The 57,671-nt window shown below is 38.1% G+C and carries 39 protein-coding genes and 3 tRNA genes (1 of these 42 running past the window's edge); 21 read left to right on the top strand and 21 right to left on the bottom strand.

The window, feature by feature from the left end:
* The 5 genes from BM327_RS14030 to tgt all read right to left on the bottom strand — a co-directional run.
* A partial coding sequence (locus BM327_RS14030; protein ID WP_449560079.1) for an immunoglobulin domain-containing protein occupies positions 1 to 1,232 on the bottom strand: 1,232 nt, incomplete at its 3' end.
* A gap of 32 nt (positions 1,233 to 1,264) precedes the next feature.
* Positions 1,265 to 1,822, bottom strand: a complete 558-nt coding sequence (locus tag BM327_RS14035; RefSeq protein WP_170853772.1) for a phage tail protein — start codon at positions 1,820 to 1,822, stop codon at positions 1,265 to 1,267.
* Positions 1,823 to 2,073: 251 nt separating this feature from the next.
* Positions 2,074 to 7,749, bottom strand: a complete 5,676-nt coding sequence (locus tag BM327_RS14040; RefSeq protein WP_090252068.1) for a T9SS type A sorting domain-containing protein — start codon at positions 7,747 to 7,749, stop codon at positions 2,074 to 2,076.
* Positions 7,750 to 8,251: 502 nt separating this feature from the next.
* Complete coding sequence (locus BM327_RS14045; protein WP_090252073.1) at positions 8,252 to 9,328, bottom strand: LptF/LptG family permease; 1,077 nt, start codon at positions 9,326 to 9,328, stop codon at positions 8,252 to 8,254.
* Position 9,329: 1 nt separating this feature from the next.
* Positions 9,330 to 10,460 (bottom strand): tRNA guanosine(34) transglycosylase Tgt, encoded by a 1,131-nt coding sequence (gene tgt, locus BM327_RS14050; protein WP_090252081.1) that lies wholly within the window; start codon positions 10,458 to 10,460, stop codon positions 9,330 to 9,332.
* A 79-nt stretch (positions 10,461 to 10,539) separates the two neighbouring features.
* Between tgt and BM327_RS14055 the strand changes: the two genes are divergently transcribed.
* The 4 genes from BM327_RS14055 (at position 10,540) to rsmG (ending at position 13,783) form a co-directional block, all read left to right on the top strand.
* A complete protein-coding gene (locus tag BM327_RS14055) occupies positions 10,540 to 11,673 on the top strand; it encodes a glycosyltransferase (RefSeq protein ID WP_090252083.1) in 1,134 nt (377 codons plus the stop codon).
* Positions 11,664 to 12,269 (top strand): RNA polymerase sigma factor, encoded by a 606-nt coding sequence (locus BM327_RS14060; protein ID WP_090252088.1) that lies wholly within the window; start codon positions 11,664 to 11,666, stop codon positions 12,267 to 12,269. Before BM327_RS14055 ends, BM327_RS14060 begins: the two co-directional genes overlap by 10 nt.
* 681 nt (positions 12,270 to 12,950) lie before the next feature.
* A tRNA-Thr gene (locus BM327_RS14065) sits at positions 12,951 to 13,024 on the top strand.
* 126 nt (positions 13,025 to 13,150) lie between these two features.
* Positions 13,151 to 13,783 carry a 16S rRNA (guanine(527)-N(7))-methyltransferase RsmG gene (gene rsmG / locus BM327_RS14070; RefSeq protein ID WP_090252093.1) on the top strand — a complete coding sequence of 211 codons (633 nt, stop codon included), beginning with the start codon at positions 13,151 to 13,153 and terminating at the stop codon, positions 13,781 to 13,783.
* Between the two features lie 34 nt (positions 13,784 to 13,817).
* On the opposite strand, the gene BM327_RS14075 is transcribed toward rsmG, so the two are convergent.
* From BM327_RS14075 to fbaA, 4 genes are all read right to left on the bottom strand, one after another.
* Positions 13,818 to 14,144, bottom strand: coding sequence for a hypothetical protein (locus tag BM327_RS14075; RefSeq protein WP_090252098.1), 327 nt, complete (start codon positions 14,142 to 14,144; stop codon positions 13,818 to 13,820).
* A 24-nt stretch (positions 14,145 to 14,168) separates the two neighbouring features.
* Entirely contained in the window at positions 14,169 to 15,977 is a 1,809-nt protein-coding gene (locus tag BM327_RS14080; protein WP_090252101.1) for an SGNH/GDSL hydrolase family protein, read from the bottom strand.
* A gap of 146 nt (positions 15,978 to 16,123) precedes the next feature.
* Entirely contained in the window at positions 16,124 to 16,969 is an 846-nt protein-coding gene (accD, locus tag BM327_RS14085; RefSeq protein ID WP_090252105.1) for an acetyl-CoA carboxylase, carboxyltransferase subunit beta, read from the bottom strand.
* Between the two features lie 14 nt (positions 16,970 to 16,983).
* Positions 16,984 to 18,057, bottom strand: a complete 1,074-nt coding sequence (fbaA, locus tag BM327_RS14090; RefSeq protein ID WP_090252108.1) for a class II fructose-bisphosphate aldolase — start codon at positions 18,055 to 18,057, stop codon at positions 16,984 to 16,986.
* Between the two features lie 267 nt (positions 18,058 to 18,324).
* Between fbaA and BM327_RS14095 the strand changes: the two genes are divergently transcribed.
* The 5 genes from BM327_RS14095 (at position 18,325) to BM327_RS14115 (ending at position 25,570) form a co-directional block, all read left to right on the top strand.
* Positions 18,325 to 19,719 carry a DUF5106 domain-containing protein gene (locus BM327_RS14095; protein ID WP_170853773.1) on the top strand — a complete coding sequence of 465 codons (1,395 nt, stop codon included), beginning with the start codon at positions 18,325 to 18,327 and terminating at the stop codon, positions 19,717 to 19,719.
* Positions 19,720 to 19,814: 95 nt separating this feature from the next.
* Positions 19,815 to 21,647 carry an AAA domain-containing protein gene (locus BM327_RS14100; RefSeq protein ID WP_090252114.1) on the top strand — a complete coding sequence of 611 codons (1,833 nt, stop codon included), beginning with the start codon at positions 19,815 to 19,817 and terminating at the stop codon, positions 21,645 to 21,647.
* A gap of 73 nt (positions 21,648 to 21,720) precedes the next feature.
* Entirely contained in the window at positions 21,721 to 23,352 is a 1,632-nt protein-coding gene (locus BM327_RS14105) for an amidohydrolase (protein ID WP_090252119.1), read from the top strand.
* Positions 23,353 to 23,604: 252 nt separating this feature from the next.
* The gene (locus BM327_RS14110) at positions 23,605 to 24,384 is read left to right on the top strand and encodes an ABC transporter ATP-binding protein (RefSeq protein WP_090252122.1); all 780 of its coding nucleotides are present in this window, start codon (positions 23,605 to 23,607) and stop codon (positions 24,382 to 24,384) included.
* Positions 24,377 to 25,570, top strand: a complete 1,194-nt coding sequence (locus BM327_RS14115; RefSeq protein WP_090252127.1) for an ABC transporter permease — start codon at positions 24,377 to 24,379, stop codon at positions 25,568 to 25,570. Before BM327_RS14110 ends, BM327_RS14115 begins: the two co-directional genes overlap by 8 nt.
* 310 nt (positions 25,571 to 25,880) lie before the next feature.
* Here BM327_RS14115 and BM327_RS14120 read toward each other — a convergent pair whose 3' ends face one another.
* Both BM327_RS14120 and BM327_RS14125 read right to left on the bottom strand, forming a co-directional pair.
* A complete protein-coding gene (locus tag BM327_RS14120; RefSeq protein ID WP_090252130.1) occupies positions 25,881 to 27,386 on the bottom strand; it encodes a hypothetical protein in 1,506 nt (501 codons plus the stop codon).
* A 40-nt stretch (positions 27,387 to 27,426) separates the two neighbouring features.
* Positions 27,427 to 28,965: a YifB family Mg chelatase-like AAA ATPase gene (locus BM327_RS14125; protein ID WP_090252995.1), complete on the bottom strand. Its 1,539-nt coding sequence runs from the start codon at positions 28,963 to 28,965 to the stop codon at positions 27,427 to 27,429.
* Positions 28,966 to 29,093: 128 nt separating this feature from the next.
* Between BM327_RS14125 and BM327_RS14130 the strand changes: the two genes are divergently transcribed.
* The 8 genes from BM327_RS14130 to BM327_RS14165 all read left to right on the top strand — a co-directional run bounded on the left by BM327_RS14130 (position 29,094) and on the right by BM327_RS14165 (position 43,004).
* The gene (locus BM327_RS14130) at positions 29,094 to 33,794 is read left to right on the top strand and encodes a T9SS type B sorting domain-containing protein (protein ID WP_090252135.1); all 4,701 of its coding nucleotides are present in this window, start codon (positions 29,094 to 29,096) and stop codon (positions 33,792 to 33,794) included.
* A gap of 70 nt (positions 33,795 to 33,864) precedes the next feature.
* Entirely contained in the window at positions 33,865 to 34,659 is a 795-nt protein-coding gene (locus tag BM327_RS14135; protein ID WP_090252138.1) for an SDR family oxidoreductase, read from the top strand.
* Between the two features lie 5 nt (positions 34,660 to 34,664).
* Entirely contained in the window at positions 34,665 to 35,123 is a 459-nt protein-coding gene (locus BM327_RS14140; RefSeq protein ID WP_090252141.1) for a low molecular weight protein-tyrosine-phosphatase, read from the top strand.
* Complete coding sequence (locus BM327_RS14145) at positions 35,123 to 35,830, top strand: SAM-dependent methyltransferase (protein ID WP_090252144.1); 708 nt, start codon at positions 35,123 to 35,125, stop codon at positions 35,828 to 35,830. The genes BM327_RS14140 and BM327_RS14145 overlap by 1 nt, the downstream gene beginning before the upstream one ends.
* A 93-nt stretch (positions 35,831 to 35,923) precedes the next feature.
* Positions 35,924 to 36,778: a hypothetical protein gene (locus BM327_RS14150; RefSeq protein ID WP_090252149.1), complete on the top strand. Its 855-nt coding sequence runs from the start codon at positions 35,924 to 35,926 to the stop codon at positions 36,776 to 36,778.
* Positions 36,779 to 36,867: 89 nt separating this feature from the next.
* Positions 36,868 to 38,898: a 7TM diverse intracellular signaling domain-containing protein gene (locus BM327_RS14155; RefSeq protein WP_090252154.1), complete on the top strand. Its 2,031-nt coding sequence runs from the start codon at positions 36,868 to 36,870 to the stop codon at positions 38,896 to 38,898.
* A gap of 73 nt (positions 38,899 to 38,971) precedes the next feature.
* Positions 38,972 to 40,969, top strand: a complete 1,998-nt coding sequence (locus BM327_RS14160; RefSeq protein ID WP_090252159.1) for a 7TM diverse intracellular signaling domain-containing protein — start codon at positions 38,972 to 38,974, stop codon at positions 40,967 to 40,969.
* 4 nt (positions 40,970 to 40,973) lie between these two features.
* Positions 40,974 to 43,004 carry a 7TM diverse intracellular signaling domain-containing protein gene (locus BM327_RS14165; RefSeq protein WP_139230403.1) on the top strand — a complete coding sequence of 677 codons (2,031 nt, stop codon included), beginning with the start codon at positions 40,974 to 40,976 and terminating at the stop codon, positions 43,002 to 43,004.
* On the opposite strand, the gene BM327_RS14170 is transcribed toward BM327_RS14165, so the two are convergent.
* The 7 genes from BM327_RS14170 to BM327_RS14200 all read right to left on the bottom strand — a co-directional run bounded on the left by BM327_RS14170 (position 43,001) and on the right by BM327_RS14200 (position 49,891).
* Positions 43,001 to 43,597: an ankyrin repeat domain-containing protein gene (locus BM327_RS14170; RefSeq protein WP_090252167.1), complete on the bottom strand. Its 597-nt coding sequence runs from the start codon at positions 43,595 to 43,597 to the stop codon at positions 43,001 to 43,003. The genes BM327_RS14165 and BM327_RS14170 overlap by 4 nt on opposite strands.
* A 398-nt stretch (positions 43,598 to 43,995) precedes the next feature.
* Positions 43,996 to 45,150 (bottom strand): T9SS type A sorting domain-containing protein, encoded by a 1,155-nt coding sequence (locus tag BM327_RS14175; RefSeq protein ID WP_090252172.1) that lies wholly within the window; start codon positions 45,148 to 45,150, stop codon positions 43,996 to 43,998.
* Positions 45,151 to 45,380: 230 nt separating this feature from the next.
* Positions 45,381 to 45,465, bottom strand: a tRNA-Leu gene (locus BM327_RS14180).
* 41 nt (positions 45,466 to 45,506) lie between these two features.
* Positions 45,507 to 45,579, bottom strand: a tRNA-Gly gene (locus tag BM327_RS14185).
* Positions 45,580 to 45,763: 184 nt separating this feature from the next.
* Positions 45,764 to 46,495 (bottom strand): GLPGLI family protein, encoded by a 732-nt coding sequence (locus tag BM327_RS14190; RefSeq protein WP_090252176.1) that lies wholly within the window; start codon positions 46,493 to 46,495, stop codon positions 45,764 to 45,766.
* Positions 46,476 to 49,220 (bottom strand): outer membrane beta-barrel protein, encoded by a 2,745-nt coding sequence (locus BM327_RS14195; RefSeq protein ID WP_090252180.1) that lies wholly within the window; start codon positions 49,218 to 49,220, stop codon positions 46,476 to 46,478. The genes BM327_RS14190 and BM327_RS14195 overlap by 20 nt, the downstream gene beginning before the upstream one ends.
* Before the next feature lie 128 nt (positions 49,221 to 49,348).
* The gene (locus BM327_RS14200) at positions 49,349 to 49,891 is read right to left on the bottom strand and encodes a helix-turn-helix domain-containing protein (protein WP_090253001.1); all 543 of its coding nucleotides are present in this window, start codon (positions 49,889 to 49,891) and stop codon (positions 49,349 to 49,351) included.
* A 107-nt stretch (positions 49,892 to 49,998) separates the two neighbouring features.
* Here BM327_RS14200 and BM327_RS14205 point away from each other — a divergent pair, with 107 nt between their 5' ends.
* The gene (locus BM327_RS14205; RefSeq protein WP_090252183.1) at positions 49,999 to 50,502 is read left to right on the top strand and encodes a hypothetical protein; all 504 of its coding nucleotides are present in this window, start codon (positions 49,999 to 50,001) and stop codon (positions 50,500 to 50,502) included.
* On the top strand, positions 50,502 to 51,476 hold the full coding sequence (locus BM327_RS14210) for a hypothetical protein (RefSeq protein ID WP_139230404.1): 975 nt from the start codon (positions 50,502 to 50,504) through the stop codon (positions 51,474 to 51,476). Before BM327_RS14205 ends, BM327_RS14210 begins: the two co-directional genes overlap by 1 nt.
* Positions 51,477 to 51,510: 34 nt before the next feature.
* Here the strand turns inward: BM327_RS14210 and BM327_RS14215 are convergent, their stop codons facing one another.
* Positions 51,511 to 52,041 (bottom strand): RNA methyltransferase, encoded by a 531-nt coding sequence (locus BM327_RS14215; protein WP_090252192.1) that lies wholly within the window; start codon positions 52,039 to 52,041, stop codon positions 51,511 to 51,513.
* Between the two features lie 134 nt (positions 52,042 to 52,175).
* Between BM327_RS14215 and mutS the strand changes: the two genes are divergently transcribed.
* Together mutS and BM327_RS14225 are read left to right on the top strand one after the other, a co-directional pair.
* Positions 52,176 to 54,758: a DNA mismatch repair protein MutS gene (gene mutS, locus BM327_RS14220; protein ID WP_090253005.1), complete on the top strand. Its 2,583-nt coding sequence runs from the start codon at positions 52,176 to 52,178 to the stop codon at positions 54,756 to 54,758.
* Positions 54,759 to 54,884: 126 nt separating this feature from the next.
* Positions 54,885 to 56,591, top strand: coding sequence for a peptidoglycan DD-metalloendopeptidase family protein (locus BM327_RS14225; RefSeq protein WP_090252195.1), 1,707 nt, complete (start codon positions 54,885 to 54,887; stop codon positions 56,589 to 56,591).
* 73 nt (positions 56,592 to 56,664) lie between these two features.
* Here BM327_RS14225 and BM327_RS14230 read toward each other — a convergent pair whose 3' ends face one another.
* Both BM327_RS14230 and rpoC read right to left on the bottom strand, forming a co-directional pair.
* On the bottom strand, positions 56,665 to 56,979 hold the full coding sequence (locus tag BM327_RS14230; protein WP_090252199.1) for a DUF3467 domain-containing protein: 315 nt from the start codon (positions 56,977 to 56,979) through the stop codon (positions 56,665 to 56,667).
* A gap of 64 nt (positions 56,980 to 57,043) precedes the next feature.
* A protein-coding gene (gene rpoC / locus BM327_RS14235) for a DNA-directed RNA polymerase subunit beta' (RefSeq protein WP_090252205.1) crosses the window boundary here: on the bottom strand, positions 57,044 to 57,671 show its end. Its footprint extends 3,656 nt past the window's final position; the window shows 628 of its 4,284 coding nt (coding positions 3,657–4,284); the start codon falls outside the window, past its right edge; its stop codon occupies positions 57,044 to 57,046.

A 57,671-nucleotide genomic window follows, 5' to 3' on the forward strand; every position in this document is an offset into this window, starting at 1 on the left:
GAAGCCGAATAAGAGAAACTTGCATCATCTAAAGCATTAATTGTAACACTTGCTGTTGATGAATTCGGACACGTTCCTGCTGTAGTATAAGTAACAGTGTACGTTCCCGGTGTTGATGCCGAAACATCTATTTGACCAGTTGTTGAATTGATACTTAAACCTGCAGTACTTGAGAATGTACCTCCAGTAACACCTGTAATTGTCGGTGATGGATCTGCTGCATTTGCACAATAAGACAAAGCTGAATAAGAGAATCCTGCATTATCCTGAGCCGTTACACCTACGGTAACAGAGCCACAAGAACCTGGTGTAACACAACCTCCTTCTCCTCTTACATAATAGGTAGTAGCAGAAGTTGGGTTTACAATAACACTAGAACCATTTGTTGTTGCAACTAAGGTACCTCCACATGAGCCTTCATAAACCGCCCACTGTGTAGCATCATTTAAACTTCCTGTAATTGTTAATGTAGATTGAGCTCCAGAACAAACGCTCGTTGGTGAAGCTGTTACTGTTGGCACATCTGGATCTGTACAAGAGGAAGATCCTTTTAACACAATATTATCAAAAGCAAACTCTTCGTGAGAATCTGGCATTGAAAATCGAACTCTAATCTCTATGGTACTACCGGTAACGGTGCTTCCGGTAATGGAATTTAAATCTAAATTGAAAGTAGTCATTGCCTGGTTTACATGCGTAACCTCTCCAGCATCAGTGACTCCATTTAAATTATCATCACGTGTACATCCAAATGTTCCATAATTTCCATTAAAAGCCAAAACACTCGTATAACTTCCTGTACCGTCAATTCGATAGTCAACAATGAGAAAATCATTATCTTCATATCTGATATCTAAAGTATTAGGAAAGGCTACATCTATATCTATAGTAAGATTTGATTTTCCACTTATAGAAATGGGGTCTAATTCAATATAAGAATGACCGTTGTAAAATGTATTAATATCCTCTCCTCCAATCATGTTGGTACTATTTCCAGTAAGAGCTTGAGAAAAAGAGAAATTTGTAGGAACATCTCTTAAGATATAATCTACACCACTTGTTTGGAAAGACTGAGATGGATAATCTGTACCTGTGTCAGCATTTCCTATGGCGTAACCTGAAAAGTCCGCACCTTCGAAATCTTCTTGATGAATAATGGTTTGTGAATTAACGATGGGTACGAAGGCTACCATCGTAAATACAATTAAAAACCAAAAGGTAATTTTTTTCATGTTCAATGTAGTTTATAGTTAGAAATAATTTTTTAGCTTCTAATTGGATATTCCCCATCAATGGCAATTATGTAGTTTACCGCTAAATATGGTTGCATATTTTCATGAGATTGTGACCCACCACTATTAGCCAAGGTGGTTGTAGCACTAATTGAGTTTCCCATTTTAGTGTTTGCTGGACTACTTGAATAAATTTCAGAGCTTGTACCAGACCCACTAGCTAAAACAACTTCCGGACTTAGGACATCCTCATCACCTGGAGTACTTTGTCCATTCAGGTCGGCTGTTGTTTGTGCCATATGTGAATGAGATGGCATTTGTTGAATATTTAGAGTTACATCTTCAACTCCTCCTTTTTCTCCTATGCAATAAGTGGATAGCCCCGGACCTGTTCTAGGACCGATTGGTGCCCTTCCTCTTAAATCAGGCAAAGCGAAAGTAGTCCTCCCGTCACCACCAAATTCGTTTCCTAAAATTGAATATAAGACTTGATTAGTAGCAATTGGCAAAATTTGCCCATCGCAAAATGCCCAACCACGTGGAGCAAAATTTCCTCCAAACATGATGATTTGACCAATAAATGGTTCCATAATGATTAAGTTTTTAGTGTGTTTTCATTAAATATTTAGTTGAAGATATTTCAGGGAATTGGTCCCACCAACTTTCAGAAATTGACAATTATCAATAAAGGGGTTAATCCTGTAAAACTAGTAGGGTATCACCTTACAAAAACTTCTAACAAACTAAAAAACAACAGTTTTCTTAACAAAAAGAAAAGTTTAAACACAAAAAAAGCAAGCTCCTTTCGAAGCTTGCTTTCACTAAATTTTAAGTGTATCTACTATTGCTTGATAATTCTTACAACAGCTTTTTGATCTTGTTTATCTGTTACTTCTAACAAGTAAACTCCTTTTGGAAGATCTATATTCATCGTCATCTGATTTGAAAAATCCATCTCAGCTACTTGAATTAATTCTCCTGCAAGGTTAAAGATTCTGAAATCTATGTGATCTTGAACCTTATCGAATTGTACATTAAATGTTCCTTGTGTTGGGTTAGGGTAAACTGTAAAGGCCTCTGCCAATTCAACTTTCTCCACACCTACTGTAGTTATAGCAATACAATCTGATGTATCTACACATCCGTTTAAGGTTACTATCACTCCGTAATTTCCATTAGCAGTTGCTGTAAAGCTTTGCCCAGTTTCTCCGGCGATGAAAGAATCATCTGCACAATCAAACCACTGGTAAGTAGCTCCCGCTTGATCTGCTGTTATCGTAATTTCATTTACAGTAACAGATGGGTTAACGTTTGTAATTGTAATTTGAGTTGTTTGTGTTGCAGCACAAACTCCTGTTGTAGTGTAAGTAACTGCATAAGTACCTGGTGTACTTGTCGCCAAGTCAATCTCACCCGTTGTTGCATCTATCGTTAACTCTGGTGAAGGACAAGTAAACGAACCACCTACTGTACCATCAATGGTTGCTACTGGGTTTGCGTCATACTGACAGAAATCAGTTTGTCCGTATGTAAAATCAGCAGTATCTGGCGCTACTAAAGCCATCAAATAAGTAGATGATGCTGAACAAGCTCCATTCGTTGTATACGTAATTGTATAGGTACCAGCCACAGAGTTTTGTAAATCTATCTCACCTGTTGCCGCATCAATTGCTATACCTGTAGTTGAAGTAAATGTACCTCCAGCATTACCTTTAACTGTTGGCAATGGATTAACATCATCTAAACACGTTAAAGGAAGAGCGTAACTAAATGTTGCGTCATCGATTGGGCTAATTGTAACAGTAACTGTTGACGAATTAGGACAAGGTCCGTTCGTTGTGTACGTCACATCATAAGTACCCGCTGGAGAAGCATTCGCATCTATAGTTCCAGAAATTGAGTTTATCACCAATCCTGAAGTTGCTGTAAACGTACCTCCCGCTAATCCTGAGATTGTTGGAGAAACGTTACCTGCATCCGTACAGTAAGAGCTAGAAGCAAAGCTAAATGAAGCATCATCTGTAGGGTTAACTGCATTGATGGTTACTGTTGCCGTAGCTGTACAACCATTTGCATCTGTTACCGTTACGGTGTTACTTCCTGCTGCTGCCATTGTAGTTACATCTGTTGTTGCTCCACTATCCCAAGAGAAAGTATAAGGTGCAACTCCTCCTGCTGCTGTAGCTGTAGCACCACCATCAAGGGCAGATGGACAACTTGCATCAGCATCTACAACTGCCGTTACAGTTAAAGCTGTTGGTTCTGTTAATGAAATTGAAGCATTAGAAGTACATCCATTTGCATCCGTTACCACTACAGAGTGAATTCCTGCTGTTAAAGCAACTGCCGTAGCTGTTGTTTCATTGTTATCCCATAAATAAGTAAACGGTGCTGTTCCTCCTGTTGCTGAAACCGTAGCTGATCCATTCGCTGCTCCGTTACAAGAAACGTTAGCATCCAAGGTTGTTTGTGCAATTAAAAGTGAAGGCTGAGCAATTGTTACAGAGCTCGACGCTGAACATCCGTTTGCATCTGTAATGATAACATTGTAAGTACCTGCCGCGAACACAGAAACTGTTTCTGTATTTGCTCCGTTGTCCCACGCATACGTATAAGGAGCTGTTCCTCCTGTTGCAACTGCTGTTGCAGATCCATTTGCTGCTCCGAAACACAATACGTCATTATTAACCGTAACTGAAGCTGTCAATACTGCTGGCTCTGTTACTGTTACAGAAGATGTAGTAGTACATCCATTTGCATCGGTAATGTCAACATTGTAAGTACCTGCTGCCACCCCTGTGATAGATGGTGCTGTTACACCGTTATCCCACAAGTAATTATACGGTGCCGTTCCACCTGTTACTACAACACTTGCAGCTCCGTCAACAGCTCCGTTACAACTGATACTCGCATCTTCTGTTGTTGTTCCAACTAAAGCTGCAGGTTCTGTAATAGTAACTGTTGCATTCACTACACACGCATTTGCATCTGTAACATCCACACTGTAAGTTCCAGCAACCACACCTGTGATTGATGCTGTTGTAGCACCATTGTCCCACAAGTAAGTATAAGGTCCTACCCCACCTGTAGCTGATACTGTAGCTCCACCGTCTGCAGCTCCATTACAAGTAACTGTTGCATCTACAACTGTTGTAGCAACGATAGCTGTTGGTTCTGTAATCGTTACTGAAGCAGTAGACGTACATCCATTTGCATCGGTAATTGTTACAGTATATGTTCCAGCTGTTAATCCAGTAATCGCTGCTGTTGTTTCACCATTGTCCCATGCATAAGTGTAAGGTGCTGTACCTCCTACTTCAGAAGCTGTCGCAGAACCATCTGCTCCGCCATTACACGTTACGTTTCCATCCACTACTGCAGATGCTACTAATACTGCTGGCTCTGTAATTGTTACTGAAGTAGTAACTACACAGGCATTCGCATCTGTAACTGTAACATTGTAGGTACCTGCTGCTAAACCAGTAACAGTAGCTGTCGTTTCATTGTTATCCCACAAATACGTGTAAGGTGCAGTACCTCCTGTTGCTGTAACTGTTGCAGCTCCATCAGCAACTCCATTACAACTTACCGTTGCATCAACTGCTGTTGTTGCATCAAGAATTGTAGGTTCAGAAATCGTTACCGAAGATGAAGAAATACATCCATTCGCATCTGTAACATCTACGTTGTAGGTTCCTGCCGCTACACCTGTGATAGTGGCTGTTACAGCCCCGTTATCCCAAGCATAAGTGTAAGGAGCTGTTCCTCCCGTTGCTGAAGCAGTTGCCCCACCATCAGTTCCTCCATTACAAGAAACGTTGTTATCTACTACTGATGCTGCAACAAGAACTGTTGGTTCTGTAATGGTTACTGATCCTGCAACGATACATCCATTTGCATCAGTTACACCCACATTGTATGTACCTGCAGTTAAACCACTAATTGTAGCTGTTGTTGCTCCGTTGTCCCACACGTAAGTAAAAGGTGCTGTTCCTCCTGTTACTGAAGCCGTAGCTCCACCATCAGCTCCACCGTTACATGAAACATTTGCATCAACAGTAGTTGTTACCGCCAAAATAGCTGGTTCAGTAACTGTAGCTGTTTCTGTATCTGTACATCCATTCGCATCTGTAATTGTTACGGTATACGTTCCTGCTGCCAAACCTGTAATGGCTGCAGTTGTTTCTCCGTTATCCCAAGCATAAGTGTAAGGAGCCGTTCCTCCTGTTGCTGAAGCTGTTGCTGCTCCATCTGAAGCACCATTACAACTTACCGTCATATCTATAGTCGTAGCAGCTACAAGAACTGTTGGTTCTACGATTGTTATTGTCTCTGTTGCTGTACAAGCGTTTGCATCGGTTACAGTAACTGTATAAGTACCTGCTGCTACATTGGTAATTGAAGCTGTAATATCTCCATTATCCCAAGCGTAAGTATAAGGTGCTGTTCCTCCTGTTGCTGAAGCTGTTGCTCCACCATCTGTACCACCATTACAAGAAACGTCACTATCTAACGTAGTTGATGCTACTAATAAAGTAGGTTCTGTAATTGTAATATTTGCTGAAGAAACACATCCGTTTGCATCCGTTACATCTACGCTGTAGGTACCTGCTGCTAGTCCAGTGATAGAAGCTGAAGTTGCCCCATTGTCCCACAAGTAAGCGTAAGGAGCCGTACCTCCAGTTGCTGAAGCCGTTGCAGCACCATCTGCACCTGCATTACAACTTACATTTGCATCTACGGTTGCTGCTGCAACCAATACAGCTGGTTCTGTAATAACCACTGAAGTTGTAGCGATACATCCATTTGCATCCGTAATTCCAACATTGTAAGTTCCTGCAATCAATCCTGTAATAGAAGCTGTATTTGCTCCAGTATCCCAAGTATAAGAATAAGGTGCTGTTCCTCCTGTTACGTTTACTGTTGCTGCTCCATCTGATAAACCGTTACATGAAACGTTTGCATCTACTACTGTTGTTCCTACCAAAGCAGCTGGCTCTGTAATTGTAGCAGTACTTGTAGATGTACATCCATTCGCATCTGTAACGGTAACCGTATATGTTCCTGCAGTCAACGTTGTAATTGTAGCTGTAGCGTCTCCATTATCCCAAGCATAAGTATAAGGTGCTGTACCTCCTGTTGCTGTTACTGTTGCAGCTCCATCTGAAGCACCATTACAAGTAACGTAAGTTTCTGAAGAAATTGCTGATGTTAATTCTGTAGGCTCTGTAATAGTTGCAGTAGTTGTTGCCACACATCCATTGGCATCTAAAACACCAACATTGTATGTACCTGCTGCAACATTGGTAATTGAAGCTGAGTTAGCTCCATTACTCCAAGTATAATTGTAAGGTGCTGTTCCTCCAACCGGTGTAGCTGTTGCCCCACCATCAGTTCCTCCGAAACAACTAACGTTTGCATCTACTGCTGTTAACACACCTAATAATGTAGGTTCTACAAGCGTAACTGTTGCTGTAGTTGTACAAGCATTGGCATCTGTTACGGTTACGTTGTAAGTTCCCGCTCCTAATGATGTAATTGTTGCTGTTGATCCACCATTGTCCCATGCATAATTATAAGGTGCAGTTCCTCCTGTTACAGAAACCGTTGCACTACCATCGGTAGCTCCATTACATGTTGGATTGGTAGAAGACGAAATCGTTGAATTTAATACAGCAGGTTCTGTAATCGTTACTGTATTCGTTTCTGAACATCCGTTGTCGTCTGTTACTGTGAAACTGTAAGTACCTACGTCTAATCCTGATTTAGTTGCCGATGTAGTTCCATCAGCCCATAAATAAGTATATGGTGCTGTTCCACCTGTCGGGGTAATGGTTGCTTGACCATCAGCTGCACCGTTACAAGTTACATGATTATCTACATTAACTCCTGCTACTAAAGCAGTTGGCTCACTAATTAATACAGCTGTGTTTGAAGTACAACCAGCATTATCTGTTACACTAACACTGTAAATTCCTGCAGTTAAGTTTGTTGCTGTTCCTACTGAAGATCCGTTACTCCAAGAATAATCATAAGGAGCTGTTCCTCCATATCCAGAAACTGTTGCTGCTCCATCAGTACCTCCAAAACAACTTACATTGGTTACTGAAGATAACAATGGAAATAACATTGCTGGATTAGAAAGTGTAACTGATTGTGAAGAAATAGCACCTAAAGCGTCTTCAACATCAACCGTATAAGTTCCAGCTGCCAATCCTGAGATTGATGCTGTGTTTGCACCAGTACTCCACAAGTAAGTATAAGGTGCCGTACCTCCAGAAGGAACAGCTGTTAACTGACCATCTGCTGAGCCAAAACACGAGATCTCGCTGTCTACAGTAATTGTTACGGCTACAGCTAATGCTGCAGAAAGATTATTCGCAGAAGTAATTCCGCTGTTTAAGGGTGACTCCACATTTAACTTCTCCACATCCCTAGGGGAATCGGAAGCTAAGGAAGTCTTGCTATACCCCATCGTTGTGAGAAGGAGTAGTAGGAAAACAAAGATTTTTTTCATTGCCTGTACTTTAAAATTTAGTTTTTTAATTACAGGTTTCGATGTAAAGTTCAACGCATTACAACGTTGAAAAGTAGGTTTTGGGGTGATAAATATTTTTTACATTTTTTTAAATATTCATCGGTTTGATGTAGTTATTGTTTCGTTTTTAGTTCATTTTGTTTGATAAAGGTTTTTAAGAGTTAATAATTATTTTCTATTGGTTGTTAGCGTTGAAATCATTTAACACTTCTTATATATTACTGAATGACAATGATTTGAGCAGTAGCAGAGCATATTTTTCAAATCGATTAGTTCGTATATATGAAGTGAAAAACCGGTATTTCAACACAGTTTCACCGCATTTCGTCACGAAAAGTAAGCATATTTCTGGAAAGACAAGCGTTTAACGCTGTATAAAAAAAATGATTTCATGTGGTTATTGGAATGCAAAGTAACTACTTCACAAATCGATTTTAGGTGGAATAAATATTAAAGGGTGAATAACTAATTTTTCAGTTTTTTATTTAGGGGCTTTATGATACATGTATATTCCGATAAAGGTAAAAATAATATTCGGGGTCCATACCGCCAACAAGCTAGGAAACCCAACATTGGTTGCAGCCACGGAGGTAACCTGCATACAAAAGATATAAACAAAGGTTAGTCCTAAACCTATGGCTATACTCACACCTATCCCCCCTCTTTTCTTTTCTGTAGACACAGCCAAACCTAAAAGTGTTAGTACATAGGTTGCAAAGGGCAAACTTGTTCGTTTATAAAAGTCTATTTCATACGCTACGATATTGGGTGATCCCTTATCTTTTTCACTTTGTATAAAATCCTGAATTTCATTGTACCCCATGGTCATAACCACACTTTCTCGTTGCGCCATTTCAGACAGAAAAAAAGGTAAAACTGTATCTAGTTTTGCTCCCTCTTCAATGTAATCATTGGGTGACCCCACCTTTCTGATAAAATAGTCTCTGAACACCCACAAATTGGAAGTATCTGAGTTGGTAGCTTTTTTTGCTCTTAAAATCGATACCACCTCATTGTTCTCATCACGCTGTTCAAGAGTGAATCCATTGGCACTATTTTGTTCACCGTAATAACTTTTAAAATAGACAATTTTGTTCCCGGGAAACTGAGCATGATAATCACTTACATAACGTGCATTTCTATAATACCCTTCTTCAAAAGCAAGTCGTTTTTCATTGGCAAAAGGCAACACTAAATGATTCAAAACCAAAGAAAAAAGCATCAACACAGTAGCACTTATCATGTAAGGCCTAAGTAGTCGTCTAAAGGGTCTTCCACTGTTTATAATGGGAATAATTTCAGAGTCCTGTGCCATTCTGGCCGTAAACCAAATAACACTTAAAAAAATGATCAGGGGAGAAAATAAATTTCCGTAATACAGGACAAAGTTTAGATAGTAATCAAAGAGGATTTCAGACACCGGCGCCTTGTTAGAAATAAATTCACTCAAGCGTTCAGACAAGTCAAAAACAACCGACAAAATCATGATTACCCCCAACATAAAGAAGAAGGTAACCAAGTATTTTTTAATGATATATCTATCTATTTTTTTAAGCATATTACAAGCGGTTGGCCAATTTCACCACCATTTTGTCCTTCCATTCACTGAAGGTACCATCCAATATTCTTGTTCTGGCTTCGGTAACCAACGCCAAATAAAATGCTAAATTGTGTATAGATGCAATTTGGAATCCTAAAAATTCATTCGAACGAATTAAGTGACGTACGTAAGATTTAGAATATACCTGATCTACAGTTGCTGTTCCGTTGGGATCGAGTGGAGAAAAGTCCATTTCCCACTTTTTGTTTTTGATATTAATGATTCCTTCTGAAGTAAATAACATACCATGACGTGCATTACGTGTAGGCATTACACAGTCAAACATATCCACTCCTAAAGCAATACACTCTAAAATATTCACGGGTGTTCCTACCCCCATCAAATATCTTGGTTTTTCTTCTGGCAAAATACCACAAACCAAATCTGTAGCCTTGTATAATTCCTCATCAGGCTCTCCAACACTTAGCCCTCCAATAGCATTTCCTACCGCATCAAAAGAGGCAATTTTTTCTGCACTTCGCTCTCTTAAATCTTCGTAAACACTTCCTTGAACAATAGGGAACAACGCCTGCTCATAACCGTACTTCGGTGCTGTTCTGTCCATCTGGTCAAAACAACGCTTCAACCAACGGTGGGTCATGTGCATACTTTTCTTGGCATAAGCATAATCACACGGGTAAGGTGTACATTCATCAAACGCCATAATGATGTCTGCCCCTATCGTACGTTGAATATCTATCGCTCTTTCTGGCGTAAAGAAATGGTAACTTCCATCGTGGTGCGATTGAAATTTCACCCCGGCCTCTTTAATTTTTCGCTGACCAGACAATGAATACACTTGATATCCTCCTGAATCCGTCAAAATCGGTTTATTCCAACCGTTAAACTTATGCAATCCTCCTGCACCTTCTATAACTTCAAGACCTGGTTTCAAGTACAAGTGGTAGGTATTTCCCAAAATAATTTGAGCATTAATTTCCTTGTCCAATTCATGTTGGTGAACTCCTTTTACCGTACCTGCCGTACCCACTGGCATAAAGATGGGCGTCTGTATAGTACCGTGATCTGTTTTGAGTTCTCCAGCCCTTGCTTTGGTTTTCTCGTCTTTCTTTTGAAGTGTAAAGTGCATAAATATGTTGAAAAATATTCGGCACAAAGATAATTGTATTTAAACATCTGTCTCATCTTTGTTGTAAACAAACTACTGTATGAAGTTAATGCCCCAATTAGGTTATGATCTGGGGAGTTACATTTTTCTGTTCTTTTGCGCCATGGCCTTCATCCAAATTATTTGGGTGTTGTTCATCTATTTGCGCGTACTACTACATAAAGATAAAACTCCTTCTGATGCCTATCAGCCTCTTAGTATTATTATTGCTGCCCGCAATGAAGAGGATAACCTATTCAACAACCTGCCACATATACTTGCACAAGATTACCCCGAATTTGAGGTGATTATTGTGAACCATCAAAGTAAAGACAATTCGAAATTCATCCTGAGGGCTTTTCAAGAGGAATTCGAAAATTTACGCGTTATTGAATTGGAACCCAACAAACACTTTAACATAGGGAAGAAATTGCCCTTAACTATAGGCGTGAAAGGTGCCAAATACGAACATCTATTATTTACAGATGCCGATTGTAAACCTGCGTCTAATCAATGGTTAAAAAATATTTCTGCGCAATTCAGTGAGAAAGAAAATATGATTTTGGGGTACGGACCTTACCACAAAGAAAAAGGTCTCCTCAACCGTATCATACGTTTAGATACTTCCATGATAGCCATGAATTACCTCGGTTTTGCGAAGGCACGAGTTCCTTACATGGGGGTTGGAAGAAATCTAGCGTATACAAAATCACTGTTCGAAACCAACAAAGGATTTAAAAGTCATTACCAATTGCCTTCTGGAGATGATGACCTCTTTGTTCAAAGTGCGGCGAAAAAGAAAAACTACACCATTTGCATCAATAAAGAAGCTTTTGCCTATTCAACGGCAGAAAATTCATGGCAAAATTGGTTCCGACAAAAGTCCAGACACTTCACAACTACGGCACATTATGGAGTTTTCAAAAAACTAATGTTGGGAATCTATCCCACAACCCTCCTTTTGCTATACACTTCTTTCCTTATCTTGTGCTTAAGTTTTAAACTAAATTGGCTTGTATTAATCATATTCGGTGCACTCATTGCACTTAAATGGATAATACAAGGCGCTATTTTAAGTAAGTTAGACGAGCGTTCTTTTGCGTGGGCCTTCCCTTTTTGGGATGTCTTTTACGCCATCCTCGCTCCGGTAATTTACTACACGAGTGAAAAATCGAACGCTAGAACATGGAAGTAGGAAATAATCTGTCAGAAAAAGGTCAAGTTGACCTACAATTGGTTGAGATGGCCAAGAAGGGAAACCAGAACGCCTATGCTCAACTCATGGACAGATACAGAGAGCCTGTATATTACATGTTGTTGAAAATGATTAAGAACAGCGACGATGCTGAAGATTTGACTATAGAAGCCTTCGGTAAAGCTTTTAATCGCTTAGAACAATACTCTCCAAGCTACGCCTTTTCTACGTGGCTTTTTAAAATTGCTTCTAATAATTGTATCGACTTCATTCGAAAAAAGCGTGTCAAGGTAACCTCAATGGATCATGCCTACAGTAACCAAGACGGGGAAAGTGTAGGGATGGATTTTGAATCGGAAGGACTAGATCCTGAAGAGGAAATCATGCGTAAACAAAAGGTAAAAATGATGCGTCAGGTTGTACGTAAATTAAAACCTCGCTACCGTGATTTAATTGAAAAGCGCTACTTCCAAGAATTGTCTTACGACGAAATTGCCACAGAAATGGACCTACCTTTGGGTACAGTTAAAGCCCAACTTTTTAGAGCGCGCGAGTTCTTGGCCAACTTAATGGAAGAGAAAAAGGACCACATATAAATTAAGAATTAAGAATGCAGAATTAAGAGTTAAGAATTCAGTATTATTTTCAGGAGCAGATATGAATTAACGATTTTCCAAACATAGATTTACAAAAGAGGTTGGCCACGTGCCGACCTTTTTTTATGCCCTACCATCATTAATATTATCATCCCTACTTAACGAGGGTCAAATTCCCCATTTAGCTTCCTCAGTGATAATTGAAGGAGCTATTTCGAATTTCAAATCTCCAATTTCAAATTTCTACTCTCCAATCTAACCAGGCAAACAGCCGGGCTATACGCTATAGTCTTTGGGGTATTTTGCAGTTCTCACTTCCTTTTCAGTTTAGCTTCTAGGGTCGCTAACCTAAAAAGGGTGTTCACTACAAACTTCTCCAAAGCGCTGCCGCTTCTATCCCTGTTTGATTAAACACTCCTTACTCCTGCTCAAACTCTTGCTAATAAAAACTCCTCCCTCCCCACTGTTTTAATTCTCGAAGCTTAGTCGGTTTAGCCAATAAGTAGTATTCAAAAAAAGTTTAATTCAATTAATATTGATTTTCAAAGAGTTAAATTAAAAATGAAAATTTCTTTAAAAAATCTTCAAAAAAATTTGCTTTCAATTCGTATTCTTTACTTATATTTACCGCTCGAAAATCACATATCCAATCGGAGAAAGATTTTGAAATATTGATTAGATGCCGATGTAGCTCAGCTGGCTAGAGCAGCTGATTTGTAATCAGCAGGTCGGGGGTTCGAGTCCCTCCATCGGCTCTCTTTTCTTTCCAAACAAACAATCCTTACTTTCTTTAAAAAATTAAAATCAAGCACATCACTTGGTGTATTTTTGCGTGGGTACAAATTGTATTGACTATCTTTGTCGTCTCAAACAATCAAAGCATGAACAACGAGCAATTAATCTTATCGTATTTCCCAGATTTAACACAAAAACAAATCGAGCAGTTTGCTGCTTTGGGTGACTTGTACCAAGAATGGAACGAAAAGATTAATGTGATTTCGAGAAAAGACGTAGACAACTTTTACGAAAGACACGTTTTGCACTCTTTAGGAATTGCCAAGGTTATACAATTTAAAAAGGGAACACGCTTACTCGACGTAGGGTGTGGAGGTGGATTTCCAGGAATTCCTTTAGCCATTCTTTTCCCTGAATGCGAATTTCATTTGGTAGACTCTATCGGTAAGAAAATTAAAGTTGTGCAAGAAGTAGCAGAAGCCATTGGGTTAACGAACCTACAAGCAACACATGCAAGAGCTGAACAAATTAAAGACAAGTACGACTTTGTAATCTCAAGAGCCGTTACAGCTATGCCCAAGTTCTTACAATGGATTACCAATAAATTCGACAAGCAAGATAAAAACGCCTACCCCAACGGTGTTTTCTACCTTAAAGGAGGTGATTTAAAAGAAGAAATGAAACCCGTTAAGCGTCATACTGAATATTTCGATTTAGCCGATTACTTTGAAGGAGAATTCTTTGAAACAAAAAAAGTGGTGTACGTTCGTATGAACTAATACACCACCCTAATTTTTATTTTAGTACTCCTTATTACACCTCATCTAAAAGTGTAACATCGGTACTTCTGGTTTGATTTTTTCCCCAAAGGTACTTCAACAACTGATAGAAACCAACCGTTGTTCCTATTCCAAATACAAGACTAATAATCGTGTATTGAATTTCACCTAGTCCATTCAAGTCATCTAAAGAACCTGAAGCCATGAAGATAAGGGCGATAAATATTCCACCTATAAAAGAACCCACGTAATAGCTAAGGGCACCTAATATTGCAAAGAGCCATTTGTTCTTCTGGTGATCTTCTGCCAAGGTGGCAAAACGTTTTCCAATAAAGTAAAGTAGGAGTAATCCTAGAATCATAGTAAGTAGTTTTTTGGTTTCCCTCTAATATAGGCGAACAATAGGAAAAGTCCTTAAAAATTTTTCATTTTCTTTCTCACCGAATACTTTAAGATACATCCAAGCTCTATATTCCAATCCAGATAAATCTATCTTATAGACCCCATCCGCTATTTTACAAGCTCCGGTTTTCCACAGTTCTCTTCCCGTTTCATCCATGAAAACAAAACTCTCTACACTACCACCTTCTATAACTACACTCAACTCATTCCCGCAAGGGTTTGGGTATAGCTTAAGTTCGATAGAAACATCGTCGTAAGTCAAACCAACATAATCAATGGCACAAACTTCATCTACCTCTGCATTCATCACGATATCATACAACACCTTATGTCCAGCATCATTTAAATGTACACCATCTCCAGAATTGTACTGCGGTAAAATATAATGGTTAACGTCAGCTGTGGCTGTCCAAAAATCCAAAGCATAATTTCCATACACTTCTAAAATAGAATCACGTGTATCCAATTGAATTTGAATTTTTGCTGGATCTGAAAAATTGCGTGGTTGCGTAGTACACACATATAATGACACCCCTTGTTGAACAGAGGCTTGATGCATTAAGTCAAAATTATACATCTGCATATCTACCCCATAGTTGTTCGCTGCGTCATTAGAAGGAAGATTTACGATTACCGCAGAAGGATGTAAAGCCAGTGCTGCAGTAATATTCCTATTTACATCTATGGTTTGATTTACACCACTCGGTATAGGCGTTCCCGTGGGTATTAATTTAAATGTATTGTAACCTCCAACGGCTAAATTCAACACTTCATAACGTGTATCCCTTCGGTACAACTCATGTTTATACCTGTACACCCAAGCACTGTCTTGCGTAGAAGCTCCAGCTCCTGCGGCAGTTGAAGACCCTATCACCACTATTCTACAAGTATCTTGTGTATCTGCTATTTCAAACAAATGATCAGATTCATCATTCATAGACACACTTTCAGCTTTTACAACACATTGCTGAGAAGGTGTATTTGGAACCATCCAAGCATATTCAGCTGTAAAAGGAGCCACGGTATCTATAGTACTCCAATTTACCCCTCCATCATAACTATAAGACAAAACAACATTTTCTTGCAGGGTATTTCTCATGGTTATATCAACCGTTCTACCCACCTGCCAATATTCACCTCCATTCGGACTTAAAACCTCTAATTCTTGCGGGTAAACACTATCCGATGCATACTCCATTTGCAACGCTCCCAGATAATAAAACCCATTAGCATTATCGTTATTCGGTCCTGCAGTTAAGGATAAATTCAACACACCATTGGCATCTGGATACATAGTAAATGAAACCATATTAACCGTATTATTAGTCGGATTTAAATAAGCAGTATCAACACTAACACCCGATAATACATACTCCGTTTCTCTATTATCTGTAGCCAAACGAGAAGCAAAAATGGTAAGTGTATACTCCTTAGCCACATCTAGATTATCAAACTCTATTGTTGCTGTTGGTTGAAGTTGACCATTAAAGTCTACCATATTCCCAAAGAAGCTGTCGCCCGAAGCATTAGAGGGAATTCCTAGAGAACTATTAGGCGTTTGGGTCCCTGAAGTATTCACTCCAGTAAACGCATTGGTAATGGAGAGATTAATGGTAGTGGCAAAGCCGAAATTATTCATCAAACCATTTACAGATCCCGATGAAGCATCATTTATATTGTTCCATGGAAAAGGTGAGTGAGCACCTCCAAAATCAATAGATATGCGTTCAGTTTGCGCCATCAACCAACAAGCACTAATTAGACTCACAAAAAAGGCAATAACTTTATACATAGCGTAGTAGTTTAATACCTCCTCAATTTAGAGCTTTTCTTTGGATGGAAAAATAAAGTTGAGCAAGATCAATGGTACTATACTCCAAAACAAAAAAGGTCTCGCTGACAATCAACGAGACCTTTTAATATATTCTAAAAATCTTCTTAGCTCATGAATAAGCGAATAGATTTTGAAACTTCTGCTTTTAAGTTTTGTCTTTCAACAATGTAATCCAAGAAACCGTGCTCTAAAACGAACTCTGATGTTTGGAAACCATCTGGTAAATCTCTACCTATTGTTTCCTTCACAACTCTTGGTCCAGCAAACCCGATTAAAGCTCCTGGCTCAGCAATGTTGATATCTCCTAACATTGCAAAAGAAGCAGTAACACCACCTGTTGTTGGATCCGTTAGGAAAGAAATGTAAGGTAATCCTGCATCTGCCAATTGCGTTAACTTACCAGAAGTTTTCGCCAACTGCATTAGAGATAAACCTGCTTCCATCATACGTGCACCACCTGATTTAGAAATAATCATAAAGGCACATTTCGCTTTGATAGCTTGATCAATTGCTCTTGCAATTTTCTCCCCTACTACAGATCCCATAGATCCACCAATAAAGGCAAAATCCATAGCTGCAATAACGGTAGGTTGACCATCAATATCACCTTTCGCGCAACGAATAGCATCTGTTAAACCAGTTTTTGCCTGTGTTGCTTTAATTCTATCTGTGTATTTCTTTGTATCTGTAAATTTCAACGGGTCACCAGAACTCAATTTCGCATCAAACTCTTTGTATTTCCCTTCGTCGAAAAAGATTTGGAAGTACTCTTCAGAACCAATTCTATCGTGGTTAGAACAACGGTCACACACGTAAAAGTTCTTCGCATGATCTTCTGCTGTAACTACGGTCTTACATTTTGGACACTTGTGCCAAAGACCTTCTGGAGTTTCCTTCTTATCTTTAGTAGAGGTAGTAATCCCCTCTTTTTCTCTTTTAAACCAAACCATAAATGCTTTTTTACTTATTTAGAAAGTGAATCCACGTTGTTTAAATCTCTAAAAGATCTTTCTAAACGTGCACCGAAAGTAAGTTCACCTTCTCTCATCCATTTTCTTGGATCGTAATATTTCTTATTTGGCAATTCTTCCCCTTCTGGGTTACCGATTTGAGTTCTAAGGTACTCAATATTTTCAGAAATGTAATCTCTTACCCCTTCTGTAAATGCGAATTGTAAATCCGTGTCAATGTTCATTTTAACAACACCGTACCCGATCGCTTCTCTGATTTCTTCTAAAGTAGATCCTGATCCTCCGTGGAATACGAAATCAACTGGGTTAGCACCTGTGTTGTATTTCTCTTGAATAAACTCTTGAGAATTCTTTAAGATAACTGGCGTTAAAACAACGTTACCTGGCTTGTAAACTCCGTGAACATTTCCGAATGCTGCAGCAATAGTAAAACGATCAGAAATTTTAGAAAGCTCTTCGTAAGCGAACGCTACTTCTTCTGGTTGTGTGTACAATAATGCGTTGTCAACGTTCGTGTTATCAACTCCATCTTCTTCACCACCTGTAATTCCTAATTCAATTTCTAAAGTCATGCCCATTTTAGACATACGCTCTAAATATTGCTTACAAATTTCAATGTTTTCCTCCAATGGCTCTTCTGATAAATCTATCATGTGCGAGCTATACAAAGGCTTACCAGTTGCTGCAAAGTGTTTCTCACTCGCATCTAATAAACCGTCTATCCAAGGCAATAATTTCTTTGCTGCGTGATCTGTGTGTAAGATAACAGTAGCTCCGTATAATTCTGCTAATTCGTGAATGTGTAAAGCTCCAGCAACACCACCTGCGATAGCCGCTTTGTGATCGTCATTGTTTAAACCTTTACCTGCATTGTATAAAGCTCCTCCGTTAGAGAACTGAATAATTACAGGTGAGTTTAATCTTGCTGCTGTTTCCATAACCGCATTTACTGATGCAGAACCAACAACGTTTACTGCTGGCAAGGCATATCCATGCTCCTTTGCGTGCGCAAAAATCGCTTGAACCTCATCTCCTGTAGCTACTCCTGGTTTTATATTGTGTGCCATGTTTTCAAATTTTGTTAGGTTGCAAAAATAAAGGAATTTATAAAAAAGCGATGGGCTTAGGCTTTAAATTTAAAGGTCGATTACTTGGGCGGAACTAGAAACCTTCAAAGTTCTTATGCATGCCCCTATTGAATCCTTTTTAAAGTCACGGGAAATTTCAAAAACATGCGTCACCTACATCACCTTTCTTCGTTTATCCTTTTTATTCTTCTCCCTTCTAAACACAATCTTTATTTTAGTCAAAAAACAAACTTTAAAGCAATCTCAATGAAGCTATTCATCTTGTTTTCTCTCCTACTTTTCTCCCTGCAACTTAGCGCTCAAAAGGGATATGACATTGCCATAAACATGAATCTAGACGGAGAACAAACCTTGTATTTGGCCTATCATTACGGTGATAAACAATATATAGCTGCTGAAGACACATCGACGATAGGTCAGTTTAATTTCAAAGGAGAGGAAAAACTAGCACCTGGTGTTTATAAATTGGTACTGAAAGAAAACACTCAAGTTTTAGAGATAGTTGTAATTAACCAAGATCAGCATTTCACAATTACAAGTACAAGGCCTCCCTACTTTGTGCGCGATGCTCAGGTGACGGGTTCCCTTGAAAATGAAGCTTATTATAATTTAGCCAAAGAAAAGTTCCGTTTATTACTCAACTATAGAGCCTTACAAGAAAAGTCTAAATACACCCAAGGAAAACAAAAAGAAGAGGCCGAAAAAGATTTAAAAGCCATCACCGATTCCGCCCAACATTTACAAAGTGAGTTTATACTAAATCATCCCACTTTTCTGGTTTCTAAAGCTCTTAAAGCGAACATTCCTATTCGCATCCCTACTGCTGATGAATTAGGTTTGAGTCAGGAAAAATATGAGCAACAACGAATAGAACTCTACAAAAAACACTATTTCGACAACCTAGATTTAAAGGAGGCTGGATTGATACGAACAGATGTATTTTACCCCTTGATTACAGGATATTTAAACACGCTTTACCTCCAAGATTCTATCCAGCAAAAAGAAGGACTTACCCGTTTGCTAGATACTTTGAAAGTAAACCCTGAGATGTACAAATTCACCTTAATAGAGATGGTGAATAACTACGCCAAAGTAAATTCATTTCACGGCGCTGCTATTTATGCTTTTTTGGTTGAAGAATATTACCTCAAAGGAAAAGCAGACTGGGTTGATGCCATTACGCTACAAAACATGCGTAAAAGCGTGGAGAAAATTAGACGAACTGAATTGGGCAAGATAGCTCCTCCTATTACTTTACCTGACCATACAGGAAAAGAAGTGAATCGTCAGGACATAAAAAGCAAATATAAAATCCTTGTGTTTTGGAGCTCTTTAGAAGAAGAAAGTCTGGGCAAACTCCAAGAGCTTAAACTTGCTACAGAGACGCTACCAAAAACAGAACTTCAAGTTTATGCTGTTGATAAAGGAGGAAATCACAAAAGTCATTTCCAAAAACTAAACGACCACCAATTAACCAATGCTGAGAACTGGGTTTTCACCCTAGGAGCGGGTGATTTGTTTAAAGAAGATTACACAGAGGTTTATAGAAATTATGGTGATTTTTATTATTTACTCTTAGATGCTGATAATAAAATCATCATGCGAGGAAATTCACTTCAACCCCTGTTAAATGCGCTTTAAACTTTGAAAAAAAAGCAGAATCAACCTTTATTCCTCGCCCGTTTTTCATTCCAATTATCCGAGCTTTTCCTTACCTTCGTCCCAAAGTAGGTCGCATGAATAGGGAGGAAAAAGCAGAACATTTAATTACCTTAATTAAGCAGGAACAAAAAGCACAACAAGACAAGTGGAACTTCTCCGAGAACGTAAGTTTAAAGAGCTTGAAAGCACAAGGTTTGGTATTGCATCCTTTAAAAATTAAGCGCAGAAAATATGGTTTTGCCGACTACCCCATCATAGAATTCGAATTGCCTTTCGAAACTGATACGAGCAACTTCAAATCAGGTGTGGCCTTGGAGTTTTTTGCCCATCATGAAGAACAACAAAGCTGTAATGCACAGTTGGTATTTTTAAACAACAGAAGCGGTGAAATTCGCCTGTTTGCCCCTGATTTCCCAGAATGGATAGAAGAAAGAAATTTGGGAATAAAACTCGTTCCAGACGACAAGAGTTTTAAATTCATGCTACATGCCTTAAAGGCTATTAAAAAAGGAGAAGACAAGCATACAGCTCAACTCTTTGATATTGTTCACGGCATCAAAGCAAGTAAAAACATTGCTGTTGAAGAAGCGAATGAAATCAAAGGTTTAAATATTTCTCAAGCCATAGCGGCTAAAGCCGTGGTTGACAATGAAGATGTTTGCATTTTGCACGGACCTCCGGGTACGGGAAAAACCACAACGCTTGTTGCTGCCGTTCTAGAACTCCTGAAAAAAGGAGAAAAAGTTGCTGTAACCGCTCCAAGTAATGCAGCGGTAGATCATTTTACGCGTTGTCTGATTCATCAAAACATAGATGTGCTGCGCATGGGGAATGCAGCCAAAATAGATGAAGAACTTTTCGTTCATACTACAGAAGGAGTTGCGCAAAACGCCGAAGAACAAAAACGCATTAAACGCTTAAAAATCCAAGCCAATGAATTGCGCAAAATGGCCCAACAATACAAACGTAATTTCGGAAAATCGGAAAGAGAACAACGCAAACTCTTATACCAAGAGGTTAAATCTATACGTCAAGAAATAAAACAATTGGAAGCCTTTTCTGTAGAAAAAGCGGTAGAAAAAGCACAAGTAATTACAGGAACACCCGTTGGTTTACAAGATGAATTATTAAAGGAATTAAGGTTTGATACTTTAGTTATAGATGAAGCAGGACAATGTTTAGAACCCATGGCTTGGGTAGCTATAGAAAAAGCGGACAAACTAGTATTAGCCGGAGACCCTTTCCAGCTCCCTCCTACTGTAATTTCTGATGCTGCAGCCAGAGATGGTCTAACACTTTCTATATTGGAACAGAGTTTCCAACACAAGATTCCTACTTATTTATTGAATACGCAGTACAGGATGCAAGAGAAAATCGCTAGTTTCTCAAGCGAATACTTCTATAAAGGAGAATTACTCACGGATGAACCGCTAAAAGCCAATAGCGAAAATGCGCTTCAATTTTACGACACAGCAGGTTATGAAGCTCCAGAAAAACAAGGAGAAGATGGATACAGCTTGAGTAATTTGGAGGAAATACGCATCGTTGAAAAATTGATAGACGACCTAAAATTAAAGCGTAAAGACATTGCTTTTATAAGTCCATACGCCGCCCAAGTGAGTTTAGCTAAAAAACTCTTAGACGGTATAAAGTGCTCTACCATAGACGCCTTCCAAGGTCAAGAAAAACCTATCATTTTCATTTCCTTAGTAAGAAGTAATACAGAAGGAAACATAGGTTTTTTAAAAGATTACAGACGTATGAATGTTGCCCTAACCAGAGCACAAAAACAACTCTTTGTAATTGGTGATAGCGCCACTTTTGGAAACGATGATTTCTACAGTAAATTCTTGAACTATGTAGAAAGTCATGAAGCGTACAAAAGCGTGTTTGAGGTGATGTATTAGCAAAAATCTCTTGCCCATTATTTATGTGGTAAAGCGCGTTTAGATTTGTATTTTCGTAACTCAAATTAAAGCTATGAAAAACATTTTCTATTTCCTTACCTTAAGCTTACTCCTTACCTCTTGTTTCAAAGGAGAGAACGCAGATTTAGTAATTTACAACGCACGCATTCACACCTTGGACAAAGAGGGTGAAGTACATAATGCCATAGCCATTAAGGATGGTAAAATTTTGGAAACCGGTCCGGAAAGAGAAATAAGAAACAAATACAGCGCTAGCGAGGAAATTAACGCGGAACAAAAGGAAATCTACCCTGGTTTTCATGATGCACATGGACATATTTCTATACTCGCTTTAAACAATCTAAAATGTGATTTGAGAGGGAGTACTTCCTACGCTCAAATGATTACACGCATAGAAAAACACCTTAATAAAAAAGAGCAGCTGGTAGTTGTTGCCCATGGTTGGGACCAGAATGTATGGGGAGAAACCCAATTACCAAATTTCGAACAACTCAACAAAGCCTTTCCCAATCAGCCCGTTGTGTGTACGCGAGTAGATGAACACGCCATGCTTATCAACCAAGCTGCCGTAGAATACTTTCAACTTAATGTAGATACGCTGATAGAAGGCGGTGAATTACTAAAAGAAAACGGTGTTTTTACAGGGATTCTAATGGATAATGCCATGAGTTTAATCAACGACCGTTTACCCCAACCGTCGGACCAAGAAATTAAAGAAAGTATAAAAGATATTCAACGTCAACTTTTAGGATATGGAATAACCAATGTACACGAGGCTGGACTTTACATGGAAGAATTCAGAATATTGGATGAAATGGCCACTTCTGGTGAATTAAAAATCGGAGTATACGGCATGCTTTTGCCTACTCAAGAGGCCTTTGATTTCGTACTTAAAAATGGGCACTACACCAACGGTCCTTTAAAAGTTAGAAGCTTTAAGATAATTGGAGATGGAGCGTTAGGCAGTAGAGGAGCCTGTTTAATTCATCCTTATCACGATCATGCAGGCAATGGTTTTTTAACTACGAGTATGAAAGACGTTGCGAGCATTGCACTATTTGCAAAAGAGAACAATTACCAAGTTAACACGCATTGCATAGGCGATTCTACCAATAGAAATTTATTACACCTCATCGATACCTTAATGAGTGACGTTGAAGATCACAGGTGGAGAATTGAGCATGCTCAAATTGTACACCCTAACGATTTAAAACTCTTTCAACATGCCGGGGTAATACCTTCTGTGCAGCCAACTCACGCAGTATCTGACATGCCTTGGGCTGCCAATAGATTGGGCGAAGAAAGATTAAAGAATTCAGGCTACCTCTATAAAAGTTTAATGCTTCAAAACAACATTATTGCCTTTGGAACAGACTTCCCTGTTGAGCACATGAATCCATTTTTAACGCTACATGCTGCCATTAACAGACAAAACGCCGAAAATATGCCAGAGGGTGGATTTCAAAAAGAAGAAGCCATAGGTTTTCATGAAAGTTTAAAAGCCATGACTATTTGGCCGGCAATAGCCTCTTTCCAAGAAGGAAAGGTAGGAACTCTTGAGAAAAATAAACAAGCTACTTTCGTCATTTTAGATCACCCATTATCAACATCAGGAGATTACCAACCCAATTATGCTTGGATGACTTTCATAGACGGAAAAGCCGTTTTCTCCATGGGGTTATAAGCTGAGAAGAGTGCACCTGTGGTGGATGTTTCTGCCAAAAACAGCAGTGGCACCCCGTCACCAAAATACTTGGGAAGAGTAGAACATATTATGGATTAGAACCGCTAAGCAAGATTTATTCTTCTTGCTTAGCGGTAGGCAGTCGTATAAAACTTCTCTTCCTAACATCCATCCCAGAAAAGAACCGCACCTGTAAATAGTTCAACCTAAACTTTTAATTTTTCTACTTTTAATTGAAGCAAAAAACACACTATGATAAAAGTTGAACAACTTAGCAAGGAGTTTGTGTTGACCCGAAAATTAAAGAAAGAACTCAACACTACGGAAGATAAAGCCGTGGCTGTTAAGAACGTGAGTTTTACCTGCGAACCAGGAAAGATTTTTTCTTTATTAGGGCCAAATGGAGCGGGGAAAACCACTACCATGCGCATGCTCTCTACAATATACAAACCCAGTTCTGGTAGCATAGAAATCGGCGGTGTTGACGCCGTGGCTCACCCACAAGAAGCACGTAAAAAGATTGGTTTTTTAACAGGTTCTACGGGACTATACGCTCGATTAACACCGAATGAACTCATCAAGTACTTCGCAGATTTATACCAAGTAGAAAAGCACGATTTTGAAAAACGTAAGAAATATCTGTACGACTTAATGGACATGCACGAATTCCAAAACAAACGCATTGGTAAGTTGAGTACGGGGATGAAGCAAAAGGTCTCTATAGCCAGAACCATGATACACGATCCTGAAATTGTTGTGTTTGATGAGCCTACAAGTGGTTTGGACGTGATAACTGCAGAAAACATCATTACCCTTATTCGCAATTGTAAGGAGGAAGGGAAAACAGTGATTTTCTCGAGTCATATTATGAGTGAAGTAGATCTTTTGTGTGATGATTTAGCCATTATCCACAAAGGAGGATTGTTGTACCAAGGAAGTATGGCAGATTTTAAGGCGAATATGGAAGCTCCAAATATTACGGCAGAATTTATTCGCATTGTTAATCAAACTAAAACGCAGCACAATGATTAATAAGATATTTCTTAAAGAATTGAAGGATACGCTTAGGGATAGAAGAACCCTGATGACGATGATTGTTATTCCCTTGCTGATTTTTCCGATTATTCTTAATGTTTTCACGGGAGTTTCTGAAAGTTTTCAGCAAGAGGCGGCAAGTAAAACCTTGAATATTGCCGTTATAGGAAATGGTTCTGATAGCTACTTTGCAAAGCAACTGGAGAAAGTACCCAATGTGCAAGGAGACAAACAATTGGTCTATATGGCCGATACTGTTGGCTTGAAGAATTTGATCAAAAAAGACTCTATTCAGTTAGCCGTTGAAGCACCTTTGGATTTTGAAAAAGCGCCTAAAAATGGCGAAATGAAAACCATTAAACTTTACTTTAACGCTACAGATTTGGGCTACAAAGAAAGAGCAGAATACTACATGGAAGCAATTAAAGCCGAAGTGAAAGGAGAACGTTTAGACGACCTGCAAATTTCTGCAACATCTGTAGACCCAGTAAATATTGACTATGTGAACATCGCTTCTACCAAAGAGGTTTTGGGTAAATTAGTAGGAGGTGTTTTACCTTACCTGTTTATCGCCTTTGGTTTTATAGGATGTATGTACCCGGCCATAGATTTATTTACCGGAGAAAAAGAAAGAGGTACCATAGAAACTTTATTAACTACACCTGTTGCTCGTTACAAAATATTAATTGGTAAAATGGGAGTAGTTGTACTTTCAGGGTTGGCAGCATCTACTTTTGCTTTGGTTGGACTTTACCTATCTTTTGAAGTATTTGACATGGCAGAAGATCCGAGAATTATAGAAGTAGTACACAGCATACTTTCTCCAGGATTTATCGCCATGCTTTATGTCTTACTTATTCCGTTAACCATTTTCTTTGCGGGAGTAATGATACCGATTTGTGTATATGCCAAATCATTTAAAGAAGCGCAAAGTATTATTACACCATTGAACATCGTAATAGTACTACCTGCTATGGTAGGATTTTTCCCAGGGATAGAATTGGATTATACAACAGCTATGATACCTGTAGTGAATGTGGTATTGGCCACTAAAGAATTAATTGCAGGAACTTTAGACCCTGTATTGTTAGCCCTTAGTTTTGGCGTAATGTTAACCCTTGCAGCAATAGCTGTAGGAGTTTCTTACAAGCAATTCGACAAGGAAGGAAATGTAGTGTTGTAAGGCCTTAATTGAGAATAAAACCGGAAAGGAGCGATAGGTAACTATTGCTCCTTTTTTTTTCAAAAACATAGAAGCACAAAAAAGGAGCAACAAATTAATGCTGCTCCCCTTGTTTTAACCAATAAAACCAGTAGGAAATAGGGTTCCCTACAACCCGAAAAATTAACCTGTAGTCCGCTGAGTCCTCACTCAACGTCCTACTAAACTCACTGCTATTAAGTTCTCTACAAAGATGAATTAAAAAATTCGTTTTCTCTGCATTGAATAATAAGTAGATCGCAACGAATAATAAATGACGAAATACAGGTTTTTAGTGATGGTTGAACAACAAAGATAGTTCATACCCTATACCCAAATTCACAAACCACGTGTTTAAATTACCTCCTAAAGCATTGATATAGCCTCCGTTAGCCTTTACACTCAAGCTAGAATTAAGGTGATAATTAAGTCCGAGACTTGGTTTAACAATCAACCCTTGTCCTGTACTAATACCTCCACCTCCTGCGGCCCCTCCAAGCACTTGAATATGACCGTGCATTTTATCCTTAAAAAAGTTGGGAGTTCTATAACCAATACCGGCTATCCCTTCAGCATAAGCTCCTGCATCACCGAAGTTGGCGAAAGAAGTTTGACCTCCAACATAAATGCTTGGATGCACATAAAAATTCAATTGAAATCCAATTTGTTGCATATCTACCATTTTGCCCGTTACACGCTGCGCTCGGTAATAATATTCTTGCGTGAGTGCTCCTTCAAAACCTTTAAAGCTGGATGATTGCGAAAAGTTTCTTGATGAATGCGGATAATAGTTTCCATTCTGAAAGACGTTATAAGCTAAGCCAAAACCGTAGTTCGTGCTCAAGAAATCAACACCTGGAGTGCTTAAAATTCCTACATCTCCAAAAAGACGTAAAGCAGAAGAAACGCGTACAGACAGTTCCGTACTTCCATAAAAGAACAAGCCACCAAAAGTATTGAGGCCGCCACCTCCGCCCCCACCTATACCGAGTTTGGGTGTTAAACGCATTCTATTCTTTAGGAAATCTAACTTTTTACCTACTCCAAATAAAATATCCATATACCCCGCTTTGATACCTCTATAGGCACCGTCGGCTTTAAAAAAGACACTAATACTCTTCCCATGTCGGAGTACTTCCAGCCCCACCAAGTGTATCGTTTTCCCTACTAAATTCCCTCTTTGGTTATACAGATTATTAAGGTGGAGTTTGTATTCTAGTTCGGTAGCGCTATGATTCCAAGTGGCATAATCCTTATTAGAATCAGTTAAAAACGTAGCTCTTCGGTTAAAGTCTGAATGTAAAAATGAAATGGGTAAAGAGAGTCCAACATTCCATTGATGACTTTCTATATTTCCGTGATCAAAGAAATTGACATAACTATAACCTGCAGATAATTTCATCAATTCTAAATCTAAACCCAAATTGACATGTGGTAAAATAAAAGCTCCTCCTCCATCAGGTGCTGAAGCCCCTCCTCCTCCACCGAAATGAAAACCTAAATCATAATAGATTTTTTTGGTGAGGTAATTCTGATACGCCAAATCAAACCCAAGGGTAAAAAAACCGCCTCTTTCTCCGTGTACAGAACCATAAATCCCGAGTCCCCCATACCAATGTTCTTTCAATTCTAAATTCAAATGAACACCAGAAAAGCCCATGTCAACTTCCCCATTCGGCATACTAACAGGATGATAATCTAAAAAGACATTTCCTTTTTGCAACTTACTGGTATATTGCTTTTGGGCAATTAAAGCCTGACTCAACAAGAGAAAACAAAGTATAAAGATGGATTTCATGGATATCAATTTCCGCCAAAAATACTAAGAATACTTTTGTTTAACCGGCCCAATTCTCTCTATCCAAACTTCTAAATTGAATAGCCTCTGCAATGTGTTGGGTTAATATCTTAGGAGCCTTTTCTAAATCTGCTATAGTCCTGGCTACTTTTAAAATTCTATCATAAGCTCTAGCTGAAAGTCCTAGCGTATCCATGGCTTTTTTTAGAATTGCATTCCCCGCTTCATCAATGGCACAATGCGACCTTAAATCTTTACTACTCATTTGAGCATTACAATGTATTCCAACCTCGCCAGCAAACCGCTCTTCTTGAATCAAGCGCGCAACAATTACACGCTCACGAATTTCTTTACTCCCCTCTTTGGGTTGATGATGCGCCAATTCATCAAAACTTACAGGTGTAACTTCAACGTGCAAATCTATTCTATCCAATAAGGGACCTGAGATCTTATTTAGGTAATTCTGTACCATACCCGGCGGACACATACAGTCCTTTTCTGGATGATTGTAATAACCGCAAGGACAAGGGTTCATGGCCGCTATCAACATAAATCCTGCAGGGTATTCTACCGTAAACTTGGCTCTGGAAATAGTGACTTGTCTATCTTCCAAGGGTTGTCGCATCACTTCCAAAACCGATCTTTTATACTCTGGTAATTCATCTAAAAACAACACCCCGTTGTGGGCCAAAGAAATTTCTCCCGGCTGTGGATAACCTCCTCCTCCAACGAGTGCTACATCACTTATGGTATGGTGAGGCTTTCTGAAAGGTCGTTGTGTAATTAAACCTAACTGTGCATCCATTTTACCGGCTACCGAATGGATTTTAGTGGTTTCCAAGGCTTCTGAAATATTCATGGGAGGAAGTATAGTTGAAAGGCGTTTGGCCAACATGGATTTTCCGGCACCTGGAGGACCAATCAAGAGCACATTATGTCCACCCGAAGCAGCAATTTCAAAGGCACGTTTAATGTTATCTTGCCCTTTTACATCCCGAAAGTCCACTCCAAACTCATCTAATTTCTGATAAAACTCTTGCGTGATATCGACTTTAACAGGATCACAAATCTTATCCCCATTAAAAAAATCAACCACTTCTGTTAGGTGCAGCATTCCGTACACATCCAATTCATCTACAATGGCTGCCTCTTTCGCATTTTCATAGGGTAAGATAATACCTTTAAAACCTTCCTTCTTTGCATTTATGGCGATGGGTAAAACACCCTTCATGGGTTTGAGATCGCCATCTAATGATAACTCTCCAAGGATTAAAAAATCAGAAAATTTATCGGTCAATACTTGTTCCGAAGCCCCCATAATTCCGAGAGCAATGGGAAGATCAAAATTACTTCCTTCTTTACGCACATCGGCTGGAGCCATGTTAATAGTTATTTCTTTTCCGGGAAATCTAAAGCCATTATTCCCCAAGGCGGCTTTAATTCTTTGCTGACTTTCTTTTACCGCACTATCTGGCAATCCTACCAAAAAAAAGTTTAAGCCATTACCAATATTTACTTCAATTGTGATGGTCAGTGCATCAATTCCGAACACGGAACTTCCATAGGTTTTTACTAACATAATACTTAGGTTAAGGTTGAGGTAGAAGTTAAGCATTTTTTTGTTCAATAAAAAATTAAAAAGTTCGTTCACTTTACAAACAACCCTCTGAGGTTCAAATACGTTAGTCCTAATACCAATCACACCCTATGAAAAAACTGCGCTTACTACTTAGTTTTCTAATACTGTTTATTTCTCAGCCTTTTAACGCTCAAAACTTACTTACAAAAGCAAGCAGCTCTGCCATAGATGAGGCCTTGGATGTAGAAACAGATAATGCTGGTAATAGCTACCTGACAGGTTTTGTTGGTGGTCAATCCAATTTTGGTGGACTTACTACAAACGCTTACGGCGGTCAAGACATTTTTGTGGCCAAGATGAACAATGCGGGGAATTTTCTCTGGGTAAAAACCTTTGGTGGAAGTGGAGCAGAACGAGGGTTGGATCTAGACATAGACAATAACGGTAATGTCTATATCACCGGTTACTTTTTTGGAACTGCTAATTTTGGAACCATTAGTTTAAGCTCTACAAGTGGATCAAGAGATTTATTTGTTGCCAAGTTAAATGGCACTAACGGTAATGTGGTTTGGGCGAATAAAGTAGGTGGAACGGATGCAGAAACAGGACATAGTGTAACCTGCGACAATTTGGGTAATGTAATCGTTGCCGGACAATTTGAGGGTAGTTTAACCTTAGGAAGCAACACCTACACCACACCCACCAATACCTCAACGGGGAGTCCAGCCTCGGCTATACTCCTTATTAAATACAACAGTTCTGGAGCCCTGGTTTGGTCGAAAGCAGGAATTTCTAACTTCAACAACAAAGCAGTTGCAGTAGATCATGATGCATCCAACAACTTATATATTACTGGAAATTTTTCTGACAATTTGACCATAGATGGTGTTACCATTTCTAACCAACAATTGAATGCCGGATACACTGCAAAATTTTCTGCAGCTGGAACACTGGATTGGTTTCGAAAAATAGTAGGTAATCCAATTTCTCCTATAGATCTCAAAATTAACGGCAGCGATCTTTTGGTAACGGGTGATTTTCAAGGTGACCTCATCTATTATGGAGCGAGTAGTAATGAAACACTCACCACCTATTATTCTAACAATTTCTTCCTACTTAAAACAAGTACAGCAGGGAATTACGTCTGGGGAGAAACTATTGGATCTAACAACCCTTTATCCGTTCGAGCACTTGCCTTAAGTGGCAACAGCGAAAGTTACCTCACAGGAACTTTTGAATGTAATTTAGAAGAAATAAGACCCAATTATGGAACAGCGCTTTGGACTTCAATTGGCGGGAATGACATTTTTGTGATGAAATTCAATGCAGCTGGAACCCAACAGTGGGATAGACATCAAGGAGGTTTAGATGACGACATGACGCACGGAATTTCCTTAAACGGGACAAACAATCCTGTGGTGTGTGGAAGTTTTAAAAACAACTTTTACATGGCCTTTGGTGGTGTTACAGGGTTTCCTACCTACATCAATAATGCGGATAAACTAACTCTAAACGGTTGTGGAGTTAATACAGGTTTGGGTACAGGCGGAAATTTGGACATACTCATATTCGAACCCTATGAAGGCACTACTCAACCTCCTTACAATTACTACCAAGATAACACCGGCGCTTGCCTTGATTCTGTAGCCGTAGCATTTGACCCTGACGTAGACTCATTAATTGGTTGCAATGGATTTTCTACAAATTATACCAGTGCATACATGACAAATGGCCCCTCTGTTTCTGTGACCTTAAATAACAGTGTACCAGGTTTACCTCCCTATTCACTCTCTAGCACTCAAACTTATTACTTAGAAGAATTTAGATTAGATGGTTGTGGATCTAGTATAGACTCTCTTTACGTTGAAATTCTTCCATCCCCTCCTACTTTATGGTTAACCGATGATGAAGGTATTAACGTTCAGAACGATCCTTACTTGGATGTTTACTTATGTGATCCTGATACTATAGACATACAATTAGAAACTGTCCCTCCCAATATGGACGTGAGTATAATTTATGGAGGAAGCGTTATTTCCGACACCAATTGGGCAAATGATTTATATCAAGACGGTCAATACCAAATACTTTTAGAGAACGAATACGGTTGTATTTCCAATTCAACCTTTAACTTTTACCTAGAAGATATAGATTACGACACCATCTCTCCCTACTTAAAATTAATAGGTGCTGTAAATGATAGTATCGCCTTTTGTGAGGGTGAATACATTAATATTTATGCCCTAGATGCAATAACCAACCCAACAGGAAACAATATTTTTTGGGATGGAGAATACATGGAAATAAGTTGGAATGGTGCGCCCTATGATTCCATCAGCGCCGGGGTAGATTTTGTAAATTCCTTCTTGATAGATTCAACGGGTTGGCACGACTTCAGTTTCAGCATAGTTATTGGCTATGACAATACCTGTGGAACTTACTTGGATACCCTTACCGTTATTGACTCCTTTTACATTGATGTTTTAGAGGTTCCTTCGATAAATTTTGATGTAGATTCACTTGTATTCATTTGTCCTGGTGGAACCGGGGTTATAGTAGCAGACACCTCACTTCCGAATTTCGTTTGGAGTGGCCCCGGGATAGTGAGTACCTCTGCAGATAATACAACTATAGTCGTGGATGAACCTGGAGGATATGTCTTTCAAGGCATCCTAACACATCCTACCAGTGGGTGTTCTACCAATGTATTTTTGGCGGAATTCATCAACTATAAACCCATTCCTTCTGTAACAAGTTCATCATCTCCGGCGGTAATTTGTCCGGGAGATTCCATCCTTATTTCCGTACCCGACATACCCTCCAACATTTCATACAATTGGATAGGTCCGAATGGAAACTCTGTTGGAAATTCCTCTTCCATTTATGTATTTGACCAAGGAGATTACTATTGTATTATCATGGATGAAGACTCTTGTCAAATCACGACGGATGACTTTAGTGTGAATGAATATACTACTCCTAATATCGATATTAGTGGAAGTCTAGTTCTTTGCGGAAATGATAGTTTAGAACTCGAAGTAGAATACTATGGAAACCCAATCTTTTATTGGGATCCAACGGGAGATACTACCGCCAGTATTTTTGTCAGCGACTCTGGTTACTACTACTGTACCATAGAATTATGTGGTATCACAACTACAGACTCAGTGTACATACAAGATATGTCGCTTGCCTTAGATTTAAATGTTGGAGACACCTTATTTTGTATAGGAGATTCCATATATGTTGAAACATCTCCCGGCCTTGCTACTTATACTTGGTCGCCCAATGGAGAAAACACCAACGGTATTTGGGTAAGCTCACCAGGAGATTATTCTGTCACCGCCACCTCTACTGACGGCTGTGTAGCCTCAACGGATACAGTAAGCATAGGTTATTTCTTTGGCAATGAAAACATGGATTTTCCGGATACCACACTTTGTATTGGCGATTCTGCCGCTTTCACCTATACAGGAAACGGAAGCATAGAATGGTTTATCAATAACAACTTGGTATCTACACAGAATACCTATGTCATCCAAACTCTAACAGATCCTTTTACCTTAGTTTATACCATAGACAGGCCTTATTGTGGACCTTACACCGATAGTTTTACGGTTGCACTCAGTAACCTACCCAGTGATATTACTTTCTTAATGGACGAATTTTATTGTCATAATGATAGTCTTATTTTAGCCACTCAAGACCCTGCAGACAATTATGAATGGACCAACAGCAACAATGAAAATTATACTGGAAACAATGTTGTAATTTACCCTATAGATGAAAACAACAGTGGCATGTATTACCTAACTGCTAGCAACCAATATTGTAGTACGGAAGATTCCATGTACATCACTGTTTTTCCATCCTTTACCCTTCAATTAAATACAGATACAAGTTTCATTTGTAAAAATTCTACAGATGAGGTCTATGATACCCTCAACAGTTACAACTCCCTCTACTGGGAATTTGAAAACAGTTTTTTCACAGATGATGAAACGCTATATGTAGATCAAAGCTTTGAAGATGGTTACTATGTTTTACAAGGACTAGATGTAAACAATTGTCCCTTCATCCCAGACTCTGTACAAGTATACAATACCAATAACCACAACTTTTTCATTCAATTAGACACAGCGGCATGTATTCATACTCAATTAAACCTCTATGCAGACGAAATTCCAAATACCAATTTTATTTGGACCCTTCCTGATGGTAGTAATCAATATACTTCAACGGTAAGTATAAATGATTTAGATTCGGTAAACATAGGTTGGTACAATGTTGAGATTGAAGTTTTCGGTAACTGCAACTTCTCTGATTCACTTTATTTGGATCTTTACCTACCCTTTGAATTCTCTTTGGGTAACGATACTTTAATTTGTAGAAAGGAATTTTATGGAATTTATCCTCCCGATGGCTTGAATACGCTTTATTGGGAAAACGGCAGTAATGAAGTTCCTCATTATGTCTTCAATGATTTCAATTCCATAATACTTACCAACATAGATGAAAATGGGTGTTATTTTTCGGATACCCTTGAACTCGAATTGAGCTCATGTACGCCTGTGGTTCCGAATGTTATAACTGTGAATGGAGATGGGATGAACGATTACTTCATCATTAAAAACTCAGAAAAACATCCGCGTAACCGTTTAGAAATAGTCAACCGATGGGGGAATCCAATTTATGAGAAAGACCATTACGACAATACTTTTAATGGTGTTGGACTCTCCGATGGAACCTATTTCTTTATCTATTATGAAGACACAGATGACAAGGAAGCGAAACCTTATACAGGCTTTCTAACCATCATTAGCGAATAAGTTTCATCCGTAAAGAGATACTCCCTTGAATCTAGATTAATATCTAAATAAAAACTTAATTTTGCGACCTATGAGTTGGTTAGCAAACAAAGTGATTTGGGTAACAGGAGCTAGTTCTGGAATAGGTGCAGAAATGGCCAAACAATGTGCAGAATTAGGTGCGAAAATTGTGTTATCTGCGCGTAACGAAACAAAGTTGAAGGCCGTTAAAGAAAGTTTACCTCGTCCGGATGATCACCTAGTACTTCCCTTGGATTTGGAGGACAATGCAGACTTCTCTCCTAAGGTTAAAGCTGTATTGGACCATTATGGAAAAATAGATGTGTTGATGAACAACGGAGGCCTCTCTCAACGTTCTGAAGCTCATGAAACACCACTAGAAGTGGACCGTAGACTTATGGAAATCAATTACTTTGGAAATATTGCTATGACCAAAGCCGTTTTACCCGTTTTCCAACAACAAAAACACGGTAAAATCATCGTAATTTCTAGTATAGCTGGAAAATTTGGCTTCTTCTTACGCTCCGCTTATGCCGCATCTAAACATGCTTTACAAGGTTTTTATGAAGCCCTACGTTTAGAGGAGGAGAAGAATAACATAGATGTATTGTTGGTATTTCCCGGAAAGATAAATACAGAAATTTCTAAGCATGCACTCAACAAAGATGGCGGTGCACACGGGGTAATGGATCACAACCAAGCAACGGGAATGCCTGTGGAAGAATGCATAGAGAAATTACTCAAAGCATTCAAACAAAATAAAAAAGAGGTTTTAATCGGAAACAAAGAAATCATGGCAGTAACCGTGAAGCGTTTCTTTCCAAAACTCTTTTATAAAATCATAAAAAAACAAAGCGCAACCTAAAAGATATGAGAATATTAATGGTTTGTTTGGGTAACATTTGTCGATCTCCCATCGCTGATGGTTTACTCAGAAGAAAAGTTGAAGAGAACAATTTAGATACCGTTGTAGATTCTGCAGGAACAGCTGCCTATCACGTAGGTGAAGCTCCAGATCCAAGAATGCGAGCAACAGGAAAACAATTTGGTACGCCTATAGACTTTTTAAGGGCAAGACAATTTGAAGTAGCAGATTTTGATGCATTCGACATCATTTACGCTATGGATAAAAGTAACTACAATAACATCTTAAAATTAGCGCGCAATGCTGCGGATGAAGCCAAGGTAAAGATGATATTGAATGAATCTAATCCAGGCATGGACCTGGAAGTCCCAGATCCATACTATGGCGGTGACCAAGGCTTTGTAGATGTTTACAATATGCTAGATATAGCAACAGATAAAATCGTAGAAAAATATTTAAAATAATGGCAAAAGGAAAACTCTATTTACTCCCTACAACTTTAGGTTCTGAAGGGTACAAACACGTCATTCCTGAAGAAGTGAGTGAATTGGCAAAAGCAACAAGGTTCTTTGCTGTTGAAGATATTAAATCAGCAAGAAGATATTTGCGTAAAATGGACAGAAGCTTTCCTATTGATGAAAGCACGTTTTTCATCCTCAATAAAAAAACGGATCCTGCTGAACTTTACAAAATGTTAAAGCCTTTGAGTAACGGTGACAACGTCGCTATTATTTCAGAAGCAGGTTGTCCGGGTATTGCAGACCCTGGTGCAGAGTTGGTAGCTTTAGCCCACGAGAAAGGACATTTCATCTCTCCATTAACAGGACCATCGTCTATTCTTCTCGCCTTAATGGGAAGTGGATTTAATGGACAAAACTTTTCTTTCCACGGTTACTTACCTAAGGTTAGAAAAGAGCGTATCAAAGCCTTGAAAGACTTTGAAGGAGATGCCAGAAGAAATGGAAATACTCACCTTTTCATGGATACACCTTTTAGAAACATGAACGTTCTGGAAGATTTATTGAATGATTTGATGGACGATACGAAAGTTTGTATTGCTTGTGATTTAACACTTCCAACAGAACGCATTCAAACCATGACGGTTAAGGATTGGCGCGACAATGCATTTGATCTGCACAAGCGACCAACTATATTTGCCATTGGTAGATAATTATTTGTAACTTTTCGAGATGAAAGTCTTATGGAAATAAAGATGCCTTCTTTGTGAGCGCATCTTTATTTTCTTAGCTTAAAAACAAATCTCATGAAAAGTTTAATCGTTTTACTCACTGCCCTCACTTTCGGTTACTTCAACACCGACAACCACTCAATTTCTCTACAAGAAGCCATAGATAAAGGTATGGTAGAGGCCAAATTCCTTTCAACAGGAGATTATTCTGGCACCTCCATCAATATAAAAATCAAATGGCTAAAGGGAAGAAAAGTACCTTTAACCATAACCCACGGAACGCAGTTTTTATCCGAAGATGAAGGAGATCAAGATATTTTCATCTTAGAAGACCAAGACATTTTTGTTAAAAGTAATGAAGAGGAAACATTTCCTTTAATCGGTTACTGTTGCCAAGCCTCTAACTCCGCTCCTTCAGAAAACTCAAGTTTTAAAATGTCTAAGGCAAGCTCTAAAGACCTTCTAAGTTTAGCAGATTTCTGCAATGGTAAAAGGCTAGACAATCATTCTAAGCAAGCTGCCATTTGGGCAATTTCTGACGACCACAGTTTAAGCGATATACACGATATAGATAACCCTATCGTTAAAAATCTTCGTAAAAAAGTTGCTGAAATTAAACACGTAGAAGATAACTGGTACAGCACGGTAACGGAATATGAAATGGACGAAAATCGCAACATATCACGTCAACCTGTAGAGGTAAAAGGAGATTTAGAGTACGAATTTAAACGAGCAGGAAAATTGAGTTATGCCGTGTACGATGCAGATGACAAATTAATTAAACATTTGGGAGATGGCCTGCCTATTACAAGGCCAGGAAGTTACAGTTTTGGTTTCAACTTAAAAGTAGAAGGATGGACACCTGGAAAATACAGTGTGAAATTAAGTATGAACGGAAACATTATTCACGCTCAAGCGTTTGAAGTATAAAACAGGGATTTAAACTAATAAATATGTTACTCATCGAAAAGCTCTTTACAACTTGTGAAGGGCTTTTATTTTTGTTTGATAATTAGAAAATGAAACAACTAAACTTCATCATTTTCATCTTCGTGATGTTGCTTCCGCTAGAGGGAAAGTCTATACAAGTAGACAGAAACCTAACGGTGGTTGAATTGACCTCTTCTAATGTAGAGGTGATTATGGATCCTGACAGAGCCTTTAACATCGATAATTTACCCCAAGAAAAATTCAATTATTTAAATCAGAACACTCTAAATTTTGGTTTTTATGATGGTGCTGTTTGGCTAAAGCTATACATAGGTGCTCCGCAACGTTTCAATTATATTTTAGAACTCAAAAACCCATATCTAGATAACGTCACCCTATTCGTTAAGAATGAAAAAAATTATTTTCAAGAATACGAGGTTGGCGATAAATTTCCTTTTTCTAAAAGAGTTGATGAACACAGATATTTCCACTTTCCTTTAACAGGTTCTCAAACCATCATTATGCGTTTTGACAATGCTGGTGATCAGTTTGCAATACCGGCGTATCTTTTCTCTAATAAAGCCTTAAACAAAAGGGATTATGAGGAGCAGTTTATCTTGGGTATTTATTATGGAATTATACTCTTTGTACTGCTTTTTAACTTTTTCATCTACTTTAGAATTCAACTCACACCGAATTTCTATTATGTCCTTTATTTGATAGGACTCATGTTGTTACAGTTAGGTTTGGGTGGACATGGCTTTCAATATTTATGGCCTTCGAGTCCGTATTTAGCCAACCACATGTTACCCATAATGGCAAGTTTGGGAGTTTTCTTCTTGTTACTTTTTGTACGCTCCTTTTTGCAACTTAAAACACTTATGCCTAGGGTAAATAAAGCCTTAACCCTCACTAGTTTCTTATTGCTTGGGGTCTTTATTCTCTCCTGCATTCCAGTGCCTATGTGCTATAAAATTTCGGTAGTTGCAGTAAATGTTATCACCTTCATACTCAACATCGCTATCATTCCTATTTCTCTTTATGCGGTTAAAAAGAAATTCAGACCTGCCCGCTTTTTTTTCTTGGCTTTTGTCTTGTTGTTCATCTCCGTTTTTATCTTCTTACTCAAAAATTTTGGATGGGTTGCCAGCAATTTCTTAACCCAGTACAGTTTGCAAATAGGTTCTTCTATAGAAGTTATTCTCCTTTCTTTTGCGATAGTAGATAGGTTTAAGATGTACAAGGAAGAGGCTTTACTTCAGCTGGAAGAAAAAAATCAACTTATTAAAGAACAAGCTACCTTATTGGAGGAAAAGGTTAATATCCGAACTGCACAGCTTTCAGAAAAATCGGATCAATTGCTGTACAAAAACAAGGAGATTTTAGACTCCATTAATTACGCTCAAAGGATACAAGACTCGGTGATGCCTTTGAAAAGTGAAATTGAAGATCACCTCAATGCCTTTGTATTTTTCCAACCTAAAGACATTGTGAGTGGTGATTTTTATTGGATCAATGAAATGGGGAAATACAAAATTCTTGCTTTGGCCGATTGTACGGGACATGGCGTACCGGGTGCCATGCTCAGCATACTTGGTATCAACACCCTGAACAATGCACTCAAACAAGCTCAACTCTCAGAACCAGCAGAAATTTTAAAATACACCAACAAGCAATTCAACATCGCGCTGGCTAAGGAAAATAAAAAAACCATACGAGATGGGATGGACATTTCTATTTGTCGCTTGGATTTGGAAGAAAACATACTTTATTTCTCTGGAGCAAATGCCAACATCTACGTCGTTCGCGACCAAGAAATAATTCAACTTAAAGGAGACAGAAACCCTATAGGATCTTTAAACATTGAGTACGATTACAGCCAACAGGAGCTTAAGCTTCAAAAAAATGATGTTATTTATTTGTTTACAGATGGTTATCCCGATCAATTTGGTGGCTTAAAAAACAAGAAGCTCAAACACAAGGAATTTAAAAACTTACTTCTCAAAATCAACACGTTAACACCTGTAGAGCAACATGCTCGTTTGGATGGCTTTATGAGAAACTGGAAGGGCAATTTTGAACAAATAGATGACATGAGTATTATCGGGTTAAAAATTTAGATGAAGCAGTTTGAAATCATTGAAATTGCTTTAACTTTAGGTATCCAACTCGCGCAACTAGGCTGTTTTCAAAATGAAGATAAGTCGCTCCATACTACTCCTACTTCTACCTATTTTGGTGGTACTTGTTTTTTCATCTTCGAAAGAACCAACTAGTCATGATTTAAGTTCAATAGAATATTTCACCACCAATTCAGATGAAATTTCACAGCTCATAGAGCAAGAGCAACTCTATATTTCTTATGCAAAAAATGACCACATCAATTTAGACGATGATTTCATTTGGTTAAAGATTGATGGAAGACTCTTCAAAAACAATAAATACATCAAAATCTTAAACAAATTAACTCCGCGTATAGAACAGTACAAAAAGATAGATAAAGGCTATATATTAATCGATAGTTCTGGTTACAACATTCCCTGTAAACAAAGGAGTTTATGTCACCAACATTTCATCTTAAACATATATCCAGAAATCAATTATTACCGCATATACAACCCGGATATCATAACCAATTTGAGATTGAATTTGCTCAATAAAAGCAGTTTAATATCTGACAATTTAAAAGAGCAAATGGGCTTTGGTATTTACTACGGCGTATTTCTCTTCTTTATTACACTGAATACATTTTTATTCATACAGCTCAAAGACAACGCCTATTTATTCAATATCAGTTTTACGTTTTTATTAGCACTCAGTTTTGCACTTTATGATGGAAACTTCTCGAGTTCTATCTTCTCGTCTATCTCTATAAACACCTATGTAATAAGTCGTGTACTTTTTCACATCCTCCTACTCAATCACCTCATCTTTGCATATTCATTCTTTGGAATAGTAAAACGAAAAAGCTATTGGAAAAAGACCTTTATTGCTTTATTTGTGCTTCAGGGGCTACTCATACTTCTCTCAACTTCCCCTTGGAGAAACCTGGATTTAGTACTTAATTACGTAAGTATTTACAACTTCTTTATACAGGTGATAATTGTATCTGTGCTCATTATTCAGGCATTGATAAAACCTAGAAATGTTAATCAAAAATACCTGATTGCCTATTTCCCCGTGATAACTCTGGTAATTGCCTACCTCTTAAAAATTTCGGGTTTAAGTTTTTTGAAGTTCAATTTTAATGACATACTCTACACCTGTCTTTCTACCCTTGTAGTATTGCTTGCCATTTACATCATTGATGCTTTTTCATCTTACAGAGAGGATGCAGAAAAGAGGTTAAAAGAAATGACCAAAATTAAAAACCACAATAACCTCAACTTAGAAAATAAGATCAATCAGGAGACTTTGTACCTGCAAGAGCAACAGAAACAACTCGAAATTAAAAACAAAGAATTGCTTGATTCGTTTCACTATGCCAAGCGTATACAAAACTCCCTGCTCACCAATGAAGCGACTATTCAAAGTGTGTTTCCGGATAGTTTTTTAATTTTTCAACCCAAAGAAATTTTAAGCACAGACTTTTATTGGGTTACCCAGGTTAGCACCAAAAACAACCCAAACTTAGTTTTGTTTTGCATAGGGAAACCCGACCAAACAGGTATACCTGGAACCTTGATAAATGCCATCATATTAAAGACCATTAGAAACTCCATTCACTCTCAAAAATTGAGTAATACAGCAAGAGTTATCAATTACATTCAACACCGCTTGGATGTTGTATTGGCTAAAAACGGGGTAAATGCAAAAAACTCTTTGATGGTTGGGGTTTACAACAAAACTAATCATCATTTATCTTTCTCTGGGAATATAGAGATGTTGGAAATTATGCGCAATGGAAAACCTTTGGACAAGCATAAATACATACACCAAACAGAGGAATACAAAGGCAGTTATATTAGTCAAGAACATGGTATAGATTTAGAGGAAAATGATGAGATTTACTTGTTTACCGAAGGAATAGAGTCCGCCCTAAACACTAAGGGGAAACATTATTTCTTACAACTACTTATGAGTTTAAGTACTGCTCCCATCTCTTTTCAAAAAGATGAAATGCTTCGGGAAGTAGCGGCTTTAAAAATTGATCAACATAAAGACCTTACCTTAATTGGATTTAAAATTTAACCCCATGGAAAAACTACGCATATATCTCATCGTAATATGTTCCTTGTGCATACACTCATGGGCGTATTCCAATTGCAACCCTCCCTATGCGATGGCCTACACGAAACTTGATCTTGAGATTTTTGACAAGAATGAATTAGAAAATTACTCCTATACAAGTTCCTCGTCGTGCAAGGTAGAAAGCTTTGGTTTTTACAAAGGAGATATCGTATTAAAGTTTGATTTGCTCGATCCGCAGTTGATTACCACTTTTCTTTCTTTAGACAATCCCCTACTTGACAGCATAGAGGTTTACTACAAGAACAGTAGAAACCAAATGCAGATGTTTTATGTGACGGGGGATTTGATGCATTTCGGAAAAAGATTAAATAAGGATTTTCTCCTTCCTTTAAAAGGACAGCAAGAATTCTACGTCAGAATCATCAATTATGGAACTCCCCTTTACCTCCCGATGTCTTATGTCAATGAAGAGGAATTAATAACCAAAAATTCAAGTCTTAACTTTTACAATGGCCTACTCTACGGAATTATCATTTTATCCATACTCTTCAACCTTTATTTATGGGTGAAAAATAGGTCGAGCATACACTACTCCTTGTACTTAAGTGCATTTTTCTTATTGGTTTTTACCCTTCAGGGATACTCCTATCAACTCCTTTGGCCTAATTCACCTTACCTTCAACAGGTTGCTATCCCTGTGGTTGTAATCTTGATAAATATTTACCTTACGCGCTTTTATCAGTTCTTTTACAGCACGCAAAAGAACTTACCATCACTCAACCGAATTTTCAATAAAATCAATACATTTTTACCTATAGGCTTACTTCTCTGTTTAATTCCAAGCTTAGAGATAGAGTTTTACAAATACCTTTTCATTAATCTACTTTCGTTAGCACTCTTTGTGTTGTACGTTGTAGGTTTTGTTAAAATATGGAAGCAATTGAACAATGAATTGTGGTTAATAAGCATATCACTTTCGGCTTTTTTCGTGAGCGCAATCATTTACATTGGAACTAATTTTCAACTTTTCCCCTACACAACAATTACCCATCACAGTTTAGAGCTCGGTGCACTTGTACAAATTTTCTTATTGACTTTTGCAATCTCTATAAGGTTTAAGAAATTCAGACAATTTAAAATTGAACAACTCATTAGAACCAATCGTTTTAAACAGCACGAAAATTTAAAGCTCTCTCAGAAGGTAGAGGACAGGAAAAAAGAAATATCTCTCCAAAGCAAAGTTTTTGAAGAACACAACTCCAACATTTTAAAATCAATTACCTATTCCTACAATGTTCAAAAAGCTTTACTTCCAGAAAGGCAGGAGATGGAAAATAATTTTAGAGAACATTTTCTTTACTACCAACCTAAAGATATTGTAAGTGGTGATTTCTATTGGGCAAAGAACATTAACGTATATGAGAATGGAGAAAAAAACAACTATACACTTGCTGCCGTTGGAGATTGCACAGGACATGGTATACCAGGAGCATTGATTAGTGTATTAGCTATCAATACCCTTAATCAAGCTATTCGATTGTCAGAAAATAAAACCACCGAAGACTTACTAAATTTCCTCAACAAAGAGATCAATACAATTTTTAACAGCAATATAGATGGCGAAAACATAAGGGATGGATTAGATATTGCGCTAATTGCAATAAATAATAGTACCAAGGTTCTGCATTACAGTACAGCCAAAAGTCAAATTTTACACCTTAGGCAAGGAAAACTCACGCGATTAAAAACGAGTAACAATCCTATAGGTATTCAGGATACTACACCTTTCTTCAGTAAAGGAGAATTACAATTAGAAACCAACGACCAATTGTATTTACTCACAGATGGATATGCCGATCAATTTGGTGGACCTTACGGCAAAAAGTATAAGATTAACATGCTTAAGTCTCAACTCGAAAGCATAGGTAATTTAGACATGGACGTACAGAAGTCCACACTGGAAGATGGTTTAAATAATTGGAAAGGAAAATTGGAACAAACCGATGATATCACCCTATTGGGAATACGTATTTAGAAATTAAAAATACGTTTCCAAACTGGCTTTTTACCATTTACATTTGTTGTCACCTTTACCGGTGTTGCTCCGGCACTCAACAACATGTGCATTGCTTGCTGGTGTTTTTGAGCCGTTGCATAATACAAAGCAGTTTTTCCTTTTTTATCTTTTATGTCTATGTCTGCTCCCTTGGCAATTAACAATTCAACGATAGCAAGACAATTGTATAATGACGCAGTAATCAAAGGGGGAACCATAGCCTCCTTTACACCGTTAACGTTTGCTCCTTTCTCTAATAATCTTTCAGCAATAACACTGTTGTTTTTCATTGCAGCATAGTGCATAGCATTGTTGCCAGTAAGATCTAACCTGTCTGGTTCTGCTCCAACACTGAGTAAGTAAAGAGATAGTTCATCATTTCCTGAACGAATAGCACTGTGCAAGGCCAATTCACCGCTGTCATCAGCGATGTTAACATCTGCTCCAAGCGCTATAATCTCTTTAACCTGTAAAAGGTTTCCTTGATGAGCATATTGAATTAAATCAGAAGCAAATTGCTTCATATCCTTGTCGATCACGTCGATAGTATTATTGGTTCGTATATCTAACATATTACAAGTTATATACGGTCTCGTGAAAAAGGTATTTTGTGTAGTAGTTGTACACAAAAAAACTCTTTTAATCCATCTCTCAAAACTTAATTGACGAAACGAAAGAAATAAGGGGTAATTAACCTACCCAATTAAGGAAGCTTACCTAAAACCTCTCACTAATTTCTATACCGAATAATTCCATACAAAGATGACAAACTTAACTCACATAAAAAGAGAGTGTTAGGTTTAATAACAAAAAGTTTATTTTAAGTAACAAATGAGAAATAATTCGTTCACACCCAATAAAAATACACCGCATGAAAAGTGAATTTCTAGGAGAACACTACCCATGTCTTCAGTCCCAAAAAAAGCCCCTCCAAAAGTATAGGAGGAGCTCAAAATAGGTATAAATATTTCTATTTTTTAATGACTTTTTTCCTTGCTTGGTTTCCTTCAGCTGTACTTACTTCAAGTAAATATACGCCCGGGATCCCTGCAAATTGAACTTGGAATTCTTGGGTACATTCAAAAGATGAATGATACACCATCTTTCCTGAGACATCAAATATTTTAACCTCGCCATTGTAATACCTCTCCCCTAAATCCAGCGTAAAAACACCATTACTAGGGTTGGGAAACACTTGTAGCTCCATCTGATTACTAAATGCATCAATAGAAAGATTATCTGCATCCTTAGAATACTCAGCTCTATTGATAGAAAGACTACCAACTGGCTCTAGGATGTACAACAATTTTGAAGACAAATCTGGCGTGTAAAAAGAATAAGAAGTAGTTACGGTAACCGTACCTTGAACCAATCCGAAGGCAGACAATAAAGTTGTAGGTGCCGGCGAACCATTTAGAAAAACACTATCTATTTCTGTAATGATTTCCTTAACGAGTATTACATCTCTAGCCGGAGCTGGTCCACCAGTACTTAAGGGGATAAACAACGTTCCATCACCTACTACCTCTGAACTAACAGATCGAAATTCTCTAACCTCTCCTGGCGCATTTACAACCCCAGAACCTACCACAGTTAAACGGTAAGGTGTACTTCTCTCATAATTACTCGACCAAGTATTTCCGAAAGATGCAGGAAACTCAAGTTGAACATGTGGTGAAGTGTACAGGTCATCATAATCTAAAAATACGAGAGAATCATCCGCTCCACCTGTTACGGCAGTAATCGAATACCCTTCCCCAAATATTTTCCTACCTTCTACCGTCCATGCACTTGCATTAAGTCCTTCGTAATGGTTGGCGGAATAAGACATCCCTTGGAAGGTGTAATACCACACACTACTATTATTTGCGTTGGTAAAAACAGGATCTCCGGATACGGCGGTGTGATCATGGGTTACAGAAGTTTCTTCCGCCAAACTTGTATAATCCCAGGATTGGTTAGAACCCGTAGCGGGTAAAACTACAGCACTTTGGTCTCTACCAAAAGTATGGGAAAAAGTTCCGGTGCGTTGGTAGTTAGCTTCTGTAATGGTAGTTTGTGCAGTTAACGTTAACGAACTCATCGCAAAGATTACTGCATTACTGAATAGTAATGTTGTTTTCATAATAATAGGTTTAATTGTTTTTCAACAAGTTAAGCCTAATTAAGGTCATAAAAAATAATTTCTATCACCCCCTAACATTATCACCTATTCATTCCTATAAATCAACGCATAAAAAAACCCTCAAACACCGAAGTGAATGAGGGCCATGTTATTCAGAAAGTGGAAGCCAATCTGAATGCTTTAGTATTTTGAAAAAAAAAAGAGACCTCTAGAAGAGATCTCTTTTTAAGTACTCGAGGCGGGACTTGAACCCGCACGCCCAAAAAGAGCACAGGATTTTAAGTCCGGCGTGTCTACCAATTCCACCACTCGAGCATCGGACTATCTTATAATTAAACGCGCTAATATAAACTCTGAGCGGGAGACGGGATTCGAACCCGCGACCCCAACCTTGGCAAGGTTGTGCTCTACCAGCTGAGCTACTCTCGCTTATAATGTTTGTAGCTAACGTTTGTTATTCTTTCAATTTTTGACTGCGTTACCGTTGTAATTCGGGTGCAAATATAGGCAAACAATTCTTATCCGCAAGCATGTTTTGTAAGTTTTTTTTAAAGTTTTTTTAATCTTTTTCATATCTAATTGATAATCAAAAACATTAAGCTAAAACTTTTTTTCACCAAATAAACATATTTTGCAAAGAAGCCTTCATATAAGGATCTCGGCCAAAATTCTCCAATAAGAAATTCAGTAACTCCTCTTCTGTTTTTACCTCCTTCTTTTTATACTCAGGTATCTTTTCTTCTATTTGAACTTTCTTAAACTCAACTTCGCGGGCAAAATAAACTACACCTCCATCTTCTGTAGCCAAACCAAGAATTAATCCAGGTAAACCATTGAAAGATTCTGGTCCTGAAGAAACAGGTATTTCTTCGGCATACCAAGCATAGATACGCAAAGAATCATTCGCTTGCCAAAATACCTTTCTACAATCGTATCCTGCTATCTTACGTTCGCTCGTGGTCATTTTCCACTCCCTTACTTTGATTGAATCTTCTATGGGTAAATCTCCACTCCAAAAAGACATCAACATGATGCGTTCTCCTGTACTGAAGTTTTGGTATACCTTATTCTTACTTGTTGCCCAACTTAAATCATCTGGAACATCGCTTTCTATGGGACGAAAAATAGACGTAGAATCGGTAAAAAACAGTTCAAACTGATCGATTTTATTTTTCTCCTTTATACGTCGTGCCCAAGGGGAGTCGCTTCCTTTGAACTTTTTCTCCAAATTGGTTTTACGCTCGAAGTAAACGCGCCCTTCTGTTTTAAAGCTTTGAGCCATCGTTCCAAAAGCGCAAAGCGTCAATGCTATGATTAAGCCCTTTCTAAAAATGCCATTGCTCATCTTTCTCTGATGTTTTAGTGTTATTAAATCTTAAGGTTGCTTTCAACAAGAAATAGCGCGCTATCACCTGTGTGGTTTGATCGGTAATGATGTTACTTTGAATATCCCTCATGATGTTGATATTCTGATTGAAAATATCATTGGCCTTCAACTCTACTATTAAATTTTCTGTTTTCAAGAAACGTCTTCCTAAACTTGCGTTTAAGATAAAAGGCTTCACGTTGTACCCTGCAGATCTATTCGTGTTCACTGTATAATCTATACGCGTTTCAAACTCCATTTTCCAAGGTAATTGATGGTAGTATCTCAAGGTGTACTCATATCTAAAATAAGGTTGATTTGCATTTCCGAAGGTACTCTTTGGAATGTTGTACCCTACCTCAGAACCCAAGGTTAACCTTATGCTGTCAAAATCAAAGGTAACTTCCATACCCCCAGAGAAGTTTGCATTCTTTGTAAGGTTCTCTAAATTTTCTATGCCAGAGGCTGGAACATTAATGATGTTTTTGGTCTCTGAATAACTAATGTTTACGTTTGGTTTTAACTCCAATTGTCTCTTCCAAAAGTTAATTCCAGCACCCGCGTAAACACCCGCATACATGTTTCCATCAACATTGATGGTTTTAGAACGGGTTCTACCATCACTTAAGTAGGTAACCTCACTAGAAAAAGCGATAGGGTTGTATTGTGCATAGGCACCCGACCAAATGTAACGACCAGTTACTGCATTCCAATTGTTAAAATTGATATTCAAGTTGTGACTATAATCAGGAATTAAATCAGGGTTACCCTCGTAAATTCTGTTTGGATTAGAGTTATCTGGAATGGGCTGTAACTGATTCAAACTGGGTTGCGAAGAACGCGTGTTATAATTCACCCTTAAACGCATAGATTTACTAAACTTATGGGTATACCTCATAGAGGGTAAAATGTTGTATACAGATTGACGGTAAGTAGTATCTCTCCATATATCGTGGTTGTCTATCTCAACATTTCTAAAGTCTGCCCCCACCATAATGTAGTCCTTGTTGGTCTCATAAGTAGCTGCTACCCCTATTCTATTTTCAAATCTTTTGTTCGAGAAATTGTTCGAGAAAGTAGAATCCAACACCTCATTACTTCCATTAATGTTAAAGGCTTCTCTACTTTGATCACCGAAGAAGTAATCAAATTTATAATCAAACTGTAGTTTCATTTTTTTACTCAAGGGCTCCACAAACTCCAAATATGCTCTGTGACCTTGAGTATTTGAGCTTCCAATTTTGTTTTGATCCGTGATAGAATCAGGAATCCCTAAACCAGGTTCGTAGGTGATGTTCGATAATAAACGTGTTGAATTATCATCCAAAGAATATCCGTATTGATATTCAAATTCTAAACTTCTATCCTTTTTCTTAAAACCTCTTCTCAAACGCAACATAGAGTTTACATCAACGCTCTCACTCGTTAAGAAATTACTTACGTAGGTTCCTGAAGTTCTAGTATTTGATGAAGTGAAATAATCTGAACTGTCTATTTGATCTCTTGAAGATGCTGTAAAGTTTACACTCGGTTCAAATTCTAAGGTCGTTAAAGAATCTATCTTCCACTCCATGTTGAAATTCAAACTGTGCGACTCCTGTGCTTGGAAACCGTAGTTATCTTCTGTATTCGTGAAGCTCGTATCTGCAAACAAATATTGAGAATTTCTACTTGTATTTTCAGTAATTGTATTGTTGTTGAAGGTATAATTCAACCCTAATTTAAGATCCTTTCCTAATTTATCGGTGTAGTAAAACCCACCTTTTAAATTTTGAGGCAGTCCTGTTCTACTGTTTCCACTTGAAAACATAACTCCATCTCGATAGCCCATATCCATCTCATTGGTTAATCCAAATCGACGAACATCACTCCAACCAAATCCTGTATTTGGTGTATTCGAAGCAAATCCGAAAACAGAAACTTTTAAATCATTCTTAAAACGATTCAACAATATTTCACCTTCATAGAAATTTTGAAAATCAGAACCTCCAGCTATTTTACCGAAGTAACCATTTTTGGCACCTTCTTTTAGTCGCACATCCATCACTTGTATGGTTTCTTCTCCGTCTCCAGTGTCTTCAACGGTTTCATAGACTTCTACCGTTTGCACTCCCTCTGCACTCAAATTCTTGGTTGCAACCGTTGGATCATCTCCAAAGAATTCATCTCCATCTACCAATACTTTGGCAACTTCTTGACCTTGCGATTTGATATTTCCTTCCTCATCAACTTCAATTCCGGGTAAGCGTTTCAAAAGATCTTCCACAACCGCATTGGGTTTCACATTGAAAGAATCTGCCTGATAGACAAGGGTGTCACCTTTAAAAAATATAGGTTCCTTGTTGGCATAAATCACCACCTCTTGCAGTTCCGTTGCTATATTCGGAAGAATCACATTGGGGATGTGTATATCTCTATTTAATTCACTCCCTATGATGAAATAACTTTTGTCGGCAAATCTCGGGTGAGTGAAAAGAAGTTCCATCTCTCCGAAAGGAATGTTATCCAATAAAAATTCTCCCGCTGCATTGGTTCTTGTAAAACCTAACAAAACAGAATCGGAAAGATTGATGGCCATAACCACAACGTTTTCGAGTGGTTTTTGATTCGTGGTATCATTCACTACCCCTGTAAATTTCATGGTTTGAGCATACACTCCCCATCCCAATAAAATACAAGTAAGGCTAAATAATAATTTGGTCATAATGCGTGTTAAAATACTTAGGTATTATTCACAACGAAAATACTTCAATATGGTACACACCTATTCATTATAATTACAAAAGTTCTTAAACCATGTTAAATGGACATATACTTTGTTCTAAGAAAAATTTAGATCATTTTTTTGTAGTACTTAATATAATCTAACTGAGATTTCAAACCCAATTTACGTTTTACATTTTTACGATGCGTCTTCACTGTTTCTATACTTATATTCAGTAATTCAGCGATTTCCTTGTTGAGTTTACCCTCCGCCATTAGTCCCAGCACCTCCTTTTCCCTTTGTGTGGGGTAGAGTATTTTGACCTTTTGTAAAACATGAACACTTGCATTGACCTCCTTTATTAAGGGTACCAAAATACCGTCGATTAATTCTGGATATATAGGACCTAACCCTATGAACTCTTCCTCCTCTTTCGGTTTAAAATAAGCTCCTCTAATAAGGGCTAATACATCCACATTGAATTGAAGTTTGTTTAAATCAAGGTTGAGGTCTTGATCCTCTCGCCGACCACAGTAGATCATCAAATCGGTTTCAATGGCCCTTTCATGTATATCATCCACCACCTTGGGGAGTATTTGATATTGATCAAAAACATAAGAGGCCACTCCCCTACAGAGTAGTTCATTTTTATTGATTAGGGTAATTCGCATAGCAGTAGTATTGGCTAGACAAGATAAGATATCTACACCACATTTACCCACTTTTGGGTATTTAATTAAAAACTATGTAGACCTAGATTTGTATAAAAACAAAAATTATGAAAAGATTAACTCTACTGCTTGGACTAATCGCCGTATTAGCCTCATGTGCTAGCGTAAGCTACAAAACATCTAAAGTTCTTCCGTACTACACAGAACCCGCTAAAATCGTAAAACTGCAAAATGGGATGACCCTAACCCAAATTAATTCAGTTTTAGGTATTGAACCCTACGACGTATACCATATGCAAGATGATGGAAGTACAGTATTGGTTTACAAATACCGTTTGAAAGAAAGAAAAATTGAAGTGACAACAAGTGATGATTTAACCAATCAAGCTTCTCAAACTTCTGGAACGGTTTACTTCACCGAAGAATACAAGGTTTACATCTTATTACAAGATGGTAAATTACAATCTTTAATTACAGATGCAGGTAGAAAGGATAGCAAATACATCCTTATTACAAACAATACCATTCAATTGGTGAGCAAGAAAACATTAATTGAGAAAAAAGATTCTGAGGACTTGAGGGAAGGTCAATGGAAAGAAACTACGAAGTAATGAGAGGTTTAAAATTACTTCTATTTACATGTAGTGTTATTCTAAGTTTTGGCGTTTGGGGACAAATATTTGTGGACAACACACTTCCCTATTACACAGATCCCTCAAAAATTTCTACGATTAAAGTGGGTGACTCGTTTGATGCACTCACCTCAAAACTTGGAATACAACCCTACGACGTTTTTCACATCAACGGTGAAGGTTCAACTTTAATTTCTTACAAATACAGGTTGAAACTTCGTAAAGTGGATGTTGAACAAAACTTGAATGATCAAGCGAGTCAAACCAACGGACAGGTCTACTATAACGAGGAAAAAACTGCCTTTGTATTAATGGTTAACGGCAAAGTAAGTTCTGTTTTAACCAGTAGTGGTATAGCAGATAGTAAAGCAATTTTGGTTGAAAATAACACCATACGTTATATCACTCAAGCTGAATTGGTGAATCAAGAAATGATGGATACTTACATCACAGAAGGTTTACTTTTTTACTACATGAACAACCACATCGAAAAAGCAGATAATGCTGAAGGAATGACCTTGGTTGAGGAAGAAACGCAACCCACTTCGGATGAATTTAAATTGCAAACCGATGAAGTGGAATCACTTTCTCCGAAATCGGACAGAGATTTCTACAGTCAATTACCAGCTGGAAGAGCCGAATTTCATCCTGAAAACATAGACAGTAAGGCTTTGATTAACTCAAACCTCCCTGGTAAGAATATAAATGGTGGTAAAGTTTTAATTGGTGTTCTTGTATTACCTACCCTGTTTTTTATGGGAAAAGAATTCACAAGAACAGACTTAAGATCTTTTGAAAGACAGCGTCGTATGTATTTGTACAGAATACAAAACAAAAACTTGTCGAAGCGTAAACAAGATATGCTTTGGTTACAAGTCGCAAGATGCGAACAAGTGATACTTAGCAAATACGCAAAACTTCAACGTAAAGGTTGGTCACCTGAAAAGAGATAACGCAAAAAGGCCGCGCCAGAGATGGGGCGGTTTTTTATTTTCTACCTCTTACAAACTCCCACAAACAAACCCCTGCACAAACGCTAACATTCAAACTGTGCTTGGTACCAAACTGTGGAATTTCTATCACGTAATCCGCTACATCAATAATCGATTGTTGTACACCATCTACTTCATTTCCAAACACCAAAGCGTAGGCTTGGTTGAGGTCTATATCCATTTGATTTAAGAAATGAGTTTCTTCGGTTTGCTCTATGGCACAAACTTTTACTCCTTTGGCTTGAAGCGCAGCAACTGCTTCGTTTACATCTTCAACATAGGTCCATTTTACAGACTCAGTTGCGCCAATTGCAGTTTTATTAATTTCTCTATGCGGAGGTGTTCCTGTAATTCCACAAAGAATAATTTCTTCAACATTAAACGCATCAGAAGTTCGAAAGAAGGTTCCTACATTGTTGAGGCTACGAATGTTATCTAACACTACAGTAATAGGGAATTTCTCTTGTGCTTTAAACTCTTCTTCGGTCACTCTTCCAAGCTCCCATAATTTCAATTTTCTGTTCATAAAATTTAATAACTGTTGAATGCAAAAGTTGAATCTACCCCGCGAAGCTACTACCTTTATCTTTGGAAAAGAAATCTAAAGAAACAATTTTGGCTACAAAAAAGAAAGAAAAGAAATCGAGCGAAACTCCTTTAATGAAGCAATACAACCAAATTAAAGCGAAACATCCACAAGCGATGTTACTCTTTAGGGTGGGAGATTTTTACGAAACCTTTGGTGAGGATGCCGTGAAAGCTTCAAAAATATTGGGGATAGTATTGACCAAACGTAAAAATGGATCTGCTTCCCACATCGAGTTGGCTGGTTTTCCCCATCATTCTTTAAACACGTATTTACCCAAGTTGGTAAGAGCCGGTGAACGCGTAGCCATTTGTGATCAGTTAGAAGATCCTAAAACGACCAAAACCATCGTTAAAAGAGGGGTAACAGAATTGGTTACGCCAGGGGTTGCCATTAACGACCAGGTATTGGAGCAAAAGAAAAACAACTTCTTATGTGCCCTTCACTTTGATAAAAAACAAGTGGGAGTTGCCTTTTTAGACATCTCAACAGGTGAGTTTTTCGTAGCCCAAGGAAACCTAGAATATGTACACAAGCTGGTACAAGGTTTTGCGCCGAGTGAGATCATTTTCCAAAAAAATAAAAACAAAGAATTTACAGAGGCTTTTAGCTCTAACTTCTACACCTACAAGTTAGAAGATTGGGTTTTTACAGAAGATTTCGCCCTTGATACTTTAACCAAACAGTTCAACACCCAAGGCTTAAAAGGATTTGGTATAGATAATTTAACGCAGGGTATCATTGCGGGAGGAGCCGCACTTCAATATTTATCGGTTACTGAAAACACCAAACTCGAACACATTTCAAACATTTCAAGAATTGAGGAAGAGAAATATGTTTGGTTGGATAGATTTACCGTGAGAAACCTTGAGCTTATTCACTCCCACAATGAAAATGCTACTACGCTCATTGATATCATAGACGATACCCTCACGCCTATGGGTTCGCGTTTATTGAAGCGTTGGTTGGTATTACCTTTAAAGGATGAAGAAGATATCAATGAAAGGTTGAATGCCGTAGAGTCTTTGCTTCTTCCTGAGAACAATCAACTGCGTTTTGAATTAGGTGAAATTTTGAACGATATCGGCGATTTAGAACGTTTGGTTTCTAAAGCTGCCGTGGGTAAAATCAATCCTAAAGAAGTGATTCAGTTGAAGAAAACACTGGAGCAGATAGAGCCTATACAGAAAATATTAAAAGCCACCAACGCACCAGACATCATTAAAATAGCGGATCGTTTAGAGGCATGTAGTGAACTTATTGTTAAAGTGAATCATCAACTTCATCCTGAACCGGCTATACAAATTGGGAAGGGAAGTGTAATTGCTGATGGCTTTAATGAAGAGCTCGATGAGTTGCGTAAAATTGCTTTTTCTGGGAAGGATTATTTGCAACAGCTTCAAGAAAGAGAAATTGAAAAAACGGGGATTCCAAGTTTAAAAGTAGCCTTTAACAATGTATTCGGTTACTATTTAGAAGTTAGAAATACACACAAAGACAAAGTTCCCGAGGAATGGATTAGAAAGCAAACTTTGGTAAATGCTGAGAGATACATCACCCAAGAATTGAAAGAATATGAATCTAAAATTCTAGGTGCTGAAGATAAAATCCAGGTGTTGGAATCTAGATTGTATAACGACTTGGTACTTTCACTTTCAAAGTTCATTCGTCCGGTACAACGCAACGCGCATTACATTGGACAAATTGACTGCTTACTTTCTTTTGCAAACATTTCTGAAAAGAACAATTACAACAAACCAGAACTGAACGATGGCTTTGCTTTAAATATAAAAGAAGGGAGACACCCAGTTATTGAAAAACAATTGAAATCTGGTGAAGAATATGTTGCCAATGATGTATACTTAGACAACGACACGCAGCAAATCATCATGATTACCGGACCGAACATGTCGGGTAAAAGTGCCATTTTGCGTCAAACTGCTTTGATTTCTTTAATGGCGCAAATCGGGTGTTTTGTACCTGCAAAATCTGCAAAGCTTGGTATAGTAGATAAAATATTTACCCGTGTTGGGGCTTCGGATAATATCTCATCAGGTGAATCTACTTTCATGGTAGAAATGAACGAAACCTCTTCTATTTTGAATAACCTTTCTCCTAGAAGTTTGGTTTTACTCGATGAAATTGGTCGTGGAACAAGTACCTACGACGGTATTTCTATTGCATGGGCCATTGCAGAATATTTGCATGAGAATCCTAAAGCGAAGTGTAAAACTTTATTTGCAACCCATTACCACGAATTGAATGAGATGTACAAGAAGTTTCCTCGCATCAAAAACTTTAATGTTTCGGTGAAGGAAATGGGTACCAAAATTCTTTTCATTAGAAAATTGGTAGAAGGTGGTAGTGAACACTCTTTTGGTATACACGTTGCAAAATTAGCAGGTATGCCGAGTCAGGTTGTACAAAGAGCCACAAAAATGTTGGCACACTTAGAACAATCGCATGGAAGTTCAGACAAAGAAAAAGTACAAGAAGCGGTGAACCAACCCGACATGCAACTGAGCTTTTTCCAATTGGATGATCCCGTTCTGGAAAATATAAAAGAAGAATTGGTTTCCATAGACATAGACACATTAACACCTGTGGAAGCTTTGATGAAACTCAACGAAATAAAGAAAATGGTAGGAGGAAATTAAATCCTACTTTCACCTCTTTAAATGTCTGCTCCTTGGGCAGACGTTTTTATTTTCATCAACTTTTTACTTTTAATAAATCCAAACTTCTTATGGTGCCTTCCTTCTGAATAAAAGTAACTTTGTAACATGCAAAAAATCCTTTACATACTTCTAACCCTATGGCTTGGTGCGAGTGCAGTTTTTGGTCAATACGACCCCAACAAAACCTATGATTTCCACCCACCTTTAAAAACGCCACTCATTCTTGCTGCCAATTTTGGTGAATTAAGAACCAATCATTTTCATACAGGTTTAGATTTTAAAACAGACAGACAAATCGGGTATCCACTATATTCCATTGAGGAAGGTTATGTTTCTCGTGTTAAAGTATCCCCTTGGGGCTATGGTCATGTGGTCTACATCAATCATCCAGGTGGGTTAACTTCGGTTTACGCACATTGCTCTGCTTTTTTAGGTAAACTAGATAGTTTGGTAAAGGCCGAACAATTTAAGCAGGAAAATTTTGCCATAGAAATATATCCAGATTCGAATGCAGTTCGTGTTGGTCGCGGTGAAAAAATAGCACTATCAGGAAACACAGGTGGAAGCACAGCGCCTCACCTACATTTCGAAATTAGAGATACGAAAACTGAATATGCTTTAAACCCCTTATTGTTTGGGTTCGATATAGCCGATTCTCGTAAACCGAGTATACGTGGTGTGAAAGTTTATGCTTTGACCAAAGAAGGCTACCGCGTACTGAAAAAAGAGGTAGAATATAGGACCTCTAACCAAAATTCAAACCCGAGCATCGTTGGAAATCAAATTACCTTGCCTGCTTATTACACATCCAAAACAGGTGGTATAGGTTTTTCTTTTGACGCTGTAGACCAATTGGATGGTGCCGATAACATCTGTGGTATTTTTAAATCCTATTTAATTGTGGATGGAGACACTGTCTTTTCCCAAGATATGACAGCCATAGATTTTGCAGCCAATCGTCAAATTAATAGTCACAAAGACTACGAAGCTTTTCATAAACAACGCAGACATTACCAGAAATCCTTTAAGACGATACACAACCCTTTAAACATCTACAATGAAGCCTTGAGCGATGGTATACTCAACTTTCAGCCGGGATCTAGTCATAAAATTAAATACACCTGTGTAGATACAAAAGGAAATACAACTAGTCTTGATTTTATCCTTAACATAGAAAATGGTCAACCCGCAGATTTGAGTAAACTCTACACGCCATCCAAAGATTATCTATTTCCAGATTCTTCTTTCATGGATATAGATGATGAACATTTTGTTCTTTTTGGAATAGATTTGTTGTATGAACCCACACCAAAAATCATTACAGCGGAGGCTCCTTTTACTTTTGGAAATCCTGAAATTCCATTAGAATCTTACTACAAGATAATGATGAAAGTGGATAGCCTATTACACCCTGCAGAACGCTACGTAATCACAGTAACAGACGAAAGAGGTAGAGTTAAGTCTATAGGCGGAACATACAAAGACGGGTGGTTAACGGCCAAAACCAAAGAGTTTGGATATTTTGAGGTACAAGCCGACTTAACAGCTCCTACCTTGATCGCAAGAAATGTGAGAAATAACATCAATGTTAGAGGCAGTAGACTTGCCTGGAAAATTGGAGATGATTTATCCGGTTTAAAAGAATATGATGTTTACGTTGATGGCGTTTGGCAACACGTTTTATACGAGCCCAAAAACGGAAGTATCTACTACAGTCCATCACCGGCTTTAAGCGGCACACACACCCTTAGAATAGTCGTTGAAGATGCTGCGGGCAACATCAGTTCAGAGCAATATACTTTGTCCTTTTAAAGGCATAAAAAAAGCGGATGAGTCAATCAACCCTCCGCTTTTCTAACATAACAAATAAAACACTCTCGCTTACTTAAGCTTGAGCTGGTGGTGTACCAAAATTAATTGGCGGAACACCTGGATTATTATCTTCTGCGATAGGCCCAAATTGAGCTTCGTAATTCTTTACATTTTCTGCTAATGCACGCATTAATCGTTTAGCATTTTGCGGTGTCATGATCACACGAGATCTTACCTTAGCCTTAGGAACTCCTGGCATCATCTGAATAAAATCTGCAACAAATTCAGTACTTGAATGCGTAATTACGCTTAAGTTACTGTATACACCTGTAGCTACATCTTCTGTAAGCTCTATATTGATTTGATTGTCTTTATTTTGATTTTCCATCTTTAGCGGTTTAGATAAAAAAACCCCGACAACTTAATGCCGGGGTTATAATGAATATAATATTCTAGTTGTTATCAGTTAATTCATCATAAACTTCCTGAGATCCAACGATCATATTTTGGAACTGACGAGTACCTGTACCTGCTGGTATTAAGTGTCCAACAATTACGTTCTCTTTCAATCCTAATAAGTGATCTTCTTTTCCTGAAATTGCAGCTTCGTTCAATACTTTCGTAGTTTCCTGGAAAGATGCAGCTGAGATGAACGACTGAGTTTGAAGAGAAGCTCTAGTAATACCTTGTAACATCGGTTTAGATGTTGCTGCAATAGCATCTCTAGATTCTACCAACTTCTTATCCTGTCTTCTCAATTGAGAGTTCTCATCTCTTAACTTACGTGCAGTAACGATCTGACCCGCTTTCAACTCTGTAGAGTCTCCTGGATCAACAACAACCTTTTTACCGAACATTCTATCGTTCTCTTCCATGAAGTCCGCTTTGTGAACGGCTTGGTTTTCTAAGAATTTAGTATCTCCTGCGTCTGTAATTTCAACTTTCAACATCATCTGACGAACGATAACCTCAAAGTGCTTATCGTTAATCTTCACACCCTGTAAACGGTATACATCTTGGATTTCGTTTACTAAGTACTCTTGTACTTTCGTTGGTCCTTCGATGTTCAAGATATCTTTC

The sequence above is a fragment of the Lishizhenia tianjinensis genome (assembly GCF_900116425.1).
Classification (GTDB): Bacteria; Bacteroidota; Bacteroidia; order Flavobacteriales_D; family Crocinitomicaceae; genus Lishizhenia; species Lishizhenia tianjinensis.

What these genes read in the sequence shown, in the direction of transcription:
- BM327_RS14120 (WP_090252130.1), bottom strand. Translation starts at nt 27,386, where the DNA reads ATGAAATCCATCTTTATACTTTGTTTTCTCTTGTTGAGTCAGGCTTTA.
- BM327_RS14045 (WP_090252073.1), bottom strand. Translation starts at nt 9,328, where the DNA reads ATGCTTAAAAAAATAGATAGATATATCATTAAAAAATACTTGGTTACC.
- BM327_RS14210 (WP_139230404.1), top strand. Translation starts at nt 50,502, where the DNA reads ATGAGAGGTTTAAAATTACTTCTATTTACATGTAGTGTTATTCTAAGT.
- BM327_RS14100 (WP_090252114.1), top strand. Translation starts at nt 19,815, where the DNA reads ATGAATAGGGAGGAAAAAGCAGAACATTTAATTACCTTAATTAAGCAG.
- BM327_RS14095 (WP_170853773.1), top strand. Translation starts at nt 18,325, where the DNA reads ATGAAGCTATTCATCTTGTTTTCTCTCCTACTTTTCTCCCTGCAACTT.
- BM327_RS14165 (WP_139230403.1), top strand. Translation starts at nt 40,974, where the DNA reads ATGGAAAAACTACGCATATATCTCATCGTAATATGTTCCTTGTGCATA.
- BM327_RS14175 (WP_090252172.1), bottom strand. Translation starts at nt 45,150, where the DNA reads ATGAAAACAACATTACTATTCAGTAATGCAGTAATCTTTGCGATGAGT.
- BM327_RS14105 (WP_090252119.1), top strand. Translation starts at nt 21,721, where the DNA reads ATGAAAAACATTTTCTATTTCCTTACCTTAAGCTTACTCCTTACCTCT.
- BM327_RS14230 (WP_090252199.1), bottom strand. Translation starts at nt 56,979, where the DNA reads ATGGAAAATCAAAATAAAGACAATCAAATCAATATAGAGCTTACAGAA.
- BM327_RS14125 (WP_090252995.1), bottom strand. Translation starts at nt 28,965, where the DNA reads ATGTTAGTAAAAACCTATGGAAGTTCCGTGTTCGGAATTGATGCACTG.
- BM327_RS14160 (WP_090252159.1), top strand. Translation starts at nt 38,972, where the DNA reads ATGAAGATAAGTCGCTCCATACTACTCCTACTTCTACCTATTTTGGTG.
- BM327_RS14190 (WP_090252176.1), bottom strand. Translation starts at nt 46,495, where the DNA reads ATGAGCAATGGCATTTTTAGAAAGGGCTTAATCATAGCATTGACGCTT.
- BM327_RS14075 (WP_090252098.1), bottom strand. Translation starts at nt 14,144, where the DNA reads ATGATTCTAGGATTACTCCTACTTTACTTTATTGGAAAACGTTTTGCC.
- BM327_RS14035 (WP_170853772.1), bottom strand. Translation starts at nt 1,822, where the DNA reads ATGGAACCATTTATTGGTCAAATCATCATGTTTGGAGGAAATTTTGCT.
- BM327_RS14155 (WP_090252154.1), top strand. Translation starts at nt 36,868, where the DNA reads ATGAAACAACTAAACTTCATCATTTTCATCTTCGTGATGTTGCTTCCG.
- BM327_RS14145 (WP_090252144.1), top strand. Translation starts at nt 35,123, where the DNA reads ATGGCAAAAGGAAAACTCTATTTACTCCCTACAACTTTAGGTTCTGAA.
- BM327_RS14115 (WP_090252127.1), top strand. Translation starts at nt 24,377, where the DNA reads ATGATTAATAAGATATTTCTTAAAGAATTGAAGGATACGCTTAGGGAT.
- BM327_RS14150 (WP_090252149.1), top strand. Translation starts at nt 35,924, where the DNA reads ATGAAAAGTTTAATCGTTTTACTCACTGCCCTCACTTTCGGTTACTTC.
- BM327_RS14195 (WP_090252180.1), bottom strand. Translation starts at nt 49,220, where the DNA reads ATGACCAAATTATTATTTAGCCTTACTTGTATTTTATTGGGATGGGGA.
- BM327_RS14040 (WP_090252068.1), bottom strand. Translation starts at nt 7,749, where the DNA reads ATGAAAAAAATCTTTGTTTTCCTACTACTCCTTCTCACAACGATGGGG.
- BM327_RS14215 (WP_090252192.1), bottom strand. Translation starts at nt 52,041, where the DNA reads ATGAACAGAAAATTGAAATTATGGGAGCTTGGAAGAGTGACCGAAGAA.
- BM327_RS14060 (WP_090252088.1), top strand. Translation starts at nt 11,664, where the DNA reads ATGGAAGTAGGAAATAATCTGTCAGAAAAAGGTCAAGTTGACCTACAA.
- BM327_RS14110 (WP_090252122.1), top strand. Translation starts at nt 23,605, where the DNA reads ATGATAAAAGTTGAACAACTTAGCAAGGAGTTTGTGTTGACCCGAAAA.
- BM327_RS14170 (WP_090252167.1), bottom strand. Translation starts at nt 43,597, where the DNA reads ATGTTAGATATACGAACCAATAATACTATCGACGTGATCGACAAGGAT.
- accD (WP_090252105.1), bottom strand. Translation starts at nt 16,969, where the DNA reads ATGGTTTGGTTTAAAAGAGAAAAAGAGGGGATTACTACCTCTACTAAA.
- rsmG (WP_090252093.1), top strand. Translation starts at nt 13,151, where the DNA reads ATGAACAACGAGCAATTAATCTTATCGTATTTCCCAGATTTAACACAA.
- BM327_RS14135 (WP_090252138.1), top strand. Translation starts at nt 33,865, where the DNA reads ATGAGTTGGTTAGCAAACAAAGTGATTTGGGTAACAGGAGCTAGTTCT.
- mutS (WP_090253005.1), top strand. Translation starts at nt 52,176, where the DNA reads ATGAAGCAATACAACCAAATTAAAGCGAAACATCCACAAGCGATGTTA.
- BM327_RS14080 (WP_090252101.1), bottom strand. Translation starts at nt 15,977, where the DNA reads ATGTATAAAGTTATTGCCTTTTTTGTGAGTCTAATTAGTGCTTGTTGG.
- fbaA (WP_090252108.1), bottom strand. Translation starts at nt 18,057, where the DNA reads ATGGCACACAATATAAAACCAGGAGTAGCTACAGGAGATGAGGTTCAA.
- tgt (WP_090252081.1), bottom strand. Translation starts at nt 10,460, where the DNA reads ATGCACTTTACACTTCAAAAGAAAGACGAGAAAACCAAAGCAAGGGCT.
- BM327_RS14055 (WP_090252083.1), top strand. Translation starts at nt 10,540, where the DNA reads ATGAAGTTAATGCCCCAATTAGGTTATGATCTGGGGAGTTACATTTTT.
- BM327_RS14205 (WP_090252183.1), top strand. Translation starts at nt 49,999, where the DNA reads ATGAAAAGATTAACTCTACTGCTTGGACTAATCGCCGTATTAGCCTCA.
- BM327_RS14225 (WP_090252195.1), top strand. Translation starts at nt 54,885, where the DNA reads ATGCAAAAAATCCTTTACATACTTCTAACCCTATGGCTTGGTGCGAGT.
- BM327_RS14140 (WP_090252141.1), top strand. Translation starts at nt 34,665, where the DNA reads ATGAGAATATTAATGGTTTGTTTGGGTAACATTTGTCGATCTCCCATC.
- BM327_RS14130 (WP_090252135.1), top strand. Translation starts at nt 29,094, where the DNA reads ATGAAAAAACTGCGCTTACTACTTAGTTTTCTAATACTGTTTATTTCT.
- BM327_RS14200 (WP_090253001.1), bottom strand. Translation starts at nt 49,891, where the DNA reads ATGCGAATTACCCTAATCAATAAAAATGAACTACTCTGTAGGGGAGTG.